Source organism: Nocardiopsis flavescens (genome assembly GCF_900141985.1).
GTDB lineage: Bacteria > Actinomycetota > Actinomycetes > Streptosporangiales > Streptosporangiaceae > Nocardiopsis > Nocardiopsis flavescens.
Genome location: NZ_FQZK01000026.1, coordinates 1 through 57,671, shown reverse-complemented (window position 1 = coordinate 57,671; position 57,671 = coordinate 1). Strand labels below are relative to the sequence as shown.

Genomic DNA, 57,671 nt, shown 5'->3' with positions numbered 1-57,671 from the left:
TCCGCGGCACCCCCGGCGGAGGCGGGCCCGGGACCTCTGACCTTGACCTCGACTTTTGTTGAGGAATCATGCCGGTCCCGCGTCCGGGCGGTCCGGCCGCGGGACCGGGGGGATGACCATGGAGCGACCCGTACCGGTGACCGGGGCGACGGGCGACACGGGACGGTACGTGGTGGCGGGGCTGCTCACCGAGGGCGTGCCCGTGCGCGCCCTGGTGCGCCGGAGCGACCACGGGCTGCCGCCGGGGTGGAGGCGGTGGACGGGGTGGCGACGCACTGGGAGGAGCAGCCGCGGGACGAGGCGGCGGCGGAGCTCACCGCCGTGTTCGGCGGGCCCGGGTACGCCGGGGCGGCGCTGACGTACCGGGAGTCCTTGACCGGACGGCCCGAGGAGGTCTCACCCGACGTCGAGCGGGTGCTCGGGCGTCCCGCGCTCGCCTTCGGGGAGTGGGCGCGCGACCGCGCCGACGACTTCCGGTAGGGCGCGCCGCGGCCCTGCCCGGACCGCCCCGGGCAGGGCCGCGGACGCGGAGGGCCCCGGGGGAGGCTCCGCCCTCCCCCGGGGCCCGCACGGCACCGGTGCCCGGGTCAGCAGCGGCCGCGGTCGGACCAGGGTCCCCAGAACGCGCCGGGGGCGGGCGGGGAGTCCCGGTTCCACCAGCGGGCCTCGTACTCGCGGCCGTCGTGGCTCACCCACTGCCCCTCCGGGTAGGTGGTGCCGGGGGCCCAGGCGGGAGAGGAACAGGAGACCTCCTCTTCCCCGTCGTCATCGTCATCGTCGTCGTGGCCGCCGCCTCCGCCGCCACCGCCTCCGGCAGTGCCGCCTCCGCCCCCGCCGTGGTGGCCGCCGTCGCCGCCCCCGCCCTCCTGGTGGGCGGTCTCCTCGTCGCGGGTGTCGTCGGCCTCCTCCGAGGGGGACGCGGAGGGCTCCTCGTCCTCTTCCTCCTCGGGGTCCGGGCCGGTCGAGACGGTCAGCGTGACCTCGCCCTCCTCGGGCAGGATCGACCCCGGCTCGGGGTCCTGGGTGCTGACGCCGCCCTCGTCGACGGTCTCGTGGTGCTCCGCGACCACCAGCGCGGTCAGGCCGACCCGGGTGAGGGCGTCGACGGCGTCCTCCTCCGTCATGCCGTCCAGGGAGGGCACGATGACCCCCTCGCTGACCCGCAGGAGCACCTCCTCCTCGCGGTCGCCCTCCTCGCCCGTGGCGGGCTCGGTGGCCAGGACGGTCCCGGGCAGCAGGTCGGCGGAGTGCTCCTGGACGATCCCGATGCGCGTGAAGCCCGCCTCGCGCAGCAGGTCGCGGGCCTCGTTCTCGGTGTCGCCGACCACGTCGGGGACCAGGGCGCTGCGCGGCCCCACGGACAGCCCCAGCACGACCTCGTCGCCCTGGGACAGCACGGCCCCGGCGCCCGGTTCGCTGCCCGTGACCCCGCCGGGCGCGACGGTGTCGTGGTAGGTGTCCCGGAAGCGCACCACCAGGCCCAGGCCGAGGGCGCCCAGCCGGGTTTCGGCCTCCTCGGCGGTGGCCCCCGCCAGGTCGGGCAGGGTGGCCTCGGCCTCGCGGGGGAACAGGAGCCACCCGGCCGTGAACACGGCGGCGGCCAGCAGGCCGGCGAGGACCAGGACGGGGGCGCGGCGCCGGGAGGGGCGCCGCCGGGACGGTGCGCTCGGGGCCGGGAGCGGGATGGGGCGGGTGGCGTCGGCCCCGCCCTCCTCCGGCGGCCGGGCCAGCGACCGCATCACCTGCTCGACCAGGGTGAGGTACTGGCCCGCGTCGCGGGGCCGGTACCGCGGGTTGGGGTCGGTCGCGTTGGCGACCAGCATGTCCAGGTCGGGCGGCAGGGAGTCCACCAGCGCCGAGGGGCGCAGCGGGCGCTCCTCGTCGGCGCCGACCCGCTCCCCGGTGAGGAGCGCGTGCAGGATCAGCCCCGCCGCGCGCACGTCGGTGCGGGTGTCGGGTGCCTCGTCCTCGGCGGCGTCGAAGAGGAGGGGGAACCCGGTGATGCCCGCCCCGCCGTCCTCGGCGACCACGACCCGGTCGGGGGTCAGGGAGCCGTGCACGATCCCCTGGGAGTGGGCGGCGTCGAGGGCCTCCAGGACCGAGGCGACGATGCCGAGCGCCTCGCGGGCGCCCCGGAGCGGTCCGGCACCGTCCAGGGAGCCGCCGAGGGTCTCGCCGTGGAGGTACTCGTTGACGGCGTAGACCCGGTCGCCGTCCCGGCCGTGGTCGAGGAAGCGGGCCAGGCGCGGGTGGGAGACCGCCTCCAGGTTCTGGGCCCTGCCCTGGAAGGCGTGCACGGCCGGTGCGTCGCCGACCAGCCAGGGGTGCAGGACGGTGGCCACGACGGTGGTCCCGGTGACGCGGTCGTGGGCCGCGTAGGCGCTCCCCGAGGCGTCACTGCGCAGGTGCCGGTCCAGGACGTAGCGCCCGTCCAGGACCGCGCCGGAGTGGGGATCGGGGGTGGGGGTCTCCATGAATCGGAATTCTACGGGCCGAAATTCCGGAATTCGGCTCTGATATCGGACCGTGCCGGCTCGCTCACACGGCCTCCCCGGAAGGCCTCGGGAACGGTAGTGTCGGCCCGTTCCCCGTCCCCTGGAAAGTGCGAGGCAGCCGTGCAGACCCCGTCGACCGGAAGCATCGAGGACCGCGCCGTCGGCGTACTCCTGGGCGGCGCCTGCGGCGACGCCCTGGGCGTGCCCTACGAGTTCGGGCCCACCCTGTCCGAGCGCCGGGTGCCGGAGATGATCGGCGGCGGGCTGGGCCCGTACGCGCCGGGCGAGTACTCCGACGACACCCAGATGGCGGTGTGCATCGCCCGCGCGCTGCGCGACCACGGCGACCCGCTGTCCGCGGAGTCCCTGGACGCGACCGCCGACGCGTTCCTGGACTGGGCGAACGGCGGTGCGACCGACATCGGCAACCAGACCCGCACGGTCATGCGCGGAGCCGGGCACGCCTTCCGCCGCCCCGGGGTGGCCGGGGTGATGGCGGAGTTCGCCGGGGGCCTCTTCGCGCAGGACGTGCCCAGCGCGGGCAACGGGTCGCTGATGCGCACCGGGCCGCTGGCCCTGGCGTACCTGGAGGACCCCGAGGGGCTGGCCCGCGCGGCCGACGCCTACAGCGGCCTGACCCACGGGGACCCGCTGGCGTCGCAGGCCTGTGTGCTGTGGTGCGAGGGGGTGCGCCGGGCCGTGCTGGAGGGCACCCTGGACGGGGTCCGCGGCGGGGTGGAGCTGCTGCCCCGGGACGCGCGGGAGCGCTGGCTGGCGTGGCTGGACGAGGCCGAGGCCGCGGCGCCGCACACGTTCGCGAACAACGGGTTCGTGGTGAGCGCGCTCCAGGCGGCGTGGTCGGCCCTCACCCGCCACCCGGAGGGGTACGTGGCCGCCGTGCACGCGGCGGTGCGGGCGGGCAACGACACCGACACCGTCGCGGCGATCGCCGGGGCGCTGGCCGGGGCCCGGTGGGGCGCGTCCGGCATCCCGGCGGGGTACGTGGAGGCGGTGCACGGGTGGCCCGGGTACCGCGCCGACGGCCTGGCCGGCCTCGCCCTGGAGATCGTGCGGCGCCACTCCGGCCGTTCCTGAGCCCGGGTCCTGGGTCCGGCCCGGCCGCCACTCCGGCGGAGGTCCTGTGGCCGCGGTCCGACCCCCGGGGCCGGCGTCGCGGAGCGCGGGGGCCTCGACCGGGCCGGCCGGGGTACCGGACGACGTCGAGCCGCGCCCCGGCCGCTCGGGGAGGGGCGGGCAGGCGCCCCGGCCGCTCACGGGCCCGGGTCCGCCGGGTGCCCGCCCGGGGGGCGGGCGGTGCGGCGGGCACGGCCTAACCTGGGGGTCCGGAACACCGAGCGAGGAGCATGCCCATGTCCGTGGCGTTGAACTGGGTGGACGCAGGCGAGCACGAACACCTGACGGCCGCCCCGGTCCGGGAGGCCGTGCGGGGCCACGCGGAGGTGCGGGTCGCGCCGATCGACCCGGAGCTGGCGGACACCGCCGCCTTCTGCGCCCATTACGGGATGAATCCGGAGACAAGCGCGAACTGCGTCGTGGTGGCCGCCAAGCGCGGCGGCGAGACCACCTACGCGGCGTGCCTGGTGCTGGCCACCGACCGGGCCGACGTCAACGGCGTCGTCCGCCGCCACCTGGGCGCGCGCAAGGCGTCGTTCGCCCCGATGGCCGAGGCCACCGGGCTGACCGGCATGGAGTACGGGGGGATCACCCCGTTCGGGCTGCCGCGGGGGTGGCCGGTCCTCGTGGACGAGGCCGTGGCCGCCACCCCCCACGTGGTGGTGGGCAGCGGGCTGCGCCGGTCCAAGCTGTGGGTGCCGGGCAAGCTGGTGGCCGCCCTGCCGGGCGCCGAGGTCATCGCCCTGGCCCAGCGCTGAGGCCGCGCCGGGTCCGCCCGCGGCCGGCGGGCGGACCCGGCGCACCCGCTCAGGGGCGGTCCTCGACCTCCGCCACCCAGGCCGTGTCCGCGATCACCGCGTAGTGGTAGACCACGGGCGGCTCCACCCCGTCCGGCTGCTCGTAGTCGGACTCCACCATGACGATCTCGTGGTAGAGCGGCATCCCCGTGTCGGCGTCGAACATGATCCGGCGCTCCAGGGTCTCCCCGGCCCGCTCCTCCACCAGGAACAGCTCGCCCTCGCGCCCGTGGCGGTCCTCGGACGGCCCCGCGTAGAGGACGCCCTCGTGCCCGGCCAGCACGCGCAGCACGGACGCCTGCACCCGCGGGTCGACGGGCGCCTCGGTGTACAGGCTCTCCAGCGCGTAGAACAGGGTCGCCTCCGGCGTGCCCGCGTCGTGTCCGGCACCGGCGACGAGCTGCTCCTCCAGTTCCGCCGGGTCGGTCGACAGCGCGTCCGGCTCCCAGGTGAAGAACATCCCGTCGCCCCCCTCGCCGTCCCCCCACTCGAACCGCTCGGTGCCGTCGCTGAAGAGGAAGGCCAGCGGTCCCTCGTCGCCGCCGAGGTGCTCCGGCTCGCCCGGGACGGCCAGCTCCACCCCCGACTCGCGGGGGGTCCGCCACACGCTGCGCTCCTCCGGGACGATCCCCCAGCCGGCCCGGCCGTCGTCGGCGTTCTGGGAGTAGGTGAAGGTCCACTCCGAGGTCCGCACGTAGGCGACGTCGCCGGCGCGGGCGGGGGGCTCCGCCGAGTCGGCGGCGTCCGCCAGGGCGAGCAGGCGCTCCCGCCCCCCGGTGCGTTCGGCGACGGGCACGTCCAGCGGGGCGGGTGGCGGCCCCGCGTGGGCCGGGCGCCCGCTCTGGAGCGACACGGGGACGACGACCGCGACCGCGGTGAGCGCCGCGGCGACACCGATCAGGGCCGGGCGGAGGAGGCGGCGGCGCGGCGCCGGGCCGGGGCCGCCCCGTCCGCTCCCGGAGGCGATGACCTCGATCCGGGCCAGCTCACGCACGGCCGCGCTCCCGGGGTGCGCGGCGGCCGGGTCGTGTCCGGCGAGGAGGCGCCGGACGGCGGTGACGTCGTCGTGGAACGCGGTGTCCTTCACTGGTTCTCCTTCAGTGCGGTGCGGGCGGGGGGCCGGGGGGAGGCCGCGGGGCGGGGGACGCCGTCCGGGGGAGGGGGGGCGAGGAGGCGTTCGATCCGCCGCCGCGCCCGGTACAGGCGCACCCGGGCGGTGGCCGTGGTGCAGCCCAGCACCCGGGCGGCCTCGCGGACCTCCAGCCCCTCCCAGGCCAGGAGCATGATCAGCTCCCGGTCGGTCTCGCCGAGCCGGGACAGGGCCCGCAGCGCGCTGTCGCGCTCGGCCACCGCCCCCGTGGGGTCCGGCGAGCCCGGTTCGCGGTGGTCGTCCCGCGGGAACGGGGTCGACATGGCGCCGTGTCGCCTCATCTCCCGGAACCTGGCGCGCACGATGTTGCGGGCCACCCCGTACAGCCAGGGCAGCGGCTCGTCCCGGGGCACCCGGTCGAACCTGCGCCAGGCGACGGAGAAGGTCTCGGACGCGACGTCGTCGGCCGCGTCCGGTCCCAGCCGCCGCAGCGCGTAGCGCCGCACCTCGTCGTAATGCCTGGTGAAGAAGCGGGTGAACACTCCGCCCGCGACGTCCTCCGCGTCATCGCCGCTCATCGCTCTCCTCTCGGTCGCCGGTCTCACCCCTCTTCTGTCCGCCGGGGGGCCTTTGTTACAGGGCACCTCCGGATTGTCGACACGTCGGCGTCTCCATACGTCCACATGGTGGGAAAACGCAGGTGGCGACGGATGCGCCGCCGCGGGCCCTATTTACTGAACGATCGGTCTGTAATACTGTGCCGGAAGACCCGAAGCCCGAGGAGAGGACCGTCAGGTGTCCGAAGTACTGGAGAGCTACGCGCTGGGGTCGTGGTTCACCCCCGCCGACGGGGGCGAGCCCCTCGCCGACGCGAACACCGGCGAGACCGTCGCCCGCGTTTCGCAGAACGGCCCCGACGTCTCCGCCATGGTCGACTACGCCCGGAGCGTCGGCGGCCCCGCGATCCGCGCCCTCACCTTCCACCAGCGCGCGAACCTGCTCAAGTCCCTCGCCCAGCACCTGACGGGGTACAAGGACGAGTTCTACGCGCTCTCCCACCGGACCGGCGCCACGAGGCGCGACAGCGCCGTCGACATCGACGGCGGCTTCGGCACCCTCTTCGGCTTCTCCAGCAAGGGCCGCCGCGAGCTGCCCAACTCCACGGTCATCCTGGACGGGCCCCTGGAGCGGCTGAGCCGCGGGGGCACCTTCGTCGGCCAGCACGTCTACACCTCGCGGCCGGGCGTCGCGGTGCAGATCAACGCGTTCAACTTCCCGGTGTGGGGGATGCTGGAGAAGCTCGCCCCGGCCTTCCTGGCCGGACTGCCCAGCATCGTCAAGCCCGCCGCCCAGACCGCCTACCTCACCGAGGCCGTGGTCCGCCGGACGATCGAGTCCGGCATCCTGCCCGAGGGCTCCCTGCAACTGCTCGTCGCCGGGCACCGGGGGCTGCTCGACGACCTGGGGCCCCAGGACATCGTCGGGTTCACCGGCTCGGCCGCCACCGGGGCCCTCCTGCGCGGCCACCCCAACGTGGTGGGCGGGGGGACGCAGCTGAACGTCGAGGCCGACTCGCTCAACTGCTCCGTCCTGGGCCCGGACGTCACCGCCGAGGACCCCGAGTTCGACCTGTACATCAAGCAGGTCGTCACCGAGATGACCGTCAAGGCGGGGCAGAAGTGCACCGCGATCCGCCGCGTCATCGTCCCCGAGGCGATGGCCGACACCGTGGTCGAGGCCCTGCGCGCCCGCCTGGACAAGGTCGTGGTGGGCGCCGCCGACCACCCGGACACCCGGATGGGGGCCCTGGTGTCCCTGGCGCAGCGCGACGAGGTCCGCAAGGCGGTCGAGACCCTGCGCACCTCCTGCGCGCTGGTGTACGGCGACCCCGACCGGGTGGAGGTGGTGGGCGCCGACGCGGAGTCCGGCGCGTTCCTGTCCCCGATCCTGCTGCGGGCCGAGCCGGGCGCCCGGGAACCGCACGAGGTCGAGGCGTTCGGCCCGGTCAGCACCGTCATCACCTACGGCTCGGTGGCCGAGGCCGTCGAGCTGGCCGCCCGGGGGCGGGGCTCCCTGGTGGGCTCGCTGGTCACCCACGACCCCGACGTGGCCCGCGAGGTCGTGCTGGGCGTCGCGCCCTGGCACGGCCGCATCCTGGTCCTGGACCGGGACGACGCGGGGGAGTCCACCGGCCACGGCTCCCCGCTGCCCGCGCTGGTGCACGGCGGTCCGGGACGCGCGGGCGGCGGCGAGGAGCTGGGCGGTGTGCGGGGCGTCAAGCACCACATGCAGCGCACCGCGATCCAGGGCTCGCCGGACATGCTCACCGCGGTCACCGGGCACTGGACCACGGGGTCCCGGCGCACCACGGGCAACGTGCACCCCTTCCGCAAGAACCTGGCGGAACTGCGGATCGGCGACACCATCGAGTCGGCGGAGCGCGCGGTGACCCGCGCCGACATCGACCACTTCGCCGAGTTCACCGGTGACACGTTCTACGCGCACACCGACGAGGAGGCCGCCGCCGCGAACCCGCTGTTCGGCGGGATCGTGGCCCACGGGTACCTGGTGGTGTCACTGGCCGCGGGCCTGTTCGTGGACCCGGCGCCGGGCCCGGTGCTGGCCAACTTCGGCGTGGACCACCTGCGCTTCCTCACCCCGGTGAAGGAGGACGCGGTCATCAAGGTGACGCTGACCGCCAAGCAGATCACCCCGCGCACCAACGCGGAGTACGGCGAGGTCCGCTGGGACGCCGTGGTCACCGACCAGGACGGCGAGGCCGTCGCCACCTACGACGTGCTCACCCTGGTCGCCAAGGGCGACGAGGAGGCATAGCGCCGAAGCGGCACGGCGACGGATCGCCTTGTCGACACGGCGGCGCCCCGGAGGGATCTCCCCTCCGGGGCGCTGCCGGGTCCCCGCCTACAGGCGGGCGATGGCCGCGGCGGGGTCCTCGATGGCGTCGGCGACGACCCGCATGAAGCCTGCCGCCGCACCGCCGTCGCACACCCGGTGGTCGAACGCGAACGACAGCTGGGTGACCTTGCGGACGGTCAGCTCGCCGTCCACCACCCACGGGCGGTCGATGATCCGGCCGATGCCGAGGATGGCCACCTGCGGGTGGTTGATGATGGCGGCGCTCCCGTCCACCCGCAGTGAACCGTAGTTGTTGAGGGTGAAGGTGCCGCCGGTCATCTCGGCCGGGGTCGCCCGGCCCTCGCGGGCGGCGGCGGTGAGCCGCCTGATCTCGGCGTCCAGTTCGGCGGTGGTCAGCCGGTGCGCGCCGAGCACGGCCGGGGCGACCAGGCCGCGGTCGGTCTGCACGGCCAGGCCGAGGTTGACCCCGTCGTACTGGACCAGCTCGCCGCGGTCGGCGTCCACCAGCCCGTTGAGCTCGGGGTGGGCGCGCAGGCCCGCCACGGTGAACCGGGCGACGTAGGAGAGCAGCCCCGGGCCCCGGGGGTGGGCGGCGCGCAGGCGCACCAGCTCGGTGGCGTCGACGTCGACCCACACGGTGGCCTCGGGGATCTCGCTGCGGCTGCGCGAGAGCGCGGCGGCGACGCTCCTGCGGAACCCGCTCATGGGGATCCGGCTGGACTCGGCCAGCCCGGTGCGCGGGTCGACGGTCCCCGCCGGGGCCGGCGCCGCGGGCGGCGCCGCGTCCGGGGCGGGCTCCCGTGCGGGCGCGGCGGCCCCGATGGCGGCGAGCACGTCGCGCCGGGTGATGAGCCCGTCCGCACCGCTGCCCTCGACGTCGGCGACGCGCAGCCCCGCCTCGCGGGCGAGCCGGCGCACCAGCGGCGATGTCACCAGCGGGACCCGGCGGGCGGCCGGGGCCGCGGGCACCGGAACGGCCGCGGGCACCGGAACCGCGGCGGTACCGCGCGGACGGCGGCGGCGCCCCCGCGTCCCGGCCTCCGGGGTCCCGTAGCCGATGAGGACGTTGCCCGAGCCGGTGCCCGCGCGCTCCTCCTCGCGGTACCGCTCGCCGTCGGCGGACGGCCCGGCGGGCTTCTCCGGCGCCGCGGGCGCGGCCGGCTCCGCCGTCCCGTCGGCCACGCTGATCAGCGGGCCGCCCACGGCCAGCACCTCGCCCTCGGCGCCGTGCAGCTCGTGCACCACCCCGCCGTAGGGGGTGGGCACCTCCACGATCGACTTGGCGGTCTCCACCTCGGCGATCGGCTGGTCGACGGCGACGGTGTCGCCCACCGCCACCAGCCACGTGACCACCTCGGCCTCGGTGAGGCCCTCGCCCAGGTCGGGCAGTTCGAAGGTGTGGATCGTCACTGGTCGTCCTCCCACTGAAGGTCGTCCACCGCGTCGAGGACGCGGTCGACGCTCGGGAGCTGGTGGCGCTCCAGCTTGGGCGGCGGGAACGGGATGTCGAACCCGGTGACCCGGCGGACCGGGGCGGCCAGGGAGTGGAAGCAGCGCTCGGTGACCCGGGCGGCGATCTCCGAGGCGACGCTGGCGAACCCGCTGGCCTCGGCGACCACGACGGCCCGGCCGGTCGAGCGCACCGCGGCGCACACGGTCTCGTCGTCGAAGGGGACGATGGAGCGCACGTCCACCACCTGGAGGCTGCGGCCCTCCTGGGCCGCGGCCTCGGCGGCCTCCAGCGCGGTGGGCACGGACGGCCCGTACGCGATGAGGGTGGCGTCGGTGCCGGGGCGGCGCACCACGGCGGTGCCGATGCCGGGGCGCGGCGCCGCCGGGTCGAACTCCTCCTTGGCCCAGTAGAGCTTCTTGGGCTCCATGAACACGACGGGGTCGTCGGAGGCGATCGCCTCGCGCAGCAGGTGGTAGGCGTCGGCGGGGGTGGCCGGGGTGACGACCTTCAGGCCGGGGGTGTGCGCGTAGTACGCCTCGGAGGAGTCGCAGTGGTGCTCGACCCCGCCGATGCCGCCCGCGTAGGGGACCCGGATGACGATGGGCATGGAGACCCGGCCGCGGGTGCGGTTGCGCAGCTTGGCGATGTGGCTGACGACCTGCTCGAACGCCGGGTAGGCGAACGCGTCGAACTGCATCTCGATGACGGGGCGCATCCCGTTCATCGCCATGCCCACGGCCAGCCCGGCGATGCCGGACTCCGCGAGCGGGGTGTCGAAGCAGCGGTCCTCGCCGAACTCGGCGGTGAGGCCGTCGGTGATGCGGAAGACGCCGCCGAGGGGGCCGACGTCCTCGCCGAAGACGTACACGGTGCCGTCCTGGGCCATGGCGTCGCGCAGCGCCCGGTTGAGGGCCTGGGCCATGGTGAGCTTGGTGGGGTCGGTCGCCATGGGTCAGTCGCTCTCTCTGCTGAGTTCGTCGGCCAGGACGGCGGCCTGCTCCCTCAGCTGCGGGGTGGGCTCGGCGTACAGGTGCGCGAACAGTTCCGAGGGATGGGGGTCGGTGTCGCGGGAGATGCCCTCGCGCATGGCGGCGGCGACGGCCTCGGCCCGCCCGGTGATCTCCTCCCGGCGCGCCCTGGTGAGCACGCGCTTGCGCTTGAGCAGGGCCTCCAGGCGCACCAGCGGGTCGCGGGAGACCCACGGGTCGACCTCGTCGCTGCTGCGGTACCGGGTGTCGTCGTCGGCGTTGGTGTGCGCCTGCATCCGGTAGGTGTGCGCCTCGACCAGCTGCGGGCCCCCGCCGGAGCGGGCGGCCCCGACGGCGCGCTCCAGCACGGCCAGCACGGCGGGGGTGTCGTTGCCGTCGACGCGCTCGCCGTTGACCCCGTAGCCGATGCCCTTGTGGGCCAGGGAGGGCGCGGCGGTCTGCCGGGCGAGGGGGACCGAGATGGCGTACTCGTTGTTCTGGATGAAGAACACGACGGGAGCCTTGAGGACGGCGGCGAAGTTGAGCGCCTCGTGGAAGTCGCCCTCGCTGGTGGCGCCGTCGCCGCACAGGGCCATGACCACGGTGTCCTCGCCGCGCAGGCGGGCGGCGTGGGCGACGCCGACGGCGTGCAGCAGCTGGGTGGCGAGCGGGGTGGCCTGCGGGGCGACCCTGTGCGCGTAGGGGTCGTACCCGGCGTGCCAGTCCCCCTTGAGGAGGGTGAGCACCTCGACGGGGTCGACGCCGCGGGTGATGACGGCAACGGTGTCCCGGTAGGTGGGGAAGAGCCAGTCGTTCTCGCCCAGGACGAGCGAGGCCGCGACCTGGCAGGCCTCCTGCCCGTGCGAGGAGGGGTACACCGCGAGGCGGCCCTGGCGGACCAGGGCGCCGGCCTGGTCGTTGACGCGGCGGCCGACCACGAGGGCGGTGTACGCGGCGAGGAGGCGCCCGTTGTCGGGGAAGGGCAGGTCCGGGTCGTCGACCGGCCTCCCCGACGCGTCGAGCAGCTGCACCGGCTGCTCGGAGGGGAGCAGGTCCCGGTCGTCGGCCATGCCTCTGCCTCCATATGTCGAGATGTCGAGACGCCACGTGTGTCGAAGCTGACGTGTACAGACATATGGTGCGGTTTGTTGCCATCTGTTCGCCATAGGCGCGGCGAAGTCGAGAAAACGTCACCGTCGACCGGGGCTTATGTCACCGATCGTCCAGATATGTGACCCGGAGCACGCTCCGGGGTGGACAGGTGGCCGCCACCCTCGGTGACCTCTCCCGGCCGGCCCCCGGCGGCGTTCGCGCCGGCCCCGGTGTCCCGGGGCTCCGGGACCCGGCGCGGTCCTTCCGGGGTGCGCGACCCGCGGGCGGGTCAGGCACGGGCGGTGCGCAGCCGCTCGGCCAGCCAGGACGGGACGTTGACCGGGTCCCGGGGGAAGTACCGCAGGTCCAGGGCGAAGTCGAAGGCGCGCGGCGGCAGCGAGAAGGCGGGCTCGCCGTCCCGGTCGTAGGAGACCCGCCAGCCGGAGGCCGGCCCCACGACGATGTCGACCGTGAACCAGGCGCCCCGGCCTCCGACGTAGGTGGCCGAGCGCAGCACCTCCAGGGCGGCGCGCAGGTCCGCGTCCGGCGCGAGGACGCGCTCGCCCCCGGGGCCCGTGGCGGTCAGGGTGCCGCCCGCGTACCCGGCGAGGGCGCGGTGGGTCAGGCGCAGCCGCGACCACGCCGCGTCCCCGGCGAGGCCGCGCATCCGGGCGGCGATCCCGTCGAGCAGCGCGGCCCGGCGCTCCGGGCCGATCCGCAGCGGCGGCACGCTGGGGCGCCCGGGCACCCCCGGCGGGGGCGGGCGGTCGGCGGCGCGGGCGGACAGCAGGGCCGCCCAGCCGGGCCGGCGGTCGGGGGAGCGGCGGTCCATCTCGGCGCGCAGCCCCTCCGGGGCGTCGGGCTCGCCGGTGGCGTGCCGAAAGCCCAGCCGCCGGACCGCCCCGTCCACCGGGCCCGGCGCCCACTCCGGCCAGTGGTCGTAGGCGCGTTCCAGTGCGGCGTCCCGGGGGGTGACGGTCAGCCGGGCGAAGAGCCACCGGTCGCCGCCAGCCGCCTCGTCCCGCCGCAGGCCCTCCAGTTCCGCGTGCAGGCCCGGGACCCGGTCCGCGGGGTCGATGCCGTACTCGCGGGGCGCCCGGTAGACCACCGCCCGGCGGTCGGCGGCGCCGAGCAGGTGACCCCTGACCAGGGCGGCGGCGCGGGCGAGGGCCTCCTCGGACCGGCCGTCCGGGACGGCGTCCGCGGCCAGGGCGGTGACGGTGCCGCCGCGGCCGGGAAGCTCGGCGGCCGCGCGCATGGCGTCCCCGAGCAGCAGCATCCGGGAGTGTCCGCCCAGGGCGGGGAGGCGGGTGGCGGGGGCGGACCCGCCCGGCCCCCTCTCCCGGGGAGCGCGCTCCCCGGTGAGCCCGAGGCGGCGGGCCGCTCCCAGCCCGGCCGCAGGGTCGGCGCCGGGGGCGGCCCGGTCCAGGACCGCGGCGAGCGCCCGGGCGTCCAGGGTGCGCGCCCGCGCGCGGGCCTCCAGGCCGGCCGCGGCCGCGCGGACGCCCGCGGCTCCCGCGGCGCCGTCGGCGCCCAGGACGGCGCGGGCCGTTCTCAGGGTGAAGCCCTCCGTGTCGGCGCACCAGCCGGCGGTGGCGGCCAGGCCGTCGTCGGCCCGGTCGTCGGGGTAGGCGGCACGGGCCCACGCCCCCTCCCACCAGTAGGCGAAGTCGGGCCGGGGGAGCCCGTCGATCCAGTCCCACGGGAGCGCCTCGGGCGCCCCCTCGAAGGGGTCGACGGGTCTGGTCCAGGAAGCCTCGAAGGCGCTGCCGGGCTCGTGCCCGAGGAGGAGGAACCGCCTTCCCGCCACCCGGACCAGGCGCAGACCGGTACCCGGGGCCGGGCGGAAGCGGATCTCCGCGGTCCCGGGAGCGCAGTCGGTCCGCCCGAGGGCGGCGCAGACGGCCGCGTAGGCCCCGACCCGGGCCCACAGGACCTCGGGGTGCGGCAGGTCGGCGGGCAGTCCGGGCAGGTGGTACACCGTGGCGCCTTTCCTGGGGGAGCCGTCCCGCACATTGTTCCCCACCGGGTCCGGGCCGACCCGGCTCCGTCCCGCCGTGTCACCGCGGATGTTTCACGTGAAACACCGGTGGCGTGCGGTGACCGCCCCGCGCCGGCCCCGGCACGGAGGCCGCACGGGTGGTGGCCGACGGGCCCGGGTGCCGGAGCGGGGGCGCCCCGGCCGGCGGCGCGGTCTCCGCGGGCGCGGGCCGGGTGGGGCACCCGCATCCCGGCTCCGCCCTGCCCGCGGCGAGCGGCGACCCCCGTGGAGACGGGCCGCGCCGCCGGCGGGACCTCAGGCGTGGTCGTCCCCGGGAATCTCCGGGGACACCGAGAAGTCCCGGAACACGGTGCGGAACCCCTCCCGCTGCGGGGAGCAGCACATGACGCCCACCCGGCAGGTCTCGCCCAGCGGCAGGTACGCCAGGCGGAGCAGCCGCCAGGAGCCCCAGCCGTCGAGGTACTGGACGTTGACGGTGTCGCCGGTGCGGATGGCGCGGATGGTCACCGGCGCGAAGGATCCGCCGGTCCGGGGCAGGGAGGCCACGGACCAGTCGGAGTGCCCGCGGGTGACGACGGTGCTGACGTTGAGCCCGCCGTGGACGAACTCGGTGCCGGCCTTGACCCAGTTCTCCTCGTCGGCGCGGAGCATCAGCCCGGCCTGGTCGTACTGCTCCAGGTAGTCGCCGTCGAAGGTGACCTGCGCGGTGAAGTCCCCGGTGGCCTCGGCGGACAGGAAGTGGCCGTCGTCGTGGACGAACCCGTAGTGGGTGTGCCGCCAGAAGTCCTTGCGGTCCCCGGTGGTGACGGTGAGGACGTCGTCCTCGACCCGCCAGGACGGGGGTTCGTTCATCCAGCTCATGTCGGTGAACACGGCGGGCGCCTTTCGCACGGGGGCCGGTGGTGAACGGCGATGAGAGCGCTCCCACGGCCGTCGGTCCGACCCTATTGCCGGCGGGGCGCCCGGGCCAGGGGGCCGGCGGGGGAGGGGAGCGGCGCGGGGGAGGCGCGGCGGCGGACCGCCGCGCCTCCCCCGGGAGGAACGGGTGTCAGGAGGTTTCGCGGACCCCGTCGCCCTCGTCCCCGGCGTGCAGGTCGACGCCCATCTTCTCCCTGACCAGGGAGACCCCCAGGAAGGAGACCGCCGCGGCGACGATGATGTAGACGCCGATGCTCCAGGAGCCGCTGGTGTTCTCCAGCAGCATCTGGGCGATCATCGGTGCGAAGGCGCCGCCCAGGATCGCGCCCAGGGCGTAGCCGATGGAGACGCCGGAGTAGCGGACCTCGGCGGGGAACATCTCGGCGTACAGCGCCGCCTGCGGACCGTAGCTCAGGCCCAGGGTGAGGCAGAAGACGAAGACGCCGACGAAGTACAGCAGGATGTCGCCCGTGTCCACGAGGAACCACATCGGCAGGGACCAGGCGGCGAGCAGGACGTAGCCGATCTGGAAGGTGCGCACCCGGCCCCAGCGGTCGCTGACCCAGCCGCCGTACAGGGTGGAGATGAGCCAGCCGAAGGAGGCCAGGGTGGTGGCCAGCAGGACCGGCCCGCGCTCCATCTCCAGGGCGGTCGAGGCGTAGGTCGCCAGGAAGGCGATGACCAGGTAACCGGCCGCGTTGTTGGCGAGGAAGATCAGCGCGGAGAGCACGACCTCCCTGGTGTTGTGGCGGAACAGCGTGCCCAGCGGGGCGGAGGACTTGGCGCGGCGCTGCTGCATCAGCCTGAAGACCGGGGACTCCTCCACGGACTTGCGGATGAGGTGGCCGACGATGATCAGCAGGAAGGACAGCAGGAACGGGATGCGCCAGCCCCAGGCGAGGAAGGCGTCCTGGCCGATGACCACGGTGATGAGCCAGACGACGAAGGTCGCCAGGATCATGCCGCAGGGGACGCCGATCTGCGGGTAGGCGCCGAAGAAGCCGCGCTTGTTCACCGGCGCGTGCTCCACGGACATCAGGGCGGCGCCGCCCCACTCCCCGCCGGCGGAGAAGCCCTGGAGGATCCGCAGGGTGATGAGGAGGATGGGCGCGGCCACGCCGATCTGGGCGTAGGTCGGCAGCAGGCCGATGAGGCAGGTCGCGACGCCCATCATGACGAGCGTGCCGACGAGGACCTTCTTGCGGCCGATCTTGTCGCCGAGGTGGCCCGCCACGATGGCGCCCAGGGGGCGGAACAGGAAGGAGATGCCGATGGTCGCGAACGACAGGATCTGGGCGAGCCCGGCGTTGGACTCCGACAGGGGCGCCAGGAACAGGGGCGCCAGGACCAGGCCGGCCGCCTGTGCGTAGATGAAGAAGTCGTACCACTCGATGGTGGTGCCGACCATGGTCCCGGCCAGGACCTTGCGGCGCTCCCTGGCGTCCAGGGGGGCCGATCCCGAGGCCGTGGCGTCGGATGTTGCCATTGCTGCTCCGTAATGTCTGCCGACCGGGGGTCGGTCACTCCGGTGGGGACGCGCCCGGCGCGAGCGCCGAATCGACACAGGACGGATGTGTCGAGACATAGGTCACGAGCCCTAGGACACTATGCCATGTGACGTACGGCATTTTGAACACCAGGTCCGGATTTAACCAGTTCAGACACTGTGTACTGACCGAACGTTCGGTGAGTGAACGAGCACCGACAGGAAATCGGCCACCCCCGGCGGGCGCGACGCACGGGCACCGAACACCGGCCGAACAGGCGGAACGGCGGCGGAACCCCTGGCCGGGCCGGAAGCCGGGGAGGGGTTGGAACGCCCGGACGGGGGAATCGCCTTTGCACAGATATCTCGAAAAACGAGAGAAAGGTGCGCATGGTCTCCCTCGTCTTCGCGGTCTTCGCGCTCGTCCACCTGTGCCTCACCGCATGGCTGGTCCGTCTGGCGCTCACCCGCCGCTCCCCCTTCGTCTGGATCGCCGCCCTGGTCGCGGCCGGCCTGGTGTACGACAACGGGATCGTCGCCCTGGGCTCCACGCTCGGAGAGGGGCCGCTGCTGCACGCGCTCAACCTGCCCCGGTTCTTCGTGCACGCGCTCGTCACGCCGCTGCTCGTCGTGTTCGCCCACGGGGCCGCCCGCGACGCCGGGCTCGGCTGGGCCCGGCACCGCGCGGCCGGGGCGGTCTTCGCCGGAGCGGCCGTCCTCCTCATCGCCTACGGGGTGGTCTTCGAGCTGGCCGGGCTCTCCCTGGTCGCCGGGAGCGAGGGCGACGCCCTGCGCTACTCCGCCGCCGACCCGTCCCCGCCGGTCCCCTCCATCGCCGCCATCCTGGTCCTGGTCGGCGTCGGCCTGGCCCTGGCGGTGTCCCGCCGCGAACCCTGGATGCTCGCGGGCGCGGCGGTGATGTTCCTGGCCGCGGCCCTGCCCTCCGCCCCGCTGGCCGTCGGCAACCTGGGGGAGGTGGCGCTCATCGCCGGGCTGGCCCTGACCGCGCGCCGCATGGGGACGGGCCTGCCGCGCGTGGCCGCCGGCGCCTGACACCGCGCCGGGCCCGCCCACCGCCGGCGGGCGGGTCGCTCCGTCCCCTTGCCGACAAGGGGGCGGGCCGGCGCGGCGATGCGGGAGACTGGAGCGGTGAGCACCGAGAACACCCGCCCCGGACCGCCCGCCCTGAGCGCCTCCGTCCTCGTGCTGACGCTGGCCCGCACGGTGGAGAACGAGCTCGGCGCGGCCCTGGCCCCGCTCGACCTCACCGTCGCCCGCCTGGGCCTGCTCGGCCACATCGCGGGGGTGCCCGGCGTCTCGTTCAGCGACCTGGCCCGGATGTCGGGGATCACCGTGCAGAGCGCGCACACGGGCGTGAAGGCCCTGGCCGCCGCGGGCCTGGTGCGCGACCTCACCGCCCGGCCGGGGGCGGCGTCGAGCATCGAGGCCACCCCGCGGGGCAGGGAGCTGCTGGAGCGCGCCGGCCGCGAGATCGCGCGGGTCGACGAGGAGCTGTTCGGCCCGGACGCGGACCCCGTCCAGCGCGAGATCGGCGCGGCGTTCCGCGCGGCCTTCTCCCGGCCGCCCCGGGACTGACCGGACCCCACCTTCAGCATGGCTGAAGCATGCCCTAAGCTTCAGCCACACTGAAGGTTTCGCACCGAGGAGCCACCCATGGAAGACCTCCTGCTCTCGATCCACGTCGTCGCGGGCATCGTGTTCGTCGGCGGCTCGGCCGTCGCCACCAGCCTGTTCCCCCGCTACGTCCCGCTCGCCGCCACGGCCGGCGCCCCCGCGCCGGGCGGCGAGCGCAACCGGGGCACGGCACTGGCCCTGCACCGCATCACCCGGGGCTACGCGCTCTTCGGCATCGTCGTCCCGGTGGTGGGCATCGTCCTCGCCCTGGTCCAGGGCCGGATGGCCGAGATCTGGGTCAACGTCGCGATGGTCCTCACGGCCCTCGCGGGCGTCCTGCTCGCCTGGCAGATCCACCCCCGCCAGCGGGAGGCCCTGCGCGAGCCCGGCGAGAAGTCCGCGCTGGGCCGGCTGTCCATGTGGAGCGGGATCTACAACCTGGTGTGGGCGGCCGTCGTCGTGCTCATGATCGTCCGCCCGGGCTCGGGGTCCTGACCTACGCTCGACGGATGTACACGATCGAGCACCGCCGGGACGACCCCTTCGTGAGCGCGGTCTGGTGCGCGGAGGTGGCGGAGCCGGGGTCCTATCCCGACCCGGCGACCGAGCACTGGGGCATCGCGTTCACGGCCTGTCCGGACCGGTCGACCCGCGCCGAGCTCTCCGGGCCGCTGCCCGGGCCGCGCACCCTCGCCGGGGTCCCGGGGGAGCGGCACTGGGGGGTGGAGCTGCGGCCGGACATCGTGGTCACCGGGTACGACAAGGCCGCGATGGTCGGGAGCCTGGTACCGCTCGCCGTCGCGGGGGACCGGTTCGCCCTGGCCGGGCGGCTGCACCGCGTTCCGGCGTTCGACCGGCTCACCGCGTTCGTGCACTCCCTGGCCGACCGGGGGGCGCTGCGTGTGGACGCCGACACCAGGCGGATGCTGGGCGGCGACACCGGCGGCTGGTCCGAGCGCAGCCGCCAGCGGCGGATCAAGGCCGTCACGGGGCTCACCCGGGTACGGATCGACCAGGTGGTCCGGGCCCGCGAGGCCTCCCGCGCGCTGCGCGCCGGCCTGGCGCCCGGCCGCGTGGCCGCCGAGCTGGGGTACTCCGACCAGGCCCACCTGACCCGGTCGCTGGTGGCGCTGCGGGCGGAGCGCCCCTCGGCGCTGCGGCCTGGCGGGAATGTTCAAGACCCGGCCGCGGACCGGGGGCCAGGATGGGCACATGAGTACGAAACCGGCGGCCCCGCAGGGGTCCGCGACCGTTGACCCGTTCATCATGGCCGACGGCGCTCCCGCGCTGATCGACTTCATCGTCGACGTGTTCGGGGCACGGAACGTGCCCGAGGCGCGCACCCTGGACACCGACGGCCTCGTCCTGCACGCGGAGCTGCGGCTGGGCGACTCCCTCATCACCGTCGCGGACCGCAAGCCCGGCTGGCCCTTCACCCCCGCGCTGCTGCGCGTGTACGTGGACGACGTGGAGGAGACCCTGCTCCGGGCGAGGGCGCGCGGGGCGCGGGTGGTCACCGAGGCGACGCCGTTCTACGGCGACGTGTTCTCCCGGTTCGCCGACCCACAGGGGAACCTGTGGTGGGTGTACAGCCACACGCCGCAGGAGGACGCGGCGTGGGAGGAGGGCGGTGACGGGGAGGGCGGTGAGGACTGGGCCTCGTTCGCGAGCCCGGAGCTGGAGTACGTCCACGGCACCCTGATGGAGGCGATGGGGGCCCTGCGCGACCCCAGGACCAGCGGGGACTAATGCCGTTGCCCGGCCGGGAGGGTCGCTGTTAGCGTCGCAGGAATGATCCCCGTGACGGAGAACGAGATCCGCGGCTCGTTCATCAACTGCTCCAAGGGCGAGGCCAAGCGGCTCGCCGTCCCACGCGATCTCGACTCCCGGCCGTGGGAGGACCTGGACTTCCTGGGCTGGCGCGACCCGACCGCGCACGAGCGGGCCTACCTGGTGGTCGAACGCGGCGACGGGCCGGTGGGCGTGGCGCTGCGGCTCACCGCGAGCGCGAACGGCGCCCGGCGGGCGCTGTGCTCGGTGTGCGTGACCAGCCGCCAGGGCCCGGGGGTGGCGCTCATGGTGGCGCCCCGCACGGGGAAGGCCGGGCGCGAGGGGAACACGGTCGGGCTGCACATGTGCTCGGACTTCGCGTGCTCGCTGTACGTGCGGGGGATGAAGCGGCCCGAGCCGGGCGGCCGTTTCGAGGAGAGCCTCACCGTCGAGGAGAAGGTGAAGCGCCTGGAGGAGAACCTGCACGGGTTCCTGGACCGGCTCACCGCGTAGGCGCGCCCCCGTGCGCGGTCGCGCACGGGTCCGGACGTCCGCTCCCGCGGCGCTTCGCGCGGCGGGGGCGGTGCGGGCCGGCACCGCGCCGGGTCGACATGTCCGCATGGCGGTACGGCGGCATGGCGGTATGGCGGTATGTCCGCGGGCCGACGTGCGGACACGGGGGCGTGCGGGCTTCGGGGTTGACCTTCTGGTAACCACAGGGCCCACACTCGTCCCATGCTCTCCATCAAGGACTTCAGCGAGATGTGCCGCCTCTCGCCGCAGACGCTCCGCTTCTACCACGCCGAAGGCCTGCTCGTCCCCGCCGAGGTCGATGAGCAGACCGGGTACCGCGGCTACGACTTCGCCCAGCTCGAAACCGCCATGACCGTCATGGCCCTGCGCGGTACCGGGATGAGCGTCAAGCTCGTGCGGCGGGCGCTGGACGAACCCGACGCCGCCGCCGGCCTGCTGGAGGAGCACGTCGGGGAGCTGCTGCTGAAGCGCGCGGCCGAGGACGACGCCGTCGCCACCGCCCGCGAACTCCTGGTCGCGCGCCCCGAGGTGCGGCGGAGCGCCGTCCCCGGCGCCACGGTCCTGACCGCGCTCGCCCCCGACCCCTCCGGCCCCGCCGCGGGACCGGAGGACGACGTCTGGGGCCCGACCATGGCGGCCGTCACCGCCACCGCGGACGAGCTCACCGCCCTGGCGCGGGCGCGGGGCGCCCGGGTCGCCGGACCGGCCTGGGCGTCCATGGCCCGGGAGACCGCGCGGGAGCGGGAGCGGTTCCGCTCGGAGCAGGGCCCGCTGTGGCGGGTCGCGCTCCCCGTCGACGGCCTCCCGGCCGGCCCGGTCGACGCGAGCGCCGAGGTGCGGGACTTCGAGCCCCGCGAGGAGGTGTCGGTGTTCCTCCCCGGCGCACTGTCCATGGCCAAGTACGGCACCGCCCTGTCCCTGCTGGTCTCGCACCCCGTGGACGGCATGTTCGGCGACCTGGCCTCGCCGCGGCTGATCCTGCGCGGGACGGGCGTCGAGACCGCGCTGCGCCTGCTCGACGTCTCGGACTTCCCCGACGACGACGATGACGACGCCGACGACGGGAACGGGGACGGGGAGGCGGTCCCGGCCTGAGCCGCGCCCGCGGCCGTCACCGGGACGGCCGCTCCGGAGCGCGCAGCCCCGCCTCCCTGGCCAGGAGCCCGGCCCGGGTGCGGTTGTCGAGGTCGAGCCGGGTGAGCAGCCGCGACACGTACCCGCGCACCGTCGTCTCCGCCAGGAACAGCCGCGCCCCGATCTCCGCGTTGGTCATCCCCTCCGCCAGGCACCCCAGGATGTCGCGGTCCCGGGGGCTCAGCCCCGCGACCCGCTCCCGGGCGCGCGCCGACGCCCCCGCCCGGACGGCGAACCCGCCCGCGACCTCCCGGGACAGCACCGCGTGCCCGCCCGCCGCCACCCGGACCAGGCCCACCAGCTCCTCCATGGGGGTGGACTTCACCAGGAACCCCGCCGCGCCCGCCTCCAGCGCGCGCGCCACGTGCGAGTCGTCGGCGAACGTGGTCAGCGCGACCACCACCGGCGGGTCGGGCAGCGCGGCGATCCGCTCCGTGGCCGCGATCCCGTCCACCCCGGGCATCCGCAGGTCCATCAGCACCACACGCGGGCGGTGCCGGAGCACCGCCTCCACCGCCTCGGCCCCGTCGCCCGCCTCGCCCACCACGCGCAGCCCCTCGGCCGCGCCCAGGATGACCCCCAGGTGCTCCCGGACCATCGGCTCGTCGTCCACGAGCACCACGTCGATCACCGCCGTCCCCCCGTCCCCGTACCCGTGTCCGGCCCGTCCGGCCCGCCCGGCAGCGGGACGACGGCCGCCACCCGGAACCCGTCGCCCTCCCGGCCCGCCCGCAGGGAGCCGTCCAGCATCTCCACCCGGTGGCGCAACCCCTCCAGCCCGGTCCCGGTCCCCTCGATGAGGGGGCCGGAGAGGCCGTCGTCCACCGGGTTGACGGCCTCCACCAGCACGGCGTCGGGGTTGCGGGCCACCGTGAGCCCGACCGCCGCGCCCGGGGCGTGCTTGCGCGCGTTGGTCAGGCTCTCCTGGACCACCCGGTGCAGGGCCCGCGCCACGTGCGGCGGGAGGCCGGCGAGGTCGCCGCGCACGGTCAGCTCCACCCGCTGGCCGGCGTCCCCGGCCTCGGCCACCGGGCCCAGGGGGTCGGGGACGTCGGCGGCCGGCCCGAAGGACTCCGGGGGGTCCGGGCGCACCGAGGACGGGTCGTTGAGCACCCCGACCATCTCGCGCAGCTCGTCCACGGCCCGGCCGCCCGCCGCCCTGATGCGGTCGGCGATCTCGCGGACCCCGGGGTCGGCGGACGTGGAGGCCAGGGCCCCCGCCTGGAGCACGATCAGGCTGACCTGGTGCGAGACGACGTCGTGCATCTCCCGGGCCAGGCGGCGGCGCTCGTCGATCCGCGCGCGCTCGGCCAGCAGCGCCCGCTCCCGCTCCTCTTGGCGGGCCCGCTCCGCGCGGGCCTGCGCCAACCGCCCGTACAGCGCCAGGGCGGCACCGCCCAGCACGGGGGCGGAGGCGTTGAGCGCCTCCACCAGCGCGGGGCCCTCCGCCCCGCGGACGACGGCGACGAACACCGCGTAGCCCGCGAACGCGACCGCCCCGGCCGCCGCGCCGCGCGGCCCGCGCGCCCGGCGGACGAGGTTGGCCGCGGACCACGCCAGGGCGAGCACCGGCCAGACCAGCCCGCCGGCCAGGGCCAGCTCCCGCCAGTCGGAGTCGACCAGGTACGGCAGGGCCGCCGCGAGGACGACGGCCACGGCCACGGCGCCCGGGAAGCGGGGGCCCAGGGGCACCAGCACCGCCGAGGCCGCCGCCATCGCCACCGCTCCGGCCAGGACCGCCGCCACGTCGGCGTCCTCGATGACGACCAGGCAGAAGACGCCGTTGGCCGCGGCGACCACCGCGAGGACGCACACGAGGAGCGCGGTCGCCGGCCGCGGGGCAGCGGACCGGCCGCCCGCCCCGTCCCCCGGAGGGTCCCAGGGCCGCGGTGATGACGGGGCCGGGCTACCCGTGTGGTCGCTCATGCCCCCACCGTAGGCGTCGGAGCCCCGTCCGGCCCCCTCCCGGAGCGGATCGACAACATTTGTCGTCACCCCTGCCCGCATTCGGCGCTCACGCCGCACCGCCCCCGGGCGATTGCCTTGTGGTGACGGAAGACGGACCACGAAGGGCGGGCGGACGACGTGATCGAAGTGAGCGGACTGCGCAAGGACTACGGCGGGACGCGGGCGGTGGACGACCTGTCGTTCACCGCCCCCTCGGGGAAGGTCACCGGCTTCCTCGGCCCCAACGGCGCGGGCAAGAGCACGACGATGCGGATGGTCGTGGGGCTGGACCGGCCCACTCGGGGCGGGGCCGCGATCGACGGGGTCCGCTACCGGGACATGGCCGCCCCGCTGCGGACCGTGGGGGCCCTCCTCGACACCGGGGCGGTACCGCGCGGCATGACCGCGGCGGCGCACCTGCGGTGGGTGGCGGCGGCCGCGCGCCTGCCGGACCGGCGGGTGGACGAGGTGCTGGGAACGGTCGGGCTGTCCGACGTGGCGGGCAAGCGGGTGGGCGCGTTCTCGCTCGGCATGCGCCAGCGGCTGGGCATCGCCACCGCCCTGCTCGGCGACCCCGGAACCCTGCTGCTGGACGAGCCGGTCAACGGGCTCGACCCGGAGGGGGTCCGCTGGGTGCGCACGCTGATGCGGTCGCTGGCCGCCGAGGGGCGCACGGTCCTGGTCTCCAGCCACCTCATGGGGGAGATGGCCGAGACCGCGGACCGGGTGGTCGTCATCGGGCGGGGGCGGCTGATCGCCGACACCACCGTGGCGGACCTGGTGCGCCGGGGCTCAGGCGGGCGGGTCCGGGTGGGCGGGCCGCGGGCGGAGTCGCTGGCCGCGGTCCTGCGCGACCACGGGTACGGGGTCGAGGCGGCGGACGGCGCCGCGGCCGGCGGGCAGGACGGCACCGCGTCCCTGGTGGTGACGGGGGCCGAGGCCGCCGACATCGGGGAGCTGGCCGCGCGGTACGGGCTCGCCCTGCACGAGCTGACGCCGGAGCGGCCCAGCCTGGAGGACGTGTTCATGGAGATCACGGGCGGCAGCGCGGGGCACGTGTTCGCCCCGGCCGCGGCCGTGACGGGAGGGGAGCGGTGATGGCGGCGGTACGGGAGCGCACAGGCGGCGCGGGCCGGGAGGCGGACCCGGGGTTCGGGTCGGTGCTGAAGTCGGAGTGGCGGAAGTTCCTGGCGACGCCCGCCAACCGGACCATGCTGGTGCTGGCGTTCGTCCTGACGGTGGGCGTCACCGTGCTCACGATGGGGTTCGGCGACAGCGCCGCGCTGGCGCGGGAGCAGGCGGAGGGCGAGTACGCCGTCATCTTCTTCGCCGGGGGGTTCGGAACGCTGACCTTCGCCGCGCTGGCCGGGAACATCGTGGCGTCGGAGTTCCGCGGGCCCGCGGTGTACACGCTGACCGCGACGCCGCGCCGGTGGCGCCCGCTGCTGGCCAAGCTGGTCATCCTCGCGGTGCTGGCGCTGGTGGTGGGCGTGGCGGTGGCGCAGGTGAACTTCCACGTCAGCCAGGCCGCGCTGGCCGTCGCGGGGGAGCCGACCCTGAGCCTGGGCGCCGCGGGGATGGTGCGGGCGACGCTGGTGTACATCCCCGTGGGGATGGCGGTGCAGGCGGTGCTCACCGCGTGCGCGGCGGCGGTGCTGCGCAGCGCGGCCGGGGCGTTCGTGCTGGTGTTCCTGGTCAACGCGCTGCCGGTGTTCGCGGCCCCCTTCCTGGGGGAGTGGTGGATGGAGACGGTGCCCCGGTTCACGTACGGCGCCGCGGTGGAGAGCCTCGCGGGCATCGCCGTCCCCGGCAGCGAGGGCTACCTGCCCACGGCGGTCGCGGTGCTCGTGGTCGGCGCGTGGCTGGCGGTGTTCACCGCGGTCGCGGTGACGGTGTTCGAGCGCCGGGACGCGTGACCGGCGGCGCGGGCCCCGGCCGGGGCCCGCGGCCCGTTCGGGGCCGGTGGCCGGGCCGGCGGGCGCACCGCCGGCCCGGCCGCCGCTCCACGGCGGCCCCGGCACCGCGCCGCGCGGACATGTCGACACGCCGACCTGTGGACAGGGCGACGTACGGACACGCCGCCCCGCCGACACGTCCGCGCCCCGTGCACGGCCGGCCAGCCCGGCCGCCGCCTCCGGGTCAGGGGCGGGCGACGCCCGTCCGGTACGCCCAGACCACCGTCTGGAGGCGGTCCCGGGTGCCGATCTTGGCCATCGCCCGGGTCAGGTGCGACTTCACCGTGCTGGTCTCGATGAACAGCCTCTCCGCGATCTCGGCGTTCGACATCCCCTCCGCCAGCAGCCGCACGATGTCGGCCTCGCGGGCGGTGAGCAGCCCCAGCGCGTCCGGGTCGGCACCCTCGGGGGGCCTGCGGCGGGCGAACTCGGCCATGACCCGGCGGGTCACCGTCCGGTCCACCATCCCCTGCCCGGTCGCGAGCCTGCGCACCGCGTCCACCAGGTCGTCGGGGTCGGTGTCCTTGAGGACGAACCCCGCGGCCCCCGCCTCCAGCGCCCCGAACACGTAGTCGTCGAGGTCGAACGTGGTGATGATGAGGATCTCCGGCGGCCGTATCCCGCGCTCGCGGGCCCGGTCCAGAATCCCCCGCGTCGCTGCCAGCCCGTCGCCTCCCGGCATGCGCACGTCCATGCAGACGACGTCCGGCGCGAGCCGGGCCGCCAGCTCCACCGCCGCCGGACCGTCCGCGGCCTCGCCGACGACCTCGATGCCGTCGGCCATGTCGAGGATCACCCGGAACCCCGCCCGGACGATGGCCTGGTCGTCCACCAGCAGAACCCTGATCACCGCTCGTCCCCGTCCATCGGCATCTCCCAGCGCACCCGCCATCCCCCTTCTCCGGTGGGCCCGACCTCCAGGTCGGCCCCCACCACCTGGGCCCGTTCGCGCATGCCCAGGACGCCCAGTCCGCGGTGCTCCCGCTCGGTCGTCCGGGAACCGCCCGGGCCGTTCGCCACCTCCAGCGCGAACCGCTCCGGACCGTACCGGAGCAGGACCCGCACCCGCGCCCCGGCCGCGTGGTCGCGGGCGTTGGACAGCGCCTCCTGCACCAGCCGGTAGGCGGTGACGTCGGCGATGGGGGCCAGGGAGTAGGCCTCGCCCTCGCGGACCACCTCGATGGCGGTGCCGAGGTCGCGCTCGGTACCGACCAGGCGGTCCAGCGCGGACAGCCCGGGGACGGGCGCGCCGCCGTCGCCCCGGGCGGTCCGGCCGTCGTCGCCCGGGTCGCGCAGCGCCCCGACCACCGAGCGCAGGCTGGCCAGGGTCTCCTTGCCCTGGGACCGCACCCAGGCCATCGCCTCGCGGGCGGCGCCGTCGTCGCGGCCGACGAGCCGCTCGGCGGCCCCGGCCTGCACCACCATGCCGGACAGGTGGTGGGCGGCGATGTCGTGCAGCTCGCGCGCCATGCGGGTGCGCTCGGACCGGACGGCCGCCTCGGCCCGCTCCCGCTGGGCGCGGATCTCCTCGGTGGCGCGCAGCCGCAGCAGCTCGGTGTAGCGCCGCCGGGTGCCGGTGTAGACGCCGACCAGGGCGGGGAGCACGAACGTGGGGACGGCGGAGACGAGCAGCCCCAGCCACGCCATCAGGGCCCCCTCGGGGAGGGGCACCAGGTCCACCGACGGCGCCAGCATCCCCTGGACCGGGCCTCCCACCAGCCAGTACAGGGCGACGGCGACGACGGTGACGGCGGTCAGCCGCAGGGTCGGGAGCCGGGTTCCGCAGGTGTACGCGGCGACGAACAGCGCCAGCCCCTGGAAGCCCACCTCCAGGGGCAGCAGCGCCATGACCAGTACCTGGATCGCCGTCCCGGCGAGCAGGCAGAACTCCGGGAACCTGCGGCGCACGGCCAGCAGCAGGGACTGGACCGCCACGGCGGCGGCGAGGGAGGCGGTGGTCCCCAGCGGCAGCGCCTCCCCCTCCAGGCGCTCCAGCAGGAACGCCACCAGCCCGAGCAGCCCGACGGAGGCCGCCGCCACGACCACCGCCAGCGCGGAGTCGCGGGCGGTCTCCCCGCGCAGCCCCACCCGGTCCAGCAGGGTGTCGGCCAGGTCGGCGGCCCCGGCGAAGGGGGAGGCGGGCACCGCTCCCGCCGCCCGTGCGGCGGTGTCCTGGTCTCGTTCGCTCATGGGGTCCCCCGTTCGTCGGTCCAAGGACATGATCCCGTCGGTACGACGGGACGGGAGCCCGCGGGAGGTCGTCCCCGCGGGCGGTGCGCCTCCAGCCTGGCCGCACCGGGCGCTCCGGCGCATCGGACGCGGATCGGCACCGCGCTTGCGACCTTCGGAGGAGGCGGGCCCGCCGCCGGGGCGGCGGGCCCCGCGGATCAGTACGACGCGCTCACGGAGAGCAGGGCGAAGGTGATCGCGAACCACTGCACGCCCAGCAGGGCGGCCAGGACGAGGGAGCTCCAGGTCCACCGCTTCCACCCGGCCCGGCGGCGGACGTCGCCGACCACCGTCCAGGCCGCCGGGAGGATCGCCAGGGCCCCGAGCAGCTGCATCCCCTGTAGCACCCGGACCGCCGCGGTGGGCACGTCCTGGAGCCCCATGACCAGGGTGATGAGGACCGCCCAGGAGAGGAGAGCGGCGACCGCCGAGGCGACGCCGACCCTGGTCAGAACGCGGGCGAGGCGTCCGGCGCGGTCCCGGGCGGGCAGCGAGAGGGCGCGGCGCGCCACCAGCGCGACCGGCCACGACAGCACCGTCACCAGCAGGACCGCGAGGGAGGCGAGCAGGACCGGCAGGGCCACGGAGGACGAGCGCTCGGCGTCGACGCGGAGGAGGGTGAACGCCGACGCGTAGCCGATCGCCTCGACGCGCTCGCCGTCCTCGGAGGCGCGCATCGAGATGACGCCCTGCCCGCCGACCTCGCGCCACACCCAGGGCGCGACCTCCTCGTAGACCGTCGGCACGAAGGTCTCCGGGCCGGGGGAGACCAGGATCGTCCCGTCCTGGCGGGCCTGGACCCGCGTCTCGCCCACGAGGTCGATGGCGGACAGGAACGTGCTGCGCATCGCGCGGGAGCTGGTGTAGGTCCCCTCGGCCATCGCCGCGTGCTCGCGGGCGGTCTCCTCGACGGGGGAGTCGGCCGGGCCCTCACCGGGGAAGTAGCGGTCGAAGAAGCCGTCGACGACGCTCAGGCGCAGGAGGTGGCTGCCCATGTCGGCGTCGCCGCTGCCGTTGAGGGTGATGAAGATGCCGGTGTCCTCCTCCGGGAGGATCTGCATCTCGCTGTGGAAGTACTGGGTGTCGCCGCCGTGGCCGAGGATCCGGTACCCGTTGCGGCTCTCGTCGAAGAACCCCAGGGTCATCCGCGGGCCCCCGGCGAGGGTGCCCAGGGAGTCGGCGTCCAGCGCGGGGGCGTGCATCTCCTCCAGCGTCTCGGGGGACAGCAGGGCCTCGCCGCCCGGCGCGTGCCCCAGGTGCGCGAGCATGAAGCGCGCCATGTCGGTCGCGGAGGCGGACAGCGAGCCGGCGGGGGCGCCGGAGACGGTCTCGAAGGGCGCCGCGGGGGCGCCGGTGGACGTGTACCCCTGGGCCATGCGGTCCCGGAGCCCCTCGGGGAGGGGCTGGACGAAGTCGGAGGAGTCCATGCCGACCGGCTCCAGCACGTTGTCGCGCACGTAGTCCGCGAAGGGCTCGCCGGACACCTGCTCGACGATGTACCCGGCCAGGGCGTTGCCGTAGTTGGAGTAGGCCGGGACGGTGCCGGGCGGGAAGATCTGCTCGGGCGGGTCGGCGGCGAGGACCTCGCCCAGGTCGTGCTCGGCGCCCTCGGGGAGGATCATCCCCGCGACCCTCTCCTCGAACCCGGGCGTGTGGGTGAGCAGGTGCCGGACGGTGACCGGCTCGTCGAACGCCGTGGGGACCGTGAAGTCGATGTACTCGTGGACGTCGGTGTCGAGGTCGACCCGGCCGTCCTCGACCAGCTGCATGACCGCGGTCGCGGTGAACAGCTTGGACACGGAGCCGACGCGGAAGAGGGAGTCCTCGGGGTCGACCGGCAGCGGGTCACGCCCGTCGGCGCCGGTGTCGGCGTACCCGTAGCCGCGGGCGGTCAGCAGCTCGCCGTCGTGGACGACCGAGACCGAGGCGCCGGGGATGCCCGCGGTGTCCAGCGCGGCCGGGACCAGCCCGTCGAGCCAGGCCTCCAGGTCCTGGGCGGTGAGGTCCGCGGTGGGGGCGGCGGCGGCCGGTACGTGCGCGGGCCCGGGGGCCGCGGCGCAGCCGGTGGCGAGCACGGCGAGGGCGCCCGTCGCTGCGGCCAGGGCCGCCGCCGTCCGGCGGCGGCGGGAGGGTGGTGCGGTGGTTTCGGCGGGGATCACGGGTCCGCTCCTTCCGGTGGTGTGATCCCAGCGTCGCGAAACGCGGTGCCCCGGCACATCGGGCGCGGATCGGCATCGCGCCTGCGACCTTCGGAGGAGGGGCCGGCCCCCGGGGAGGAGGCGCGGGTGTCGGCGTGTCGACTCGCGGACCGGTCGCCGCACACGCCGGGCGCTCCCGGCCGGGCGTGCCGCATGTCGACTCGTCGACCCGTCGGTACGCACTCCGGCGCGGCCCCTTCGCGCACACGCCGGGCGCTCCCGGCCGGGCACATCCCGTGTCGGCCCGTTGATGCGCACCCCGGAACGGCCCGCCGGCCCCTTCGCGCACACGCCGGGCGCTCCCGGCCGGGCGTGCCGCATGTCGACTCGTCGGCGGGTCGACATCCCGGTCCGCCGACATGCCGCCCCGGGGCGCCGACGGCGCCCTGGTCACGGCGCCCGGCCCCCGCGGGGGCCGGGCGCGGCTTCCGGGCCCGGGCCGGCGGTCCGCGCCGCGCCCCTCACCGGACCAGCCCCTTGAGGTAGGCGGCGGTGGGACCGCCGGAGGCCGCGGCCACCTCGGCGGGGGTCCCGGAGGAGACCACCCGGCCGCCCTCGTCTCCGCCGCCCGGACCCAGGTCGATGACGTGGTCGGCCGTGGCGACGATCCGCATCTCGTGTTCGGCGGCGACCACCGTGGCACCCGCGTCGATCAGGTCGTGCAGCCGCTCCATGAGCACGTCGGCGTCGTGCGGGTGCAGTCCCGTGGTGGGCTCGTCCAGCAGGTAGACGGTGTCGGCGACCGTGCGGCGCTGGAGTTCGGCGGCGAGCTTGATGCGCTGGGCCTCCCCGCCGGACAGCTCGGTGGCCGGCTGTCCCAGCCGCAGGTAGCCCAGGCCGACCGCGGCGAGGGTGTCCAGCGGGCGCACCAGGGCGGGCGTCCCGGCGAAGAACTCCAGGGCCTCGTCCACCGACAGGTCCAGGACCCCGGCCACGGTGAGCCCCCGGTAGGACACCCGCAGGGTGTCGGGGTCGTACCGGGCGCCCCCGCAGGCGGGGCAGGGGGCGTACGTGCTGGGCAGGAACAGCAGCTCCACCGACACGAACCCCTCGCCCTCACAGGTGGGGCAGCGCCCCTCGGGCACGTTGAAGGAGAACCGCCCGGGCCCGTACCCCAGCCGGCGCGCGTCGTCGGTGGCGGCGAACAGCCTGCGGACCGTGTCGAACAGCCCCGTGTAGGTGGCCGGGTTGGAGCGCGGGGTGCGGCCGATGGGCTTCTGGTCCACCCACACCGCCCGGCCGCGCTCGGCGGCCCGCTCCCCGATCGCGGCGAGCAGGGTGGACTTGCCCGAGCCCGACACCCCCGTGACGGCGGTGAACACCCCCAGCGGGACGTCGGCGTCCAGCCCGCGCAGGTTGTTGCGGGTGACCCCGCGCACCTCCAGGGTCCCCGCGGGGGTGCGGCCCGCCCGCTCGGGCGCGGGCGGGTCGAAGAGGTAGCGGCGGGTGACCGACTCCCCGACCCGTGCGAGCCCGGGCACCGGGCCGCTGTAGAGCACCCGGCCGCCGCCGTCCCCGGCCCCGGGGCCCACGTCCACGACCCAGTCGGCGCCGCGCACGATGTCCATGTCGTGCTCCACGAAGCACACGGTGTTCCCTCCGTCCCGCAGCCGCCGCAGGATGCCCGTCAGCGCCTCGCAGTCCGCCGGGTGCAGGCCCGCCGAGGGTTCGTCCAGCACGTACACCACGCCGAACAGGGCGGTGCGCACCTGGGTGGCCAGCCGGATGCGCTGGAGCTCGCCTGTGGAGAGCGTCGGCGCGGGACGGGAGGCGGCCAGGTAGCCCAGGCCCAGCTCCACCAGCACCCCGATCCGGCCGGCGATGTCCTGGACGAGCGCCCCGGCGGGCCCGGGGTCGTCCCGCCAGGGGGCGAGCACCCCGGCCAGGGCGGACAGCGGCATCCGGGCCAGCTCGTCGATGCCGTGGTCCGCGAACGTCACCCGCAGCGCGGCCCGGGCGAGCCGGCGGCCGTCGCACCCGCGGCAGACCCGTTCGTCCATGAACGCGCGGGCGCGCTCCCTGCGGGCCTCGCCGGCCGAGGAGGCGTACGCCTTGAGGACCAGCCGCCGCGCGCTGCTGTAGGTGCCCTGGTAGGGGCGCTGCACGCGGCCCGCCTCCCGGACCGGGTGCACGGTGACCACCGGCTGCTCGTCGGTGAACAGGATCCACGAGCGCTCCTCGGGCGCCAGCTCGCGCCAGGGGCGGTGCACGTCGTACCCGAGGGTGTCGAGGATGTCGCGCAGGCTCTTGCCCTGCCAGGCGCCGGGCCAGGACGCGACGGCGCCCCCGGCGATGCTGAGCGAGGGGTCGGGGACCAGCGACTCCTCGGTGACCTCGTACTCCACGCCCTCCCCGTGGCAGACCAGGCAGGCGCCGGCGGCGGTGTTGGGGGAGAAGGAGTCGGAGTCCAGGTGCTCGGCCCCGGGCGGGTAGGTCCCGGAGCGGGAGTACAGCATGCGCAGCGAGTTGGAGACGGCGGTCAGGGTGCCCACCGTGGAGCGCCCGGACGGGACCGAGCGGGCCTGCGCCAGGGCCACCGCGGGCGGCAGCCCGGTGATGCCGTCGACGTCCGGGGCCGGCAGCTGCTGGAGGAGGCGGCGCGCGTACGGCGCGACCGACTCCAGGTAACGGTGCTGGGCCTCGGCGTACAGGGTGCCGAAGGCGATCGAGGACTTCCCGGACCCGGACACGCCGGTGAACGCCACGAGCGCGTCGCGGGGCAGGGACAGGTCCACGGCGCGCAGGTTGTGCACCCGCGCGCCGCGGACCCGGATGTGGGCGTCGGTGTTCTCCATGCTTCGAGGATCACCCGGCGCGGCACCGTTCCCGGCCACCGACCCGTCCGCGGGCGCGGTGCCGCGGACGGGTGCGGGCCGGTCCGGCCGGGGTCAGCCGGTGTAGTTGGGCTCCTCACGGATGGGGCGGGCCGGGTCGGCGTCCGGCTCGGCGGGGCGCTCGGGCTCGGCGGCACCCGGCTCGGCGGGGCGCTCGGAGGCGGGGGGCTCGGCGATGGGGGCTTCGTCCTCGCGCGGACCGTCCGGCTCGGCGGGCACCGGGGACACGGAGTCGGCCGGGGCCGCCGCGGGGACGCCGCCGCGGTCGGCCGGGTCGTCCGCCGCGAGCGCCGGGGCCGCGCCGAAGAAGGCCGCCGCCATGGCGGCGATGATGAGCATCCGGGGCTTCACTCGCATGGTCGTCCTCTTGTCGTGTGTTCGGGGGACCGCCCGGCGGGCGGTCATTCGGTGATCTCGACCGGGGTGCCCAGCGGCAGGAGCCCGGCCATCCAGGTGATGTCGTCGTTGGACACCCGGATGCAGCCGTGGCTGACCTCGCCGCCCAGGCCCGACTCGTCGTCGGTGCCGTGCACCGCGAGCTGTCCGGGCCCTCCCGCGAAGGTCTCCAGCGTGTCGGAGTGCCCGTTGAGCCCGAAGGCGTAGGCGCCGTAGGCGCCGTCGGGGTCCGCGGGCTGGAGCAGCTCGGTGAAGTAGTACTCACCGGGCGGCGTCGGGGTGTCGCTCGTACCGATGCCGATCGGTCCGGTCCGGAGTTCCTCGCCGCCCTCCAGGACGGTGAAGGAGTACTCCGACATGTCGATCTCCACGCGGAACGCGGTGGCGGTGACGTCGACCCCGTCGGCCTCGATCCAGCCGGTGGAGCCGTTGGGCCGCACCGGCAGGAGGACCTCCAGCCAGTCGCCCTCCGTCCGCAGGACGAGGAAGGTGCGGTCGGCGCCGAAGTCGTTCGGGCTGGCGAGGGTGTGCACCACCTCGCCGCCGTCCGGCTCGGAGCGGACCTCGACCTCGTCCCCGACGGCCGTGGCGATGCGGGCGCCCCCGTCCGCCGCGGTGTCCTCCACCGCGGCGGACGTCCCGGAGGGCTCCTCCGGTGCGTCCGCGGAGCCCCCGGAGGAGCAGGCGGTGGCGGTCGCCAGGACGGCGGCGGCCGCCAGTGCGGGAAGCGTCCCGGCGGTCGAGCGGGGCATCGGGGATCGGCGCATGGGGTCCATCCGGTCGAGGGGTCCGGCGGGGCTCTCCGCGCCGGACACCATGAAGACTGGCCGACGAATGTGAAGAACCCGTGTGACCGCCGTGTGCGTTCCGTGTTCCGACCTGCGGCGACCCTTCGGGGCTCCGCGGGGCCCCGGGCCCGCGCCCGTACGATCGTCGTTGCCGGGGCCGCCCGCCCCGGGCCGGCGAAACGGAGGTCGTCCACGTGTGCGCACATGTCCTGGTGGCCGAGGACGACGTCAACCAGGCCGAGCTGATCCGGCGGTACCTGGAGCACGAGGGCCACACGGTCCGCGTCGTCCACAACGGGCGCGCCGTGCTGGAGGAGCACCACCGGAACCGCCCCGACCTGGTCGTGATGGACGTGATGATGCCGGTGATGAGCGGGCTGGAGGCGTGCCGGGTGCTGCGCGCGGAGTCCGACGTGGCGGTGCTGCTGCTCACCGCCCGCGCCACCGAGGAGGACCTGCTGAACGGGCTGGACCTGGGCGCCGACGACTACGTCACCAAGCCCTACAGCCCGCGCGAGCTGATGGCGCGGGTACGCACGCTGCTGCGCCGCTCGCGCGCCCCGGTCCGGGACGAGGAGCGGGTGCTGAGCGCGGGTCCGATCACCGTGGACCCGGCCCGGCACGCGGTGCGGGTGGACGGTGAGCCGGTGGAGTGCACCCCCGTGGAGTTCCAGCTGCTGCGGGCGCTGGCGGCCCGGCCCGGCCGGGTGCTGAGCCGGGCCCGGCTGCTGGAGCTCATCCACGGGATCAGCGGGTACATCACCGAGCGCACCATCGACGTCCACGTGAAGAACCTGCGCCGCAAGATCGAGCCCGACCCGCGGCGGCCGGTCCGGCTGGTCACCGTGTACGGGGTGGGCTACAAGCTGGCGGGGCCCGACCGTGTCCGCTGAGCGGAGGCGGTCCGTGCGGCGGGCGGCCCGGCGGTCCGCCGCGGGCGGCGCACGGGCGGCCGGCCGGCGCCCCTCCCTGCGGCACGGCCTGCTGTTCCGCCTGCTGACCGGCTCGGTCCTGGTGGCGGTCTGCTCGATCACCGCGACGGCCTGGCTGGCGGTGCAGCGGACCTCGGAGTCCATCACCGTCCAGCAGGGCGAGACGCTGGCGGTGGACACCCACATCCACGACACCCTCGTCGGGTACGCGGCGACCCACCGCGGCTGGGCGGGGGTCGGGGACACCGTCCGGGAGCTGGCGCGGGAGACCGGGCGCCGGGTCGTGCTCACCACCGAGGGCAGGGCCGTGATCGCCGACTCCGCCGTCGCGGCCCAGGGGGGCGGGGAGGAGGCACCGCCGCTGCCGCCCCGCACCTCGTCGGTGGTGGACGCGCTGGCGGTGGACGTGACCCTGGCGGCCGGGAGCGGCGACCGCATCGACCCGCGGGCGGTGGGTCCCTTCGCCCTCACCGAACGGGAACGGCGGGTCCTGCGCGCCGAGGCGGAGCAGGGGGCGGCCTGCCTGAGGAGGCTGTACGGGGTGTCGGCCGAGGCGGAGACCGCCCCCACCGGGCGCCCCGCCATCGAGACGGAACAGGCCGACGCGGCCATGTGGGCGGAATGCGGGCTCGACGCCCTGGACCGGCCCCGAGGGGGCGAGGAGGAGGCGCTGGCGGACCTCAACGCGCGCGTCTCCGACTGCGGCACCGAGCCCGGGATGGACGCCGTGTACGCGATGGACGGGCGGACCGGCGGCCTGGTCGTCACGGGCGACCGGTCCGCCAGGCCGCCGGCGGAACCGGACGAGGCCCGCGCCCCCGCGGCCCCGGAGGACCCGCGGGCCCCGGCCCCGGAGGTCCCCGCCGACCGGCCCGCCGAGGGGGACGACCCGGGGGGCGACACGCAGGACCGCGGGGGCGAGCCCTCCGAGGAACCGCTCCCGGAGGCGCCGGTCGAGGAGGTACCGATGCCGCCGGCCCCCGCCGAGGAGGAGCCGGTGCCCGGAGCCCGGGAGCCGACCGCCGTCCCCGCGGCTCCGGGCACCGAGAGCCTGACCTGGTCGCGGGTGGACCTGTCCCCGGAGGCCGCGGCCTGCCTGGACGCCGCCCGCCGCGCCCAGCTCGACCCCTACGTGGCCCCCGCCGCGCTGCTGTTCATCGACGACCCCGCCGAGGACACGGCGGCGGAGCTGTCGCTGTCGCGGGAGGGCGTGCTGCGCGTGGGCGGTGTGGTGCTGCTGGTCCTGGTGCTGACCGTGGTGGTGAGCACGAGCCTGGCGGCCCGGCTGCTGCGCCCCGTGCACGCGCTCACCGACGCCGTGCACCGCATGCGCGAGGGCGGCGGGCCGGCCCGGGTCGAGGTCCGCGACTCGGGCGAGATCGGGCGCCTGGCGGAGGCGTTCAACGAGATGTCCGAGCACCTGGAACGGGCCGAGGAGCAGCGCAAGGCGATGGTGAGCGACGTTTCACACGAGCTGCGCACGCCGCTGAGCAACCTGCGCGGCTGGCTGGAGGCCGTCCAGGACGGGGTGGTCGAGCCCGAGCCCGAACGCGTGGGGATGCTGCTGGGGGAGGCGCTGCTGCTCCAGGCGGTCATCGACGACCTCCAGGACCTGGCCCTGGCCGACGCCGGGCGGCTGCGGCTGGCACCGGAGCCGCTGGAGGCCGGACCGCTGGTGGAGCAGGTGGTGGCGGGCCACGGCCTGCGCGCGGAGGAGGCCGGGGTGCGGCTGGTCGCCGAGACGCGCGACGTGACCCTGGTCGCGGACCGCACCCGGATGCTCCAGGTGCTGGGCAACCTGGTCGGCAACGCGGTGCGGCACACACCCGCGGGCGGGACCGTGACCGTCCGGGCGCACCGGGCGGGCGCGGAGGCGGTGATCCGGGTGGCCGACACCGGGGTCGGTATCGCCGAGGAGGACCTGCCGCACGTCTTCGACCGGTTCTGGCGGGCGGACAAGTCCCGCAACCGCCGCACCGGCGGCAGCGGGCTCGGGCTGGCGATCGTGCGCGGGCTGGTGGAGCTGCACGGCGGAACGGTGGCGGTGAGCAGCGCGCCGGGGGAGGGCACGGCCTTCACGGTCCGGATGCCGCTGGCCGGTCCCCCCGGCCGGGAGGACCGGGAGCGGTGAGCCGCGCGGCCGGTGCGGGGGCCCACACCGGCCGCGCGTTCGGCTAGACGAGGCCGCGGCGGCGCAGCAGCGGCTCCAGGCGGGGCTCCCGGCCCAGGAACTCCGCGGTGGCCGCCATCGGCTCAACGCTGCCGCCCACCGACAGCACGTACCGGCGGAAGCGGTCGCCGTTCTCCCGGGTGAGGCCGCCGTTCTCGGTGAACCACTCCACGCTGTCGGCGTCCAGCACCTCGCTCCACACGTAGGAGTAGTAGCCCGCGTGGTAGTCGCCGGCGAAGCAGTGCTGGAAGTAGGCGGTGCGGTAGCGGGGGCGGACCAGGTCCAGGTCCAGGCCCCACTTCTCCAGCGCCTGCGCCTCGAAGGCCTGCGGGTCCACCTCCTGCCCGGGGGCGATCCGGTGCCAGGACCAGTCCAGCAGCGCCGCCGCCAGGTACTCGACCGTCGCGAAGCCCTGGTCGTAGCGTTCGGCGGCGGCCAGCTTGTCGATGAGCTCGGCGGGCACCGGCTCCCCGGTCTCGTGGTGGCGGGCGTAGTTCGCCAGGACCTTCGGGTCGTTGGCCCACATCTCGTTGACCTGGGAGGGGAACTCGACGAAGTCGCGCGGCACCGAGGTGCCCTCCAGGCGGGGGTGGCGCACCGCCGAGAGCAGCCCGTGCAGGGCGTGGCCGAACTCGTGGAAGGCGGTGTTGACCTCGTCGGGGGTGAGCAGGGTCGGTCCCGCCTCCGGCCTGGTGAGGTTGAGGTTGTTGACCACCACCGGCCGCTGGCCCAGCAGCTCGGACTGCTCCACCAGGTTGTGCATCCACGCGCCGCCCTGCTTGGTGGGGCGGGCGTAGGGGTCGAGCAGGAACAGGCCCAGCCCGGAGCCGTCGGCGTCGGACACCTCCCACACGCGCACGTCCGGGTGGTAGCCGGCCAGGTCGGCGCGGGCGGTGAAGGTGATGCCGTACAGGCCGGTGGCCGCGTGGAAGACGCCGTCGGCGAAGACCCGGTCCAGCTCGAAGTAGGGGCGCAGCGCCGCCTCGTCCACCTCGTAGCGGCTCTGGCGCACCTTCTCCGCGTAGAACGGCCAGTCCCACGGCTCGATCGGGTGCCCGGCCAGCTCGGCCAGCTCCTCGGTCTGGCGCAGGACGTTGCGGACGGCGGGGTCCACCATGGCGCCGAGCCGCTCCTCGACCGCCTCGGGGGTCCGGGCGGTCTGGTCCGCGACCTTGTGGGAGGCGTGGTCGGGGTAGCCGAGCAGGGCGGCGCGCTCGGCGCGCAGCACCGCCATGCGGGCGGCGATGTCCAGGTTCCGCGGGGCGCGTCCGGCGCTGAGCCGGTACAGCCGCTCCCGCACGGACCGGTCGGTCAGGCGTGCCAGCGCGGGCTGGACGGTGGTGTTGAGCAGCGGCAGGGCGTAGGTACCGTCCTCGCGGGCGGCCGCGGCGATCCGGTCCGCGTCCAGGCCGTCGAGCGCGGAGGCGTCGTCCACGACCAGCTCGGAGGCGGTGGAGGCGGCCACGACGTTCTGGCCGAACTCCGTGGACAGCCGGGCCAGCTCCCCGTTGATCTCCCGCAGCCGGTCCTGGGCGGTCCCGTCCAGCCGGGCGCCCGCCTTGACGAAGTCGGTGCGGTAGCGCTCCAGCAGGGCCTCCTCCTCGGGGCCGTCCGCGGTCACCGCCTCGATCCGCGCCCACAGGTCGCGGTCCAGGGAGATCGCGTCGGCGTGCGCGCTCAGCCGCGGGGTCATCTCCGTCTCGATCGCCCGGACGCCGTCGGTGGCGTCGGAGGAGGCGAAGGTGAAGAAGACGTGCGAGACCCGGCGCAGCACCGCCCCGGAGAGCTCCAGCGCGACGAGGGTGTTCTCGAACGACGCGGGCGCCGGATCGCCCTTGATCGCCTCGATCTCGGCGAGCTGCTCGGCCATGCCGCGCTCGAAGGCGGGGACGAAGTGCTCCTCGCGGATGTTCGCGAAGTCGGGGAGCCCGTAGGGCAGACCGCTGGGCGCGAAGAACGGGTTGTCGGTCAAGGTTCGGACTCCTCGGGTCGTGCGTCGGTCTCCGTGCCGTTCTACCGCGCCCGGCTCGTCCTGTCACACCGCTTTCGTCCGCCGGGTCGCCGTGTCGACCTGTCGAGGCGACATGTCGATTCCGGTCGCGTGTGTACAGATCACCACCCCCGCCGCACCCGTCCCGTGCGTCCCTTCCGTCCCGACGATGGGCCGATACGTCCCCTTGTCGACACGTCTCCCTCGGCTCGGGCCGGGGACCGCGGGGGCGGGGCTCTCCGGAAAGGCGTCGCCGCGACCGGCACCCGGCCCCGGGGGGGAACGGCGCGGCCCCGGCCGCCGGGAGGGCGCACCGCCGGGTCGGCGGGGCTCCCCGTCGCCCCGGCCGGAGCCGCGGGGGCGGGACGCCCCGGGGCACATCGCCTTGTCGACACGCCGCCCGGGCCACCCCGTGGTCGGCGCACGGCCCGGGGCGGTCGCACCGGCCGCCGGGGGCGGGGGCAGGCCACGCACCGGGGGCGGCCGGAGACCGGGGTGCGGGTGCGGGGACATGTCGCCGTGTCGACAGGGGGTCGTGTCCTCCGACGCACGGGTGACGCACGGGGCATGAAAAAAAGACCTCCCGGGGGAGGTCTTTCGAGGTGGGCGTACCAGGACTTGAACCTGGGGCCTCATCCTTATCAGGGATGCGCTCTAACCGACTGAGCTATACGCCCTCGTTCCGTGTGGAACTCTACCGCATCCGGTGGGCCGGGGCGAACCGGTTACCAGGGGCGGAGCGAAGCCGGGACACGGCACGCGCGCCCCTCTCCACCTCTGATTTTACCGGCCGCCGCGAGTGCTCCGAACACCCCCGGAGACGGCGGCGGGCCCGGCCCCCGAGGGGTCCGGGCCCGCCGCGGACACGTCCTACTCGGCCTCGGAGAGGGTGATGTCCAGGCCGCCCACCAGGTCGGCGACCAGGTTGTACACCATGGCGCCCACCGTGGACAGCGCGGTGATGAGCACGATGTTCAGCGCCCCGACCACACCCGTGTAACCGAGCACCCGGCCGGGCGAGAACCACGCGGCGGGGTTGAGGCCCAGTTCGTCCTCGCCGCCGCCGTCGCCCTCCAGGAGGGCGTTGATCATGCTGGTCAGCTCGTCGAACACGCCCAGCATGGACAGGGTCGCGTAGATCACGGCGATCGCCACGAACAGGACGATGAAGCACACCAGCGACACGACGAAGCTGAACTTCATCACCGACCACGGCTCCACGCGGGAGACCGTGAGGTGCGCCTTGCGGCTGCTGAGCGTCGCCTTGCCCGCGGTCGCCTCCTGCGGCTCGCCGCCGCCGGGGGTCTCCGTCATGGTGGTCGCCTCTCCGCCGCCCGTCGGGGCCGTATCGGTCGTCTCCACGTCCCCTGCGGGAGCGTCGTCGTTCGTGGTGGTGTTCCGCTGGTTGTCAGACATAGAAACGTTACCGCTGGACTTTCCTTGAGAGCGGGTGGTTGAGCGACCAGGACCCGCGGGGGTGGTCCGTACCCCCGCGGGTCCTATCGGGACTTAACGCGCAGTCTAGGCCTCGGGTTCGCCTTCGGCCGCGACCGTCTCGACGGCCGTGTCGTCCACGGCCCCTTCGAGCACCTCGTTTTCGTCACCGGCCTCGGCGTTGCGGGCGATGGCGACGATCTTGTTGCCCTTGTCCAGGTTCATCAGCCGGACGCCCATGGTGGTGCGGCCCGACTGCTTGACCTCGGCGGCGCCGGTGCGGATGACCCCGCCGGCGGAGGTGATCGCGAAGACCTCGTCGATCTCCGGGTCCACCATGAGCGCGCCCACCAGCTTGCCGCGGGCCTCGACGACCTTGGCCGTCAGCACGCCCTTGCCGCCCCGGTTCTGGACCGGGTACTGGTCGGACGGGGTGCGCTTGGCGTACCCGTTCTCGGTGGCGACCAGGACGTCGCTGGACCCGTCGCCGGGCCGGATGACGTCCATGCTCAGCAGGTAGTCGCCCTCCAGGAACCGCATGCCGATCACACCGCTGGTCGCCCGGCCCATGGGGCGCAGCGACTCGTCGGAGGCGGGGAAGCGGATCGCCTGGGCGTCGCTGGAGATCAGCAGCAGGTCGTCGTCGCCGAAGACCAGCCGGGCGGCGATCAGCTCGTCGCCCTCGCGCAGGTTGATGGCGATGATGCCCGCCGAGCGCGCCGAGTCGAAGTCCTCCAGGCGGGACTTCTTGACCAGGCCCTCCCTGGTGGCCAGCACCATGTAGGGCGCGGCCTCGTAGTCGCGCAGCGCCATGATCTGCGCGATCTCCTCGCCCGGCTGGAACGGCAGCAGGTTGGCGACGTGCTGGCCGCGCGCGTCGCGGGCGGCCTCGGGCAGCTCGTACGCCTTCGTCCGGTACACCCGGCCCTGGTTCGTGAAGCACAGGATCCAGTGGTGGGTGGTGGTGACGAAGAAGTGCTGGACGATGTCGTCCTGCTTGAGCTGGGCCCCGCGCACGCCCTTGCCGCCGCGCTTCTGCGCCCGGTAGTTGTCGATGCGCGTGCGCTTGGCGTATCCACCGCGGGTGATCGTGACGACCACGTCCTCCTCCGCGATGAAGTCCTCCATGCGCATGTCGCCCTCGAAGGGGATGATGTGCGTGCGCCGCTCGTCGCCGTACTTGTCGACGATCTCGCCCAGTTCCTCGCGGATGATGGCGCGCTGGCGGGAGTCCGAGCCCAGGATGTCGTTGTAGTCGGCGATCTGCGCCATCAGCTCGTCGTACTCGGACGTGAGCTGGTTGCGCTCCAGGGCGGCCAGCTTGCGCAGCTGCATGTCGAGGATGGCGCGGGCCTGGACGTCGTCGATGTCCAGCAGGCCCATGAGCCCGGTGCGGGCGTCGTCGGCGGACGCGCTGGAGCGGATGAGGGCGATGACCTCGTCGATCCGGTCCATGGCCTTGAGCAGCGCGCGCAGGATGTGGGCGCGCTCCTCGGCCTTGCGGAGCAGGTACCGGGTGCGCCGGACGATGACCTCGACCTGGTGCTTGACCCAGTGCCGGATCATCTGGTCCAGGCGCAGGGTGCGCGGCACCCCGTCGACCAGGGCCAGCATGTTGGCGCCGAAGGTCTCCTGCAGCTGGGTGTGCTTGTACAGGTTGTTGAGCACGACCTTGGCGACGGCGTCGCGCTTGAGCACGATGACCAGGCGCTGGCCGGTGCGGCCGCTGCTCTCGTCGCGCACGTCGGCGATGCCGTTGACCTTGCCGTCCTTGACGAGGTCGGCGATCTTCAGCGCGAGGTTGTCCGGGTTGACCTGGTAGGGCAGCTCGGTGACGACCAGGGTCTGGCGTCCCCGCTTGTCCTCCTCGACCTCGACCACGGCGCGCATGGTGATGGAGCCGCGCCCGGTCCGGTACGCCTCCTCGATGCCGCGCTTGCCGACGATGAGGCCGCGGGTCGGGAAGTCGGGGCCCTTGACGCGGGCGATGAGTGCGTCGAGCAGGTCCTCGTCGGAGGCCTCGTGGTTGTCGAGGAACCAGTAGACGCCCTCGGCGACCTCGCGCAGGTTGTGCGGCGGGATGTTGGTGGCCATCCCCACCGCGATGCCCGAGGAGCCGTTGACGAGCAGGTTCGGGAACCGGGCCGGGAGGACGACGGGCTCGGAGGAGCGGCCGTCGTAGTTGGGCCGGAAGTCGACGGTCTCCTTGTCGATGTCCCGGAGCATCTCCATGGCCAGCGGGGCGAGCTTGCACTCGGTGTACCGCATGGCGGCGGCCGGGTCGTTGCCCGGGGAGCCGAAGTTGCCGTTGGGGTCGACCAGCGGCATGCGCATGGACCACCACTGGGCCAGGCGGACCAGGGTGTCGTAGATGGCGCTGTCGCCGTGGGGGTGGTAGTTGCCCATCACGTCGCCGACGACGCGGGCGCACTTGAAGAACCCGCGGTCGGGGCGGTAGCCGCCGTCGTACATCGCGTACAGCACGCGCTGGTGGACGGGCTTGAGGCCGTCGCGGACGTCGGGGAGGGCGCGGCCGACGATGACCGACATCGCGTAGTCGAGGTAGCTGCGCTGCATCTCGACCTGGATGTCGACCGGCTCGATGCGGTCGGTGACGCGCTCCGGCGCCTCCAGGGTGGAGTCCGCTCCCTCAGGGGCGTCGGGGTTGTTCGCATCCGTCACGGATGTCGATCCCTTCTACGAAGCTTCGTTGAGCTCGGTTCACTGCCCGGGGCACCGCCCCGGGCCTGGTCCCTAGATGTCCAGGAAGCGGACGTCCTTGGCGTTGCGCTGGATGAAGGCGCGTCGTGACTCGACGTCCTCGCCCATGAGCACGCTGAACATCTCGTCGGCCTGGGCGGCGTCCTCCAGGCTGACCTGGAGCAGGAGCCGCCGGTCCGGGTCCATGGTGGTGTCCCACAGCTCGCTGGCGTTCATCTCGCCCAGGCCCTTGAAGCGCTGGACCATGTCGCGCGGGCGCGGGTCCTTCCTGCCCGCGGCGATGCCCGCCTCGATGACGCGGTCGCGCTCGGCGTCGGAGAAGGCGTAGCTGGCGTCGGAGCCGCGCTGGTCCCACTTGATCTTGTACAGCGGCGGGCTGGCCAGGTAGACGTGGCCCAGCTCCACCAGCGGCTTCATGAAGCGGAACAGCAGGGTGAGCAGGAGCGTCCGGATGTGCTGGCCGTCGACGTCGGCGTCGGCCATCAGGATGATCTTGTGGTACCGGAGCTTCTCGACATCGAACTCCTCGTGGATGCCGGTGCCCAGGGCGGTGATGATCGCCTGGACCTCGTTGTTCTTGAGGATGCGGTCGATGCGGGACTTCTCGACGTTCAGGATCTTGCCGCGGATGGGCAGGATGGCCTGGTTGTTCGGGTTGCGGCCGCCCTTGGCGGAGCCGCCCGCGGAGTCGCCCTCCACGATGTAGACCTCGCACTCCTCCGGGTCCGTCGACTGGCAGTCGGACAGCTTGCCGGGCAGGGAGGTCGACTCCAGGAGGGTCTTGCGGCGGGTCAGGTCGCGCGCCTGGCGGGCGGCGATGCGGGCGCGGGCCGCCTGGCTGGCCTTGGACACGATGTCCTTGGCCTCGCCGGGGTTGCGCTCGAACCAGTCGCGCAGGTGCTCGTTGGTGACCTTCTGCAGGAAGGACTTGGCCTCGGTGTTGCCGAGCTTGGTCTTGGTCTGGCCCTCGAACTGCGGTTCGGCGAGCTTGACCGAGATGATGGCGGTGAGGCCCTCGCGGATGTCGTCGCCGGTGAGGTTGTCCTCCTTGTCCCGCAGCAGCTTCTGGTCGCGGGCGTACCGGTTGACGAGCGTGGTCAGCGCGGAGCGGAAGCCCTCCTCGTGGGTGCCGCCCTCGGCCGTGTTGATGGTGTTGGCGAAGGTGTGCACCGACGAGGTGTACGACTGGTTCCACTGCATCGCGATCTCCGCCGCGATGCCCTCGCCCTCCTCCTCGAAGGAGATGATCGACGCGTGCGCCGGCTCCTTCTTGGCGTTGATGTGCTCGACGAAGTCGGCGAGGCCCTTCTCGTAGTGGAAGGTGTTGACCGCCGGGCCGCCGTCGGTGTGCTCGGGCCGCTCGTCGCGGATGGTGATGGACAGCCCCTTGTTGAGGAAGGCCATCTCCTGCATGCGGCGGGAGAGCGTCTCGTAGGAGAACGTGGTGGTCTCGAAGATCGAGCCGTCCGCCCAGAACGTGATCTGGGTGCCGGTCTCGTCGGTGGCCTCGCCCTTGACGAGCGGCCCCGTGGGGGCGGTCATCTCGTAGCGCTGCCGCCAGACGTGGCCGTCCTTGCGGATCTCGATGTCCAGTGCGGTGGACAGCGCGTTGACGACGGAGACGCCGACGCCGTGCAGGCCGCCGGAGACCGCGTAGGACTTGCCGTCGAACTTGCCGCCCGCGTGCAGCGTGGTGAGGACGACCTCGACCGCCGGACGCTTCTCCACCGGGTGGAGGTCCACGGGGATGCCGCGGCCGTTGTCGGCCACGCGCACCCCGCCGTCGGCCAGCAGCGTCACCTCGATCGCGTCGGCGAAGCCCGCCATCGCCTCGTCGACCGAGTTGTCCACCACTTCGGAGACCATGTGGTGGAGGCCGCGCTCCCCGGTGGAGCCGATGTACATACCGGGGCGCTTGCGGACCGCCTCCAGCCCCTCCAGAACAGTGATTGATCGAGCGTCGTAGGCCAACTGGGTACACCCTCCTGCTGGGGACGCCTGCCGACCGCGGCCGAGCGGACGACGGAGGGCCGACGGCATGGCGACCACAGGGGCCGGAAAGCCGCGACACCTGGGGGATCACCGTTCGCCGCACGGTCTATCCGCCCACCCTCTACTGGGGGCGTGATACCGGCTACAGGCGTCTGAAGAACCGTCTCCATGATACCCCGCGCGGTACGACAAAGTGGCATTGGCGGCCCTGTGCCGCATCACAACGAACGTTCAGGGAGGGAGACGACTCCCCACACACGGGAGGGACTCCCCGGAGTTCCGTGAGCGCTTCAGATGCCTTGGGGAAGAGTCGGCTTCCGCGTCCCCTCCGTCCGCCCCGTCACGGCGGCGGGCACCACCGGCATCCGCCCCCCGCGCCCCACCGCCACCACCCTCACCTGCGGTTATCCACAGCCTGTGGACGGAAGGGGCCGCCGCCGCACACCCCGGGGGACTCAGCGCCGGCGCGAACCGGGGCCCTTGATCTTGATGGAGACGACCGTTCCGTCGCCCAGTTCCTCGTTGATCCGGCGCATCAGGTCCCGCACCATCGAGCGCGCGTGGGCCACCATCGTCGGCGAATCGGCCACCAGGACGAGCTCGCCCTCCGCATAACTCTCCGGGCGGAGCCTGCGGGCGTTGAACTCCCCGACGATCTCCGGCCACCGGCCGAACACCCCGCCGATGGCGACCTGCTCCTGCCACCCGTGCTCGATCAGCCAGGTGCGCACGGCCTCGCCGAACATCTGCGGCTCGTTGCGCGACCGCAACCGGCCACGGCGGCGCGGCCCGGTCCCGCGGGGGACGGCGCCGCGCTCGCGGGCCTCGGCCCGGGCGCGCGCCAGCGCCTGGCGGGCGAGGTCGGCCCCGGACGCGGACGGCGGCGGGGGCGGCGGCCCCGCGGGGGAGGAGGGGGCGGGGTCGGGGCGGCCGTCCACAGGCTGTGGACGGCGGCCCGCCGCGCCCGGGTCCGACGATCCGGGTCCGCGCCGGGGGTCCACAGGCTGTGGATAACGCTCACCCACCCAGGACCTCCCCCTCGTGCACGCCGAACCGGGCGCCGTCCAGCTCCGCCGGGATGTCGTCCGGGACCGCCGCGGTCACCAGCACCTGCTCGGCGTCGCGGACCCGCTCGGCCAGCCTGCGCCGCCGCTCGGAGTCCAGCTCCGCGAAGACGTCGTCGAGGATCAGGACCGGGTCGTCGCCGTCCTCCCGGAGCAGGTCGAACGCGGCGAGCTTCAGCGAGAGCGCGTACGACCACGACTCGCCCTGGCTGGCGTAGCCCCGGGCGGGCATCCCGCCCAGCTCCAGGAAGAGGTCGTCGCGGTGGGGGCCCACCAGGCTGACGCCGCGCTGCAGTTCCCGGTCGCGCTGGGCGGCCATCGCCTCGCGCAGGGCCCGTGCCAGGTCCTCGCGCCCGCGCGGGGGCTCCTCCCCCTCGTCGACCAGCGAGGAGCGGTACGCGGGCACCGCGGGCCCGCCGGAGTCGGTGAGCCCCGCGTAGGAGGCGCCGACCAGCGGCCGCAGCGCCTCCACCAGGTCCAACCGGGCTGCCAGCAGCTCGGCCCCGGCCTCCGCCAGGTGGGCGTCCCAGACCTCCAGGGTGCTCAGGTCGGGGGCGGACCGCTGCCGGAACATCTTCCCGGACGCCGTCTTGAGCAGGGCGTTGCGCTGTTTGAGGACCCGGTCGTAGTCCGCCCGCACGCCCGCCATCCGCGGCGAGCGGGACACCAGCAGGTCGTCCAGGAAGCGGCGCCGTTCACCGGGGTCGCCCTTGACCAGGGCCAGGTCCTCGGGGGCGAACAGCACCGTGCGCAGGATCCCCAGGACGTCGCGCGGGCGGCCCGCGGCCGCCCGGTTGATCCGGGCGCGGTTGGCGCGGCCCGGGTTGATCTCCAGGTCGACCAGCATGTCCCGCCCGTCCCGGACCACCCGGGCGCGGACGATGGCGCGGGCAGCGCCCTGCCGGACCAGCGGGGTGTCGGAGGAGACGCGGTGGCTGCCCAGGGTGGCGACGTAGCCGACCGCCTCGACGAGGTTGGTCTTGCCCTGGCCGTTGGAGCCGACGAACACGCTCACACCCGGGCCCAGCTCGACGAGGGCCTCCGCGTAGGAGCGGAAGTCGGCCAGTTGCAAATGGGAAACGTACATCCGGCCTTCCTCCTGGTCAGGGGAGCGGACGGGGCTGCGGGAGGGAAGCGGGGAGGGGAGGGAGGGGCGGGGGCCCGGCGCGCGGGGCGCGTCCCGGACCCGCGCGGGTCCGGGACGGTCGGCCGGTGTCAGTCCCGGGCGGCGACGGTGCCGTCGGCCTTGGTCACCGCGTGGCCGCCGAACTGGTTGCGCAGCGCGGCCACCACCTTCATCGCCGGACTGTCGTCCTGGCGGGAGGCGAAGCGGGCGAAGAGCGAGGCGGTGATGGCCGGGGCCGGGACCGCCAGGTCCACGGCGGCCTGGACCGTCCAGCGGCCCTCGCCGGAGTCCTGGGCGTAGCCGCGCAGCCCGGACAGGTCCGGGTCGTCCTCCAGGGCACGGGACAGCAGGTCCAGGAGCCAGGAGCGCACCACGGTGCCCTCGCGCCAGCTCTCGAAGGTGCCGGGGACGTCGTCGACGATGCCGGAGGCGGCCATGAGCTCGAAGCCCTCGCCGAAGGCCTGCATCATCCCGTACTCGATGCCGTTGTGGACCATCTTGACGAAGTGGCCCGCGCCGACGCGGCCGGCGTGCACGAAGCCGCCGCCCTCGTCGGGGGTGAGGGAGTCGAAGACCGGCCGGGCCGCCTCGACGTCGGCGGCCTCGCCGCCCACCATGATCCCGTAGCCGTTCTGCCGGCCCCAGACGCCGCCGCTGACCCCGGCGTCGAGGTAGCGCACGCCCTTGGCGGCGAGCCGCTCGGCGCGGGGCAGGTCGTCCACGTAGTGGGTGTTGCCGCCCTCGATGACCAGGTCGCCCGCCTCCAGGAGGTCGCCCAGCGCCGTGATGGTGGACTCGGTGGGCTCACCGGAGGGGACCATCACCCACACGACACGGGGGGCGTCCAGGCGGGCCACCAGGGTCTTGAGGTCGTCGACGTCGCGCTCGGGGGAGGCGACGTCGAAGCCGATCACCTCGTGCCCCTTCTCGCGGAGCCGGGCGGCCATGTTGCCGCCCATCTTGCCCAGTCCGACCATTCCGAGCTGCATGCTCTCGCTCCCCCTTGTACGCCGTCTGCGGGCGGGTTCTTCTGACCGTGGATCGTGGCCGCGGGAGGGCCCGGTCGGCGCCGCTGGGCGTCGTCGGCCGGGCCGCGGCGCCCGATCAGTTCGGCTGTCGTACCGGCATGATCAGGTAGCGGTACTCGGGCTCGGCGCCCTCGGCCGCCGGCTTGCCGGTGAGGATCGACGGCCGGGTCGAGGTGGTGAAGTTCAGCCGGGCCACGTCGGTGCCGATGGCGCCGAGCCCGTCCAGCAGGTAGCCGGAGTTGAAGGCGATCTGGATGTCGTCGCCCTCCAGCTCGGCCTCCAGGACCTCGACCGCCTGGGCCTCCTCGCCGGTCCCGGCCTCCAGGACCAGCTGGCCCGGGGTGAACGACAGGCGCAGCGGGGTGTTGCGCTCGGCGACCAGGGAGACGCGCTTGACGGCCTCGACGAACTCGGAGCGGGAGATCTCGGCGACGGAGTTGAACGTGTCCGGGAGCAGGGCCCGGTACTTGGGGAACTCGCCGTCGAGCAGTCGGCTGGTGGTGCGGCGGCCGCCGCCCTCGAAGCCGATCATCCCCTCGCCGGAGTCGCTCCCGGAGAGGGCGATGGAGACCTCCGCGCCCGAGGTGAGCGACTTGGCGGTGTCGTGGAGCGTCTTGGCCGGCACCAGCGCGACGGCGGACAGGCCCGGGTCCTCGGGCTTCCAGGTCAGCTCGCGGACCGCCAGGCGGTAGCGGTCGGTGGAGGCCAGGGTGATGGTCTCGCCCTCGATCTCGACCCGCACGCCGGTGAGCATCGGCAGGGTGTCGTCGCGGCCGGCGGCCACGGCCACCTGGCTGACGGCGGCGGCGAACGCGTCGCTGCCGACGGTGCCGCTCACCCCGGGCATCTCCGGGAGCGTGGGGTAGTCCTCGACCGGCATGGTGGTGAGCGTGAACTTGGCGCTGCCGCCGGTCACCACGACCTTCGAGCCGTCGGTGGAGATCTCCACAGGCTGTGGAGGAAGGTTGCGGGTGATCTCGGCCAGGAGCTTGCCGGTGACCAGGACCGTGCCGGGCTCCTCGACGTCCACGTCGACCACGGCCTGCGTGGAGACCTCGTAGTCGAAGCCGGAAAGGCGCAGCTGCTGACGGCCGTCGAACTCACCGGCCTCCAGCAGGACTCCGACGAGGACGGGGACCGACGGGCGCGTCGGGAGTGTGCGCGCGGTCCAGGCGACCGCTTCGGCCAGTACGTCGCGTTCGACCCGGAACTTCACTGTCCGACTCACTTTCCGACCCGGCCGGGTCCCACCCGGCCGAAGGCCTCAACGTTGCAGCTGACGGATGTCTGTGGGGATCGGGGCCGGGCCATGTCGTCGACAGGCTGTGGACGGGCGCGGTCCGCCCGCCGGGAGGGGGCGCGTGTGACCTGCTGCGTCGTCGTATCCGTCGAGGTGGGCCGGGCCGCGGTCTCCTGCTAGGGGTCACCGCTCGGAGCCGGGCGGCGGAGGACAGGGGCGAGACCACACGTTACCCGGATTCCCCCGCTGCCGCTGACGGCTCGTCGGCCTCGTCGCTCCCGGCGAGTTGTCCACAGATTTTCCGCGTTGCCGTTTCGAAGCCACACTTGGTTGATCTAGGTGCGCAGTAGTAGTAGGGCCTGTGGATACTGTGGATAACCCTTGTTTTACCAGGTCAGCACCGGAATTTTTGTCCACAGGGCTTGTGGAGAACCCTGTGCACAACTTCGGGGTCCTGTGGATGAATCGCGTTGTCCCCAGGTTTTCCACAGTTCGTCCACAGCTTCGTCCACAGGTTTTCCCCAGGTTCTCCACAGCAGCCGGTGGTCTGGTGATCGGATGACCCCTCCCTTCGTCCACAGGAACACCCCGGGTTACCCACAGCCGCGGGGCAGTTGTCCACAGGTTATCCACAAGGTTGTCCACAGATTTGGACCCCCTCCTGTGGATAACTTCGGGGAACTCGTCGAAAATTTTTTTTCGGCCCCCGCGCATTCCCGGCCAACCCTGGCAAAAGGACTGTGGATCGAGTTGTCCACAGGAAAGAGGCCATCGTCCGTTGACACGATCGGGCTCCGCCGCAGGTGTGGGCAGGGCAACAGCCGCCTCCGGGGCCCGGAAACCGGGACGACACCGCAGTTCCGAGCCGTACTCGCGACGTTCGGCCACACACCTCGCCGAGCCCCCGAACCGGGCCGAGGTTGGGCATAAACCTGTGGATAACCGCCTGTGGGCGGCTCCAGCCTGTGGATAACTCCCTGTGGACAACGCCGGTACGCCCGTTCCGCGGGGTTGTGCACAGGCGGGGGAGGGGTTGTGGAGGAACGCGGGTATCCGCGCCGTACCGTGTCGACACCTCGCGCCGCCGACGGACCACGGGCTCCGGGGCGCCGCCTCGCCCGCGCTCCTCCACAGCCCTGTGGACAGGGGCGGGGGAACGGCTCGGGGGCGACGTGCGGACGTGCGTCCTCGCGGACATGTCGACACATCGCCCCCGGGGCGCCCGGCCGGGTCAGCTCAGGGACGGCTGGTCCTTGATCCGGCTCGTGAGCTCGTGCACCTGGTTGTAGATGGAGCGGCGCTCGGCCATCAGCGCCCGCACCTTGCGGTCGGCGTGCATCACCGTGGTGTGGTCGCGGCCGAACTGCTGCCCGATCTTGGGCAGCGACAGGTCGGTCAGCTCCCGGCACAGGTACATCGCTATCTGCCGGGCGGTCACCAGCACCCGGGACCGGGAGGTCCCGCACAGGTCCTCCACCGTCAGGCCGAAGTACGCCGCCGTCTGCGACATGATCGCCCCGGCCGTCACCTCGGGGACGTCGGCGCCCGGCACCAGGTCGCGCAGCACCTGGCTGGTGAGGTCCAGGTCCACCGACTGCCGGTTGAGGCTGGCGAAGGCCGTCACGCGGATCAGCGCGCCCTCCAGCTCCCGGATGTTGGTGGAGATCTTGCTGGCGATGAACTCCAGCACCTCCGGCGGCGCCGCCAGGCCCTCCTGGATCGCCTTCTTGCGCAGGATCGCGATGCGCGTCTCCAGCTCCGGCGGCTGGACGTCGGTGAGCAGGCCCCACTCGAACCGGCTGCGCATCCGGTCCTCCAGCGTGGTCAGCTGCTTGGGCGGCCGGTCGCTGGAGATGACGATCTGCTTGTCGGAGTTGTGCAGCGTGTTGAAGGTGTGGAAGAACTCCTCCTGCGTCTGCTCCTTGTTCTCCAGGAACTGGATGTCGTCCACCAGGAGCACGTCGATGTCCCGGTACCGGCGCCGGAAGCCGTCGGCCTTGCCGTCGCGGATCGAGTTGATGAACTCGTTGGTGAACTCCTCGGAGCTGACGTACCGCACCCGGGAGCCCTCGTAGAGCCGGTGCGTGTAGTGCCCGATGGCGTGCAGCAGGTGGGTCTTGCCCAGCCCGGAGCCGCCGTGGATGAACAGCGGGTTGTACGCCTTGGCCGGCGCCTCGGCGGCGGCCACCGACGCCGCGTGGGCGAACCGGTTGCTGGAGCCTATGACGAAGGTGTCGAAGGTGTACTTGGGGTTGAGCCGCGCGTGCTCGCCCGGCGGCACCTCGGGCGAGCGCCCGGGCGGGGCGGCGGGGGCCGCCTTGGCGGGCTTGGGCGCGGGTGCGGGCGGCTCCGGCGCACCGTCCTCGGCCCCGGCGGGCTCGGGCGGCTGCGGCAGCGCGGGCGCCGCGGGCGGCTCCGGCTCGGCGGCCCGGTGCCCGGCGGGTGCGGGCGGCTCGGGGGTCTCCCAGCGGTTGGGCCGCTCCCAGGCGGGCTCCTCGGCCGTCCACGCCGAGCGCCCCCAGGCGGAGTCCTCGGGGGAGGAGTGGACGGGCTGCTCCCACAGCGGGGGCGTCGCGGCCTGCCGGGGCCGGGGCCGCGCGGGTGCGGCGGGCGCCGCCCAGGTCGAGGGCTCCCCGTACTGGAGCTCCTCCTGGGTGAAGGAGTCCGGCCGCGGGTGCCCGTAGGCGTCGGGGCCCGGGCCCAGCAGGTCGGCCTCCGGCGGCAGCGCCGCGTGCCGGCCGTAGGCGCGGTCGGGCGGGGCGGCGGGGCGCGCGTGGTGGCCGCGCGGCTCGGCCGGGGGGTCCTGGTCGAACAGCCCGTGCGGGGCGGGGGGCGCCGGGTGCGCGTCGTGCCGGGGCCCGTCGGGGTCCCGCGGCGCGTAGGAGGGCGCCGGCGGCGGCGGGGGGGTGGGCACCGCGGTCGGGTCGACCGTCACCGCGACCCGGATCTCCCTGCCCAGGTGGGCGGAGAGCGCCTTGCTGATGGTCGGGTGGAGCCGGCTCTCCAGGACCTTCTTGGTGAACTCGTTGGGCGCCGCGATCAGCGCGGTGTCCTCGATCAGGCCCAGGGGCCTCGTCTGTGGCAGCCAGGCGCGCTGGTGCGCCGGCAGGGTGTCGTTGTCGATCCCGTCCAGCACGCTGGACCAGACAGCTGCGAGGTTGGCCTGCGCGTCAGCCAAGGCGACCTGCCATGTTGCTGTCCCTTCGGTGCGGGTCTGTTCGTGCGGGTGGAAGAGGGGACGGAAGGCGTGCGGGGGCGCCCGGGTCGGAACGGGGCCCGGAGGGCGGCTCTCCATTGTCCTCCCCCGGTGGTACCGCCGGGGCAGGGCGGGCGAAATGTCCGGTGTGAAGGTCGGCACGGGCCTGTGGAGAACTCCGGGGGAGCGGGGCGGACCGGCGTGCGGTATCCACAGCTCCGGCCGGTTGTCCACAGGTTGTCCACAGGGTTATCCACAGGATGTCAGATCTGTGGGTTCCGTGCAGAGTTATCCACAATAAGCAGGTCAGGCTGTGTGTAAGGCGACTCCGCCCCGCATGCCTGGGTGGCGGCGCGGGCCGAGGGGAGAGTTATCCACAGGCTGAGGTTATCCACAGGGGTGGGGGGCTGGGGAAGCCTCACACGCCTGTGGGCGGCGATCTGTCCACAGGTCGCCCTGTCGACTCGTCGACCCCGCCCGGCGATCCGCGCGCCCCGGCGATCCGGCCTGATTTGACCACGCCCGGACCAGGTCGTATCTTCTTTATGCTTATGCCGACGATTCTGCCCGCGCCTGTCGAGGTGACGGCGCGCACGCGGCCATGGCACTCCGCGGCCCCGCGTATCCTGGGGTCCTGTCGTAGTACTTTCCTGACACGCCCCTGGAGCCAGTAGTGAGCAAGCGTACGTACCAGCCGAACAACCGGCGTCGCGCGAAGGTCCACGGCTTCCGGCTGCGCATGCGTACGCGCGCCGGTCGCGCCATCATCGCCTCGCGCCGCCGCAAGGGGCGCGCCTCGCTGACCGTGAGCCACTAGGCCACGCGCAGCCCCACGTTCTTCGGGACCGGTCCGGCCTTCCGCCGGCCGGTCCCTTTGTCATGGGAGGCACCGATGCTGTCGTCGAAGAACCGGATGCGCCACAGCACCGAGTTCGGTTCCGTCATGCGCTCCGGACGCCGCGCTTCCCGCGACGACCTCGCGGTCGTCTACCTCCCGCCCCCCGCGGCCAGGGGAACCACCACCGGACCGGAAGCGTTGCCGGTAGGGGGGTCCCCGCGCGTCGGATTCATCGTGAGCAAGGCCGTCGGCGGGGCCGTCGTCCGCAAGCACGTCCAGCGGCGTCTGCGGCACCTGATGCGGCCACGGCTGTTCGAACTGCCTGACGGTAGCCTGCTGGTAGTGCGCGCCAAACCCTCCGCCGCCACCGCGCGGTACGAGGAGCTGGGCGCGCAACTGGACGGCGCCATCGCCTCGGCGATGCGGCCCCGGCCCAAGGGGTCGACGCGCCGTCGTCGAGGACGCGGTGGTCCCTCGGCGCCGGAACCGGCGAAGAGCGAGACGGCAGGCGGCCGCCCCGCCACGGAAGGCGGAGAACGGTGGACGGACCGATGACCCAGCACGGACCCACGGTGTTCGCGCGCGCGCTGATCCTCCCCATCCGGGGATACCAGCGCTTCATCAGCCCCCTCCTGCCGCCCGCCTGCCGCTTCTACCCTTCGTGCAGCGCATACGCCGTCGAGGCCCTGCGCGTGCACGGCGCCTTGTACGGGCTGTGGCTGGGCATCCGGCGCATCGCCCGCTGCCACCCCTTCAACCGGGGTGGCTACGACCCGGTCCCCCCACCGCGGGGACGGGGCCAGGAGTCCGAGGAGTCTGCGGGCGGAGCCGGGACCACCGGCCACGCTCCCGGGGACCAGTAGCTGAACCGAAGCACATAGGAGTTGGCCGGTGCTGGACTGGCTTTACAACATCGTCGGCTGGATTCTGGTCCAGATCCACGCGGGTCTGGGCTTTATCGGCCTGAACCCCGACAGCGGGTGGGCGTGGGGCCTGTCCATCGTGCTGCTCACCATGCTGATGCGCCTGCTCATGGTGCCGCTGTTCGTCAAGCAGATGAACACGCAGCGCAAGATGCAGGAGCTTCAGCCTCAGCTGCGCAAGCTCCAGGAGCGCTACAAGCACGACAAGGAGCGGCTCCAGCGGGAGTCCATGGAGCTGTACCGGACGAGCGGCACCAACCCGCTCATGGGCTGCCTGCCGCTGCTGTTGCAGATGCCGGTCTTCTTCGCCCTGTTCAACGTGCTCCGCAGCGTGGCCGAGGGCAACGTCCGCTACAACTTCACCGAGGAGCTGGTCGAGAGCGCCCGCCAGGCGCTGATCTTCCAGGCCCCGATCGCCGCCCACTTCAACAGCTCCGCCGAGGAGCTGCTGGCGCTGGGGGCGACCAACCCCATCATGGCGAAGGTCTTCATCGCCCTCTCCTGTGTCGTCATGGGCACCACGACGTTCCTCACCATGCGCCAGAGCATGAAGCGCAGCGTCTCGCAGATGCCCGACAACCCCATGATGCAGACCCAGAAGATCATGATGTACATGGCGCCCCTCTTCGGGCTCTTCGGTCTCATGATGCCGGTGGGCGTGCTGCTGTACTGGGTCACCTCCAACGTGTGGACGATGGTGCAGCAGCACTTCCTGTACCGCAACCAGCCCGCGCCCGGCGAACCCGTGGAGGCCAAGGGCGGCAAGGGCAACGGATCGGCCAAGGGGATGCTCGGGCGCAAGAAGAACCAGCCCGAATCCGCTCCGCAGCCCGTGGAACAGCCTAAGATCGAACGCAAGCAGCCGAAGAAGCAGTCTCGCTCCAAGCGCAGCGGCGGCGGGCCCCGCTAGCGAGCTGCGTACCGAGCGCGGGAACAGGAGACGGGAACGCCGTGACAGCGAGCCAGGAAGGAAGCGGTGGAGTAGCGGTGGCTGAGGCGCCTATCGACATCGAAGCCCTGGAGAACGAGGGCGACATCGCCGCGGACTACATCGAGGGACTACTCGACATCGCGGACTTCGACGGCGACATCGACATGGATGTCGAGGGCGACCGTGCCATGGTCTCCGTCGTGGGGGCCACGCTCGACGAGCTGATCGGCGAGGACGGCGAGGTCCTGGAGGCGCTCCAGGAGCTGACCCGGCTGGCGGTGCACCGGGCGACCGGTGAGCGCAGCCGACTGATGCTGGACATCGGCCGGTACCGGGAGGGGCGCCGCAAGGAGCTGTTCCAGGTCGGTGCCGAGGCGGCGCAGAAGGTCAAGGACACCGGCGAGGCGTACGACCTGGAGCCGATGACCCCGTTCGAGCGCAAGGTCGTCCACGACGCGGTCGCGGCGGCGGGCCTGCGCAGCGAGTCGGAGGGCGAGGAGCCCAACCGCTACGTGGTGGTCCACCCGGTCCCCTAGAAGCGGGGAGGCCGGAGAAGGGGCGATGTTTCACGTGAAACATCGCCCCTTTCGCGTGCGGTGGTTTCACGTGAAACACGGCGTCGGCAAGGCGCCATGTCGACAGGGGCGGTCGCACGCCGGCTGGAACGCGGGGCGGGGCCGAGGGGCGGGGCGTGGTGGTGCGGGCCCCGCCCGGGGGAGCACCATGGCCGGGCACCGGCCCGGGGTTTGTGCCGTGGTGGTTGTTCTCCCTCTCGGGGTGCCGGGCTGGTGTCCGGGGTTGGCCCGGGGGTCTGTGCCGTAGTGGTTGTTCTCCGAACCGGGGCGCCTGGCCCCTGCCGGTCGGCGGACCGCGGTCCTGGCCCCAGCGGGAGGGTGTCGCTCCCACCCCAGGTTGCGGGGGTGAGAGCTCGACCGGAGTTCTCCAAGAGCTCAGCCATCTGGAAACGGCGGCCAGCGGAGCGTGGACCTGGCCCCGGCGCGGTCGGCGGGCGGCAGATTTGCAGTGGGAAGCGTTGGGCGCACGTCCGGGGTGGTGGGGGTGTGTTCCGGGGCTGGGTCGAGCGAGGCGATCCCACCCCAGACCCAGCGGCGGGAGGAATGCCCCCTGCAAAGGACCGGGCGCGCGAGGAGCGGCCCGAACGTAGAGCACACCCATGCCCTCCCAACGCCGTAGGGGGTGAAGCGTGCGCTGTCTCTGGGCCCCCGGGCACAGCCGGTGAACATTGATCGGCACCCCGGCTCCAGGGGGTTTCGGTAGGGCGTACCTCCCTCCGCGGACCCATGGGGGTGCAGGCCGCGCTTATCTGTCGGCCGCGCCACCGGGGGTCGTCCACCCGCCTGGAATGCTCAGCCGCAGCGGGAGGGTGTCGCTCCCACCTCGGCTCCGGGGTGCAGGCCGCGCTTATCTGTCGGCCGCGCCACCGGGGGGCGTCCACCCGCCTGGAATGCTCAGCCCAAGCCGGAAGGCGTCGTTCCCACCGAAGGTCGCGGGGGGTAAGGCCGCGCGGACCTTCCCCGCCCGGCCACCGGGGGATGGGAAGGAGAACCGCGACCGGTTTCCAGGGGGTGGAGCCTGTGCACACCTGCTACCCGGTACTTCCCCGCTCAGGGCGGGTGGGGCGATCTCCCGGCTTCTCCCCGGATGGAAGAACCGCATCTGCTGTCGTTAGAGATACAGATCAAGGTGTCGACAAGTCCGCTCGCGGGTTCGATGTTTCACGTGAAACGTCGACGGAAGCAGGGCCGAGGGCCGAGGACGTCCGCGGCTTGCAGGGGGCGGGGGAGTGGCGCTTGTTCACCCCAGCGGCTGAGGTCGTGTGTATGTGCGGCCTTCACCCCCTGCGCTTCGCGTGGGAGCGACGCCCTCCGGCTGGGGCTGGGGGCACCAAGAGGGTGGACGACCCCCTGTGGCGGGGCCGGCAGGTACGTGCGGCCTTCACCCGCTGTGGCCCGAGGCGGCGCGACACCCTCCGGCCGGGGTCGGGGGCTCTAGGCGGGTGGACAACCCCCGGTAGCGCGGCGGGTCAGGTGCGCGCGGCCTTCACCCCCATGGGTCCGCGGAGCCGAGTACGCCCTCCCGAAACCCCCTGGAGTCGGGGTGCCGATCAATGCCCACGGGCTGTGCCCGGGGCCCCAAGACAGCGCACGCTCAACCCCCCATTGCGTTGAGGAGGGCATGGGTGGGCTCTACGTACGGGCCGCTTGTCGCGCGCCTGGTCCCTTGCAGGGGGCATTCCTCCCGATCCAGGCGGCCGGGCTGGGATCGCCTCGCTCGACCCAGCCCCGGAACACACCCCCACCACCGCGGACGCGCGCCCAACGCACCGGCCCGCC

General features: G+C 74.0%; 46 protein-coding genes and 1 tRNA gene. 20 read left to right on the top strand and 27 right to left on the bottom strand.

Annotated features, from left to right (window positions below):
- The first annotated feature begins 264 nt into the window (after positions 1-264).
- Positions 265-480: a hypothetical protein gene (locus BUE45_RS33005; RefSeq protein ID WP_218619597.1), complete on the top strand. Its 216-nt coding sequence runs from the start codon at positions 265-267 to the stop codon at positions 478-480.
- A gap of 107 nt (positions 481-587) precedes the next feature.
- On the opposite strand, the gene BUE45_RS27100 is transcribed toward BUE45_RS33005, so the two are convergent.
- Positions 588-2,474, bottom strand: a complete 1,887-nt coding sequence (locus tag BUE45_RS27100; RefSeq protein ID WP_073383529.1) for a PASTA domain-containing protein — start codon at positions 2,472-2,474, stop codon at positions 588-590.
- 141 nt (positions 2,475-2,615) lie between these two features.
- Between BUE45_RS27100 and BUE45_RS27095 the strand changes: the two genes are divergently transcribed.
- A complete protein-coding gene (locus BUE45_RS27095) occupies positions 2,616-3,590 on the top strand; it encodes an ADP-ribosylglycohydrolase family protein (RefSeq protein WP_073383527.1) in 975 nt (324 codons plus the stop codon).
- Between the two features lie 275 nt (positions 3,591-3,865).
- Positions 3,866-4,387, top strand: a complete 522-nt coding sequence (locus tag BUE45_RS27090; RefSeq protein ID WP_073383524.1) for a YbaK/EbsC family protein — start codon at positions 3,866-3,868, stop codon at positions 4,385-4,387.
- Between the two features lie 49 nt (positions 4,388-4,436).
- Here the strand turns inward: BUE45_RS27090 and BUE45_RS27085 are convergent, their stop codons facing one another.
- Together BUE45_RS27085 and BUE45_RS27080 are read right to left on the bottom strand one after the other, a co-directional pair.
- A complete protein-coding gene (locus BUE45_RS27085; protein ID WP_073383521.1) occupies positions 4,437-5,513 on the bottom strand; it encodes a CU044_5270 family protein in 1,077 nt (358 codons plus the stop codon).
- Positions 5,510-6,094, bottom strand: coding sequence for an RNA polymerase sigma factor (locus BUE45_RS27080; protein WP_073383519.1), 585 nt, complete (start codon positions 6,092-6,094; stop codon positions 5,510-5,512). The genes BUE45_RS27085 and BUE45_RS27080 overlap by 4 nt, the downstream gene beginning before the upstream one ends.
- Positions 6,095-6,311: 217 nt before the next feature.
- Here BUE45_RS27080 and paaZ point away from each other — a divergent pair, with 217 nt between their 5' ends.
- Positions 6,312-8,351 carry a phenylacetic acid degradation bifunctional protein PaaZ gene (gene paaZ, locus BUE45_RS27075; protein WP_073383516.1) on the top strand — a complete coding sequence of 680 codons (2,040 nt, stop codon included), beginning with the start codon at positions 6,312-6,314 and terminating at the stop codon, positions 8,349-8,351.
- 87 nt (positions 8,352-8,438) lie between these two features.
- Here the strand turns inward: paaZ and BUE45_RS27070 are convergent, their stop codons facing one another.
- The 6 genes from BUE45_RS27070 to BUE45_RS27045 all read right to left on the bottom strand — a co-directional run bounded on the left by BUE45_RS27070 (position 8,439) and on the right by BUE45_RS27045 (position 16,312).
- On the bottom strand, positions 8,439-9,803 hold the full coding sequence (locus tag BUE45_RS27070) for a dihydrolipoamide acetyltransferase family protein (protein WP_073383514.1): 1,365 nt from the start codon (positions 9,801-9,803) through the stop codon (positions 8,439-8,441).
- Complete coding sequence (locus BUE45_RS27065) at positions 9,800-10,795, bottom strand: alpha-ketoacid dehydrogenase subunit beta (RefSeq protein WP_073383511.1); 996 nt, start codon at positions 10,793-10,795, stop codon at positions 9,800-9,802. The genes BUE45_RS27070 and BUE45_RS27065 overlap by 4 nt, the downstream gene beginning before the upstream one ends.
- A gap of 3 nt (positions 10,796-10,798) precedes the next feature.
- Positions 10,799-11,884 (bottom strand): pyruvate dehydrogenase (acetyl-transferring) E1 component subunit alpha, encoded by a 1,086-nt coding sequence (pdhA, locus tag BUE45_RS27060; protein ID WP_073383508.1) that lies wholly within the window; start codon positions 11,882-11,884, stop codon positions 10,799-10,801.
- 311 nt (positions 11,885-12,195) lie between these two features.
- Positions 12,196-13,887: a hypothetical protein gene (locus BUE45_RS27055; RefSeq protein WP_073383506.1), complete on the bottom strand. Its 1,692-nt coding sequence runs from the start codon at positions 13,885-13,887 to the stop codon at positions 12,196-12,198.
- A 315-nt stretch (positions 13,888-14,202) separates the two neighbouring features.
- Positions 14,203-14,781 (bottom strand): DUF1349 domain-containing protein, encoded by a 579-nt coding sequence (locus BUE45_RS27050; RefSeq protein WP_218619594.1) that lies wholly within the window; start codon positions 14,779-14,781, stop codon positions 14,203-14,205.
- A gap of 175 nt (positions 14,782-14,956) precedes the next feature.
- Complete coding sequence (locus BUE45_RS27045; protein WP_073383503.1) at positions 14,957-16,312, bottom strand: MFS transporter; 1,356 nt, start codon at positions 16,310-16,312, stop codon at positions 14,957-14,959.
- Positions 16,313-16,702: 390 nt separating this feature from the next.
- Between BUE45_RS27045 and BUE45_RS27040 the strand changes: the two genes are divergently transcribed.
- The 7 genes from BUE45_RS27040 (at position 16,703) to BUE45_RS27010 (ending at position 21,346) form a co-directional block, all read left to right on the top strand.
- Positions 16,703-17,365, top strand: a complete 663-nt coding sequence (locus tag BUE45_RS27040; protein WP_073383567.1) for a hypothetical protein — start codon at positions 16,703-16,705, stop codon at positions 17,363-17,365.
- A gap of 96 nt (positions 17,366-17,461) precedes the next feature.
- Positions 17,462-17,908, top strand: coding sequence for a MarR family winged helix-turn-helix transcriptional regulator (locus BUE45_RS27035; protein ID WP_073383501.1), 447 nt, complete (start codon positions 17,462-17,464; stop codon positions 17,906-17,908).
- Between the two features lie 78 nt (positions 17,909-17,986).
- Entirely contained in the window at positions 17,987-18,442 is a 456-nt protein-coding gene (locus BUE45_RS27030; protein ID WP_073383498.1) for a hypothetical protein, read from the top strand.
- Between the two features lie 14 nt (positions 18,443-18,456).
- Positions 18,457-19,203 carry a helix-turn-helix domain-containing protein gene (locus BUE45_RS27025; RefSeq protein WP_073383496.1) on the top strand — a complete coding sequence of 249 codons (747 nt, stop codon included), beginning with the start codon at positions 18,457-18,459 and terminating at the stop codon, positions 19,201-19,203.
- Positions 19,160-19,696, top strand: coding sequence for a VOC family protein (locus tag BUE45_RS27020; protein ID WP_073383493.1), 537 nt, complete (start codon positions 19,160-19,162; stop codon positions 19,694-19,696). The genes BUE45_RS27025 and BUE45_RS27020 overlap by 44 nt, the downstream gene beginning before the upstream one ends.
- 42 nt (positions 19,697-19,738) lie before the next feature.
- On the top strand, positions 19,739-20,230 hold the full coding sequence (locus tag BUE45_RS27015; RefSeq protein ID WP_073383491.1) for an FBP domain-containing protein: 492 nt from the start codon (positions 19,739-19,741) through the stop codon (positions 20,228-20,230).
- Positions 20,231-20,452: 222 nt separating this feature from the next.
- Entirely contained in the window at positions 20,453-21,346 is an 894-nt protein-coding gene (locus BUE45_RS27010) for a MerR family transcriptional regulator (RefSeq protein WP_073383488.1), read from the top strand.
- A 16-nt stretch (positions 21,347-21,362) separates the two neighbouring features.
- Here BUE45_RS27010 and BUE45_RS27005 read toward each other — a convergent pair whose 3' ends face one another.
- Together BUE45_RS27005 and BUE45_RS27000 are read right to left on the bottom strand one after the other, a co-directional pair.
- Positions 21,363-22,016 carry a response regulator transcription factor gene (locus BUE45_RS27005; protein ID WP_073383484.1) on the bottom strand — a complete coding sequence of 218 codons (654 nt, stop codon included), beginning with the start codon at positions 22,014-22,016 and terminating at the stop codon, positions 21,363-21,365.
- Positions 22,013-23,311 (bottom strand): sensor histidine kinase, encoded by a 1,299-nt coding sequence (locus BUE45_RS27000; RefSeq protein WP_178378669.1) that lies wholly within the window; start codon positions 23,309-23,311, stop codon positions 22,013-22,015. Before BUE45_RS27000 ends, BUE45_RS27005 begins: the two co-directional genes overlap by 4 nt.
- 159 nt (positions 23,312-23,470) lie before the next feature.
- Between BUE45_RS27000 and BUE45_RS26995 the strand changes: the two genes are divergently transcribed.
- Both BUE45_RS26995 and BUE45_RS26990 read left to right on the top strand, forming a co-directional pair.
- A complete protein-coding gene (locus tag BUE45_RS26995; protein ID WP_073383479.1) occupies positions 23,471-24,430 on the top strand; it encodes an ABC transporter ATP-binding protein in 960 nt (319 codons plus the stop codon).
- Complete coding sequence (locus tag BUE45_RS26990) at positions 24,430-25,248, top strand: hypothetical protein (protein WP_073383477.1); 819 nt, start codon at positions 24,430-24,432, stop codon at positions 25,246-25,248. Before BUE45_RS26995 ends, BUE45_RS26990 begins: the two co-directional genes overlap by 1 nt.
- Positions 25,249-25,471: 223 nt before the next feature.
- Here BUE45_RS26990 and BUE45_RS26985 read toward each other — a convergent pair whose 3' ends face one another.
- The 6 genes from BUE45_RS26985 to BUE45_RS26960 form a co-directional block, all read right to left on the bottom strand.
- Positions 25,472-26,137, bottom strand: coding sequence for a response regulator (locus BUE45_RS26985; protein ID WP_073383474.1), 666 nt, complete (start codon positions 26,135-26,137; stop codon positions 25,472-25,474).
- A complete protein-coding gene (locus BUE45_RS26980) occupies positions 26,134-27,477 on the bottom strand; it encodes a sensor histidine kinase (protein WP_073383473.1) in 1,344 nt (447 codons plus the stop codon). Before BUE45_RS26980 ends, BUE45_RS26985 begins: the two co-directional genes overlap by 4 nt.
- A 197-nt stretch (positions 27,478-27,674) precedes the next feature.
- Positions 27,675-29,675, bottom strand: coding sequence for a serine hydrolase domain-containing protein (locus tag BUE45_RS26975; protein WP_073383470.1), 2,001 nt, complete (start codon positions 29,673-29,675; stop codon positions 27,675-27,677).
- Positions 29,676-30,175: 500 nt separating this feature from the next.
- Positions 30,176-32,509, bottom strand: coding sequence for an ATP-binding cassette domain-containing protein (locus BUE45_RS26970; protein ID WP_073383468.1), 2,334 nt, complete (start codon positions 32,507-32,509; stop codon positions 30,176-30,178).
- Positions 32,510-32,602: 93 nt separating this feature from the next.
- The gene (locus BUE45_RS26965) at positions 32,603-32,905 is read right to left on the bottom strand and encodes a hypothetical protein (protein WP_143173496.1); all 303 of its coding nucleotides are present in this window, start codon (positions 32,903-32,905) and stop codon (positions 32,603-32,605) included.
- Positions 32,906-32,949: 44 nt separating this feature from the next.
- Positions 32,950-33,720, bottom strand: a complete 771-nt coding sequence (locus tag BUE45_RS26960) for a L,D-transpeptidase family protein (RefSeq protein ID WP_073383564.1) — start codon at positions 33,718-33,720, stop codon at positions 32,950-32,952.
- 206 nt (positions 33,721-33,926) lie between these two features.
- Between BUE45_RS26960 and BUE45_RS26955 the strand changes: the two genes are divergently transcribed.
- Together BUE45_RS26955 and BUE45_RS26950 are read left to right on the top strand one after the other, a co-directional pair.
- The gene (locus BUE45_RS26955; protein ID WP_073383463.1) at positions 33,927-34,625 is read left to right on the top strand and encodes a response regulator transcription factor; all 699 of its coding nucleotides are present in this window, start codon (positions 33,927-33,929) and stop codon (positions 34,623-34,625) included.
- 13 nt (positions 34,626-34,638) lie between these two features.
- Entirely contained in the window at positions 34,639-36,795 is a 2,157-nt protein-coding gene (locus BUE45_RS26950) for an ATP-binding protein (protein ID WP_073383460.1), read from the top strand.
- Between the two features lie 43 nt (positions 36,796-36,838).
- Here BUE45_RS26950 and BUE45_RS26945 read toward each other — a convergent pair whose 3' ends face one another.
- The 10 genes from BUE45_RS26945 to dnaA form a co-directional block, all read right to left on the bottom strand.
- Positions 36,839-38,806, bottom strand: a complete 1,968-nt coding sequence (locus BUE45_RS26945) for a M3 family metallopeptidase (RefSeq protein ID WP_073383458.1) — start codon at positions 38,804-38,806, stop codon at positions 36,839-36,841.
- A gap of 621 nt (positions 38,807-39,427) precedes the next feature.
- A tRNA-Ile gene (locus BUE45_RS26940) sits at positions 39,428-39,501 on the bottom strand.
- A 193-nt stretch (positions 39,502-39,694) separates the two neighbouring features.
- On the bottom strand, positions 39,695-40,327 hold the full coding sequence (locus BUE45_RS26935) for a DUF3566 domain-containing protein (protein ID WP_394328546.1): 633 nt from the start codon (positions 40,325-40,327) through the stop codon (positions 39,695-39,697).
- An 18-nt stretch (positions 40,328-40,345) separates the two neighbouring features.
- Positions 40,346-42,940 (bottom strand): DNA gyrase subunit A, encoded by a 2,595-nt coding sequence (gyrA, locus tag BUE45_RS26930; RefSeq protein ID WP_073383453.1) that lies wholly within the window; start codon positions 42,938-42,940, stop codon positions 40,346-40,348.
- A gap of 72 nt (positions 42,941-43,012) precedes the next feature.
- On the bottom strand, positions 43,013-44,950 hold the full coding sequence (gene gyrB / locus BUE45_RS26925) for a DNA topoisomerase (ATP-hydrolyzing) subunit B (protein ID WP_073383450.1): 1,938 nt from the start codon (positions 44,948-44,950) through the stop codon (positions 43,013-43,015).
- Positions 44,951-45,426: 476 nt separating this feature from the next.
- The gene (locus BUE45_RS26920) at positions 45,427-45,909 is read right to left on the bottom strand and encodes a DciA family protein (protein WP_073383448.1); all 483 of its coding nucleotides are present in this window, start codon (positions 45,907-45,909) and stop codon (positions 45,427-45,429) included.
- A gap of 79 nt (positions 45,910-45,988) precedes the next feature.
- Positions 45,989-47,122: a DNA replication/repair protein RecF gene (gene recF / locus BUE45_RS26915; RefSeq protein ID WP_073383445.1), complete on the bottom strand. Its 1,134-nt coding sequence runs from the start codon at positions 47,120-47,122 to the stop codon at positions 45,989-45,991.
- Between the two features lie 128 nt (positions 47,123-47,250).
- Complete coding sequence (gene gnd, locus BUE45_RS26910; RefSeq protein ID WP_073383443.1) at positions 47,251-48,150, bottom strand: phosphogluconate dehydrogenase (NAD(+)-dependent, decarboxylating); 900 nt, start codon at positions 48,148-48,150, stop codon at positions 47,251-47,253.
- 115 nt (positions 48,151-48,265) lie between these two features.
- Complete coding sequence (gene dnaN / locus BUE45_RS26905; RefSeq protein ID WP_073383440.1) at positions 48,266-49,405, bottom strand: DNA polymerase III subunit beta; 1,140 nt, start codon at positions 49,403-49,405, stop codon at positions 48,266-48,268.
- 1,255 nt (positions 49,406-50,660) lie between these two features.
- On the bottom strand, positions 50,661-52,724 hold the full coding sequence (gene dnaA / locus BUE45_RS26900; RefSeq protein WP_084737930.1) for a chromosomal replication initiator protein DnaA: 2,064 nt from the start codon (positions 52,722-52,724) through the stop codon (positions 50,661-50,663).
- Positions 52,725-53,298: 574 nt separating this feature from the next.
- On the opposite strand from dnaA, the gene rpmH reads away from it, so the two are divergent.
- From rpmH to BUE45_RS26875, 5 genes are all read left to right on the top strand, one after another.
- Positions 53,299-53,442, top strand: coding sequence for a 50S ribosomal protein L34 (gene rpmH / locus BUE45_RS26895; RefSeq protein ID WP_073383435.1), 144 nt, complete (start codon positions 53,299-53,301; stop codon positions 53,440-53,442).
- Between the two features lie 75 nt (positions 53,443-53,517).
- Positions 53,518-54,018 (top strand): ribonuclease P protein component, encoded by a 501-nt coding sequence (gene rnpA, locus BUE45_RS26890; protein WP_073383432.1) that lies wholly within the window; start codon positions 53,518-53,520, stop codon positions 54,016-54,018.
- On the top strand, positions 54,015-54,326 hold the full coding sequence (gene yidD / locus BUE45_RS26885; protein WP_073383561.1) for a membrane protein insertion efficiency factor YidD: 312 nt from the start codon (positions 54,015-54,017) through the stop codon (positions 54,324-54,326). Before rnpA ends, yidD begins: the two co-directional genes overlap by 4 nt.
- Positions 54,327-54,354: 28 nt before the next feature.
- Positions 54,355-55,296, top strand: coding sequence for a membrane protein insertase YidC (yidC, locus tag BUE45_RS26880; RefSeq protein WP_073383430.1), 942 nt, complete (start codon positions 54,355-54,357; stop codon positions 55,294-55,296).
- Between the two features lie 77 nt (positions 55,297-55,373).
- Positions 55,374-55,853 (top strand): Jag family protein, encoded by a 480-nt coding sequence (locus tag BUE45_RS26875; RefSeq protein ID WP_073383427.1) that lies wholly within the window; start codon positions 55,374-55,376, stop codon positions 55,851-55,853.
- Positions 55,854-57,671: the final 1,818 nt, after the last annotated feature.

What these genes read in the sequence shown, in the direction of transcription:
- rnpA (WP_073383432.1), top strand. Translation starts at nt 53,518, where the DNA reads ATGCTGTCGTCGAAGAACCGGATGCGCCACAGCACCGAGTTCGGTTCC.
- BUE45_RS27045 (WP_073383503.1), bottom strand. Translation starts at nt 16,312, where the DNA reads ATGGCAACATCCGACGCCACGGCCTCGGGATCGGCCCCCCTGGACGCC.
- BUE45_RS27015 (WP_073383491.1), top strand. Translation starts at nt 19,739, where the DNA reads ATGATCCCCGTGACGGAGAACGAGATCCGCGGCTCGTTCATCAACTGC.
- BUE45_RS26990 (WP_073383477.1), top strand. Translation starts at nt 24,430, where the DNA reads ATGGCGGCGGTACGGGAGCGCACAGGCGGCGCGGGCCGGGAGGCGGAC.
- recF (WP_073383445.1), bottom strand. Translation starts at nt 47,122, where the DNA reads ATGTACGTTTCCCATTTGCAACTGGCCGACTTCCGCTCCTACGCGGAG.
- BUE45_RS27010 (WP_073383488.1), top strand. Translation starts at nt 20,453, where the DNA reads ATGCTCTCCATCAAGGACTTCAGCGAGATGTGCCGCCTCTCGCCGCAG.
- BUE45_RS27080 (WP_073383519.1), bottom strand. Translation starts at nt 6,094, where the DNA reads ATGAGCGGCGATGACGCGGAGGACGTCGCGGGCGGAGTGTTCACCCGC.
- dnaA (WP_084737930.1), bottom strand. Translation starts at nt 52,724, where the DNA reads ATGGAGAGCCGCCCTCCGGGCCCCGTTCCGACCCGGGCGCCCCCGCAC.
- BUE45_RS26965 (WP_143173496.1), bottom strand. Translation starts at nt 32,905, where the DNA reads ATGCGAGTGAAGCCCCGGATGCTCATCATCGCCGCCATGGCGGCGGCC.
- gnd (WP_073383443.1), bottom strand. Translation starts at nt 48,150, where the DNA reads ATGCAGCTCGGAATGGTCGGACTGGGCAAGATGGGCGGCAACATGGCC.
- BUE45_RS26970 (WP_073383468.1), bottom strand. Translation starts at nt 32,509, where the DNA reads ATGGAGAACACCGACGCCCACATCCGGGTCCGCGGCGCGCGGGTGCAC.
- BUE45_RS27030 (WP_073383498.1), top strand. Translation starts at nt 17,987, where the DNA reads ATGGAAGACCTCCTGCTCTCGATCCACGTCGTCGCGGGCATCGTGTTC.
- BUE45_RS26980 (WP_073383473.1), bottom strand. Translation starts at nt 27,477, where the DNA reads ATGAGCGAACGAGACCAGGACACCGCCGCACGGGCGGCGGGAGCGGTG.
- pdhA (WP_073383508.1), bottom strand. Translation starts at nt 11,884, where the DNA reads ATGGCCGACGACCGGGACCTGCTCCCCTCCGAGCAGCCGGTGCAGCTG.
- BUE45_RS27000 (WP_178378669.1), bottom strand. Translation starts at nt 23,311, where the DNA reads ATGAGCGACCACACGGGTAGCCCGGCCCCGTCATCACCGCGGCCCTGG.
- BUE45_RS27020 (WP_073383493.1), top strand. Translation starts at nt 19,160, where the DNA reads ATGAGTACGAAACCGGCGGCCCCGCAGGGGTCCGCGACCGTTGACCCG.
- yidD (WP_073383561.1), top strand. Translation starts at nt 54,015, where the DNA reads ATGACCCAGCACGGACCCACGGTGTTCGCGCGCGCGCTGATCCTCCCC.
- BUE45_RS27100 (WP_073383529.1), bottom strand. Translation starts at nt 2,474, where the DNA reads ATGGAGACCCCCACCCCCGATCCCCACTCCGGCGCGGTCCTGGACGGG.
- BUE45_RS26960 (WP_073383564.1), bottom strand. Translation starts at nt 33,720, where the DNA reads ATGGACCCCATGCGCCGATCCCCGATGCCCCGCTCGACCGCCGGGACG.
- BUE45_RS27040 (WP_073383567.1), top strand. Translation starts at nt 16,703, where the DNA reads ATGGTCTCCCTCGTCTTCGCGGTCTTCGCGCTCGTCCACCTGTGCCTC.
- BUE45_RS27090 (WP_073383524.1), top strand. Translation starts at nt 3,866, where the DNA reads ATGTCCGTGGCGTTGAACTGGGTGGACGCAGGCGAGCACGAACACCTG.
- BUE45_RS27025 (WP_073383496.1), top strand. Translation starts at nt 18,457, where the DNA reads ATGTACACGATCGAGCACCGCCGGGACGACCCCTTCGTGAGCGCGGTC.
- BUE45_RS27065 (WP_073383511.1), bottom strand. Translation starts at nt 10,795, where the DNA reads ATGGCGACCGACCCCACCAAGCTCACCATGGCCCAGGCCCTCAACCGG.